A 54,926-nucleotide genomic window follows, 5' to 3' on the forward strand; every position below is an offset into this window, starting at 1 on the left:
GTGCGCTTCGCCCGCAAGCTGGAGGCGGGGAAGTTCGACGCCTTCTTCATGGCCGACCATCTGGCGGTGATGAACATGCCGATGGAGGCGCTGAAGCGCTCGGCCACCGTCACGTCGTTCGATCCGCTGACCCTGCTGCCGGCGCTGGCCATGGTGACGGAGCGCATCGGGCTGATCGCGACGGCCTCGACCACCTACAACGAGCCCTACCACGTCGCCCGCAAGTTCGCCTCGCTCGACCACATCTCGAAGGGCCGCGCGGGTTGGAACCTCGTCACCTCGGGCAACCCGGACGAGGCCCTGAATTTCGGCCGCGACGCGCATCTCGACCACGCCACCCGCTACGCCCGGGCCCGCGAGTTCTTCGAGGTCGTCACCGGCCTGTGGGATTCCTGGGCGGACGACGCCTTCCTGCGGGACGTCGAGAACGGGTTGTTCTTCGATCCGGCCAAGCTGCACACCCTCGACCACAAGGGCGCGTTCCTGAAGGTGAAGGGCCCCCTCAACGTGGCGCGGCCGGTTCAGGGCTGGCCGGTGATCGTGCAGGCGGGCGCCTCGGATGCGGGGCGACAGATCGCGGCCGAGACCGCCGAGGTGGTGTTCGGCTCGGCCTCCTCGCTCGCCGCTGGACAAGCCTTCTACGCCGACGTGAAGGGCCGCATGGAGGTCGCTGGACGCTCCCGGGACGCTCTCAAGATCCTGCCCGGCGCCTTCGTCGTGGTCGGCGGGACCGAAGAGGAAGCCAGGGAGAAGCGGGAGCGGCTCGACGCGCTGGTTCCGGTGGAGAGCGGGCTCGCCAATCTCTCGGTCCGGCTCGGCACCGACGCCTCGCGCTTCGACCTCGACGCGCCCCTGCCCGAAATCCCGGAATCGAACGCCAGCCGGAGCGCGCAGGCCCAGATCGTCGACTATGCCCGCCGCACCGGCGGCAGCGTGCGCGACCTTGCCCGCCGCGTCGGCGGCTATGGCGGCCTCAGCTTCGTCGGCACGCCGGAGCAGATCGCCGACGGGATGCAGGAATGGCTGGAGGGGGAGGCCTGCGACGGCTTCAACGTCATGTTCCCCTTCGTGCCCGAGGGGGTCGACGACTTCGTGGACGGCGTCGTTCCCGAATTGCAGCGCCGCGGCCTGTTCCGCACGGAATACGAGGGCACGACCCTGCGTGACCATCTCGGGCTGGCGCGGCCGGCAAACCGCTTTTTCGAAGGCAATTGACTGAGGAAGGCGCCCGACGCCAGAGCGGCGCCGGGCAGCAAAGTCATGAGCGCCGGTTCGTCAGCCCGAACAGCGCGAAGCCCGCGAGGCCGGCGAGCCCGAGGACGAGCAGGCGGTTGCTGCCCAGCGTGTCGGCGGAGGCCCAGCCCGTGCTCTTGGCACTCTCGAGGAAGGCGCGGCCCCGCAGGATGCGCTCCGCCCGCCGCCGGTTCGCTTCCTGGGTCGGCAGGTGGACGATGAAGGTGTCGCCTTCGCGGTCGATATCGATGCTGTTGCGGGCGAACCCTGCCCGGACCAGACGCTGCTTGGCCGCACGGGCGGCTTCGAGGCTGGTGAAGTCGGCTTCGACGCCGACAGTCTCGTGGGACATGTTTCCTCCTCGACGGACACGGTAAGCGGGAGGAGCAATTCGGCCCCGCCCCTCACGGTTCCGTGAGAGCGGTTCAGGCCTCGCCCGCCTCGCAGGCATCCACCCGCACGGCGCCGTCGGCGGTCAGGGAGCAGATTACCTCGGTGCCGTCGCCCAGCGCGAAGGCATGAAACAGGCGGCGCTCCAGTTCTTCCAGGCCCTCGCCCGGAAGATCCGCGATCTCATCACGCGCACGCTCTTCGAGAGCCGGAACAACACCGCTTCTCTCGGCGATTTCCTGCGCGGACTGCGTGAGAACGACCTCGAAAGACATCGTCGCCTCCTTGCAAAACTCTTGGTGAATGTCGCGATGACACGGTGGTCCGATGGGCGCGAAGACAGGACCGCCATGCGACTTTTTTGGGGCAGCCTGTCCTTGTCAGGAAAAACCTTCGCTTCTGCCGTGGTTTAGGGCTGTGTATCACGGACGGCCGAGCCCATCGCGATGGGCGGAGGCGCTCATCGGCGCACCGGCAGCGCCCGGCTGACCGGCCTTCTGCGACGCATCCGCGCGCGGCGGTTTTATCGTTCCGACCTGTGACCGCCGCGGTCTACGCTTCCTGCGCCGGCCCGCCGCGCGCAGGGGCTCGATGAGGCAGGAACCCCGTCGGGACGTTGCCAAGGTCCTGATCCCGGCGGAGAGGTGCCGATCTCATGAACCCCATTCTCGTCGTTGCCCTGGTCTGCGCATCCACCGTGCAGCAGCCCGACTGCTCGCGGGAAACCGCGCTCGATGTCATCATCGGGCCGGCCCACACCCTTCAGGAATGTTTGATCCAGGGGCCAGTGCTGGCGGCTAGCGCGGGTCATTCCGATGCCAACACCTACGTGAAGACCCGCTGCGAGCAGCGGAAGGAGCGGTAGGCGATGGCGGAGGCAGCGATGGATGAGAACGAGACGGTCGATCCGGCCCGCGCCGCCGAGGTGCGGCTGCGCGCCCGCCTCGCGGTGGTGGAGCGGGCGGCGTGGTTCGGCTTCGTCGAGGCGATGCGCGCCCGTCCCGACGCGACCGCGGCCTTCATCGATTCCGAGCGGGCGCGCTGCCGCGAGGGCTTCGGTTCCGGCGCCTGGGCCAAGGACCTGAATACGGCGGAGCGGGCGCTCCTCGGGGCGGAGGTCGATGCCGGACTCGCGCAACTCGTCGAGGACGCGCGGGCGGAGATCGGCGAGGGCGGCTAGGTCTCCCGCACGAGACGCTCGCCGCGCCGTCGGCGGGGAGCGAGGGCAGCCCGTCATGGACGGTTCGTGAGGCTCTCCGAACCCGGAAAAAGAGTTCCGGGCGGGCGCCGTCCCGCCCTTCCCGACGGGGGCGGACCAGGGCATTTTGCGGCATCCCGGGCGCCATCCTTTCGCCTTGCGGTCATGGCGGGAAGAGTTCAGTGTCCCCCGCCAAACCGGACCCGGCCGAAGAAGCCTCCTGCAGGAGCCTCTCGCGCCGGACCCGCAAGGAGCTGCGACTGGTGCCCATGTCTGGATACGCCGCCCGCCGGAGCGCCGCCGCGCTCGCCCTGCTGCTCTCGTCGACCGGTCTCGGCATTCTGCCGGCGGCGGCCATGCAGCCGCGGGAATCCTCGCCGATCTCCGAATACGAGCCGGCGGAATCGCTCGAAGGCAACTTCCTCTCCGCCTATATCGCGGGCGCCTCGAAGGACACGGCGGCGGCGGCGAGCTTCTACCGCGAGGCGGTGAAGGGCGATCCGCGCAACGCCGAGCTTCTGGAGCGCGCCTTCGTCTCACTGCTGGCCGACGGCGCGATGACCGACGCCTTCCGCGCTGCCGAGCGCCTGGCCACCCGCGAGAGCACGAACGGCCTCGCCCATCTCGCCCTCGGCGTGCGCCAGCTCAAGGCCGGCCAGTACGCCGCCGCCCGCCAGAGCTTCGGCCGCAGCGGACGGGGGGCTGCCGGCGATCTCACCGCCACCCTGCTCACCGCCTGGGCCTATGCCGGCGCCGGCGACGGCAAGCGGGCCAACGAGACGCTGAACCGCCTGCGGGGTGAGCGCTACTTCAACGTCTTCCGCGACTACCATGCCGGGCTGATCGCCTCCGTCGTCGGTGACCGGGCCGAGGCCGAGCGCAAGCTGAAGGCGGCTTACGACGCCGACCGCAACACCCTGCGCATCGTCGACGGCTACGCCCGCTTCGAGGCCGGCATCGGCCGCACCGATCTGGCCATCGACGCCTACAGCGAGTTCGAGAAGGTGATGCCGCGCCACCCGCTGGTGGTGGACGCCCTCGACAAGCTCAAGGCCGGCAAGCCGCTCTCGCCGCTTGTCTCCTCGGCGCAGGAGGGCGCCGCGGAGGTGCTCTACGGGCTCGGCTCGGCGGGCTCCACCCAGGGCGACGAACTGCCGGCGGTGGTCTACATGCGGCTCGCTCTCTACCTCGCACCCGAGCACGCCGTGGGCCGGCTGACACTCGCCGACACCCTCGACCGCATGAAGCAGACCGAGCGGTCGAACGAGGCCTATGCGCAGATCCCGGCCAACTCGCCGCTCAAGCTCAACGCCGACATCCAGATCGGGCTGAACCTGGAGCAGATGGGCCGGGGCGACGAGGCGCTTCAGCACCTCGACACCGTTCTCAAGGCCAATCCCGACAACATCGACGTGATCTCGGCGCTCGGCAACGTGCAGCGCGCCCGCAAGAAGTTCACCGAGGCCGCCGAGACCTATACCCGCGCCATCAACCTGATCGGGCCGGGCCGGGAGGCCAATCACTGGACGCTGTTTTACTTCCGCGGCACCGCCTACGAGCGGGCCAGCGAGTGGCAGAAGGCTGAGGCCGACCTGAAGAAGGCGCTCGCCCTCGTGCCGCCGACCCAGCCGAACGCCAAGGCGCAGGTGCTCAACTACCTCGCCTATTCCTGGGTCGACCGGAACATGAACATCGACGAGAGCTTCACGATGCTGAAGCAGGCCGTCGATCTCTCGCCCCGCGACGGCATGATCATCGACAGCCTCGGCTGGGCCTATTTCCGCCTCGGCCGCTGGGACGACGCGGTGCGCGAGCTGGAGAAGGCGGTCGAGCTGAAGCCCGGCGATCCGACCATCAACGACCATCTCGGCGACGCCTACTGGCGCACCGGCCGGCGGCTCGAGGGTAAGTTCCAGTGGCAGCATGCCAAGGATCTGAACCCCGAGCCCGAGGAGCTGACCAAGATCAACGCCAAGCTCAAGGACGGCCTGCCCGAGCCGGACAAGCCCACGGCCACCGCCGAGAACCCGCCCACCCAGGATCCGGCGCAGGCGGTGCCGGCCCCCGTGGCGGCCCCGCACAACCCGCAGAACCCCGAATTGCCGAAGGGCGCTCCCGCCCCCGGCGACGCGCCGGGTTCCGCGGACAAGAAGCCGGGGAACTGAGATCGACCGCGCCGGTGAGCCGTTTCACCTCCGCTCCTTGAGTTGAGGCACCTCGCCGTCGTCGGCGGGCAGGTCGGAGAGGCGCCTTGCCCGCTCCGATCAGGCCCCCTATGGCAGGGCGCGTCCCCTGCCCCTTTCGGCCGAGAGCCTTCGTGTCCGTCCTCACCACCCGCGCTCCGGCCAAGATCAACCTGACCCTGCACGTGCTCGGCCGACGGCCGGGGGACGGCTACCATGCGCTGGAGAGCCTCGTGGCCTTCGCCGAGGTGGCCGACACGCTCGAACTCGTGCCGGGAGAGGATCTGACCCTGGAGATCTCCGGCCCCACCGCCGGCCCGGCGGGTCCGCTCGACGACAACCTCGTCCTGCGTGCCGCCCGCCACCTCGCCGCGGCCGTGCCCGGACTGAGGCTCGGGGCCTTCCGCCTGCACAAGCAACTGCCCGTCGCGGCGGGGATCGGCGGCGGTTCGTCCGACGCGGCCGCCGCGCTGCGGCTGCTGGCGGAAGGAAACGGGCTCTCCCTCGATCACCCGGCTCTGATCGCGGCGGCGCGAGCGACCGGCGCCGACGTGCCCGTCTGTCTCGATCCGCGGGCGCGGATGATGCGCGGCGCCGGCGAGGAGATCGGGCCGGTGCTGGACCTCGCGCCCCTGCCGGCGGTTCTCGTCAATCCCGGTGTGCCGGTCGCGACGGCACCGGTCTTCAAGGCGCTCGGCCTCGCCGTCGGCCAGCGGCTCGACGGGGCCGAACATCCGCCGATCGGTCATGGCCTCGATGCGGAGGCCGTGCTCGGCACGATCGCCCCCGCCCGCAACGATCTGGAGGCCCCGGCCCTGACCGTCGCCCCCGTGATCGGCGAGGCGCTGGCGCGGCTGCGGGCACAGGGCGGATGCCGGCTGGCGCGGATGTCGGGCTCGGGCGCAACCGTCTTCGCGATTTTTTCCGACGACGTGGCGGCCCAGAGTGCCGCCGAAACGGTCCGCACGGCGCAGCCGGGCTGGTGGGTCGAGCCGACGCGCCTCACCTGAGGAGGGCCGTCGAGGGGCGCGTCAGTGCGCCCGGGCGACGCAGAAATCGACCACCTGCAGCAGGGCGGCCTTCATCGGCCCGCTCGGGAACGGGGCCAGGGCCGCGCGGGCCTGATCGCCGTAATGGCGGGCGCGCTCGATCGTGTCGTCCAGGGCGCGGTGGCGGCGCAGGATCGCCAGCGCCTGCTGAAGGTCGCCCTCCCCCAGATCCTCCCGTTCGAGGGTGCGGCGCCAGAAGGCGCGCTCCTCGTCGGTGCCGCGGCGGAGCGCCAGCACGATCGGCAGAGTGATCTTGCCCTCGCGAAAATCGTCGCCGACATTCTTGCCCAGCGAGGCGCTGGTCCCGCCGTAATCGAGCACGTCGTCGATGAGCTGGAAGGCGATGCCGAGATTCATGCCGTAGGCGCGGCAGGCGGCCTGCTCCGCGTCCGGCCGCCGGCTCAGAACGGGGCCGACCTCGCAGGCCGCCGCGAACAGCTCCGCGGTCTTGCCGCGGATCACGGCGAGATACTCGTCCTCGCTGGTCTCGATGTTCTTGGCGGCGGTGAGCTGCATCACCTCGCCCTCGGCGATCACGGTGGCGGCCGCCGAGAGGATGTCGAGGGCGCGCAGGGAGCCGACCTCGACCATCATGCGGAAGGCTTGGCCCAGCAGAAAGTCGCCGACGAGTACGCTCGCCTCGTTGCCCCACTTGATGCGAGCGGCCACGCGCCCGCGGCGCATGTCGCTCTCGTCCACCACGTCGTCGTGCAGCAGCGTGGCGGTGTGCATGAACTCGACCGCGGCAGCGAGCTTCACGGCGCCGTCCGCCCGCGGATCGTCCGCACCGTAGCCGCACAGGTCGGCGCAGGCCAGCGTCAGGATCGGGCGCAGGCGCTTGCCGCCCGACGCGATCAGGTGATTGGCGACCTCGGGGATCATCGCCACGTCGGAGCCCGTGCGCGACAGGATGGTCGCGTTCACCCCCTCCATTCCGGCCGCAACGAGGCCGACGAGATCGGTGAGGCTGGCCTCCGGATCGGAGCGGCCCTCATCGAGGGAAACGACGACGCCCAAACGCGATGCCTCCGGAAAACCCACTGCCGGCGCCCTGCCGGAACCCCTGCCCCGCGGCTGCCCCTGTCGCACGGGGCCGGGCGCACTGCAACACGTGCCCGTGACGCACGGCTGCACGAAGGCATGCATGGTTCCGGACCAGCCTGCCGCGGAGCGGAGCGGCGACGCACGGGAAAGAGCGCGCCGGGACAGGCACTTGGCATCGTACCCGATTGCATCGCCATCGCGTCTGGCTCTAGGAGCGGAAGGCCGCGCATTCGGCCGGATGGGGACAGGGCGCCGTGACGGAACTGATCCGCAGCAACGACATCGTCCTGATCGGCTTCGCCCGCTCGCTCTTGGAGGAAGCTCAGATTCCGCTCTTCGTGGCCGACGAGCATATGAGCCTGATGGAGGGCTCGATCGGCATGTTCGGGCGCCGCCTGCTGGTGCCCGACGACCACGCGCGGCAGGCCCGGCGCATCCTCACGGATGCGGGGCTGGCCGCCGAACTGCGCGATGAGCGCTGAGCCGGACCTCTTTCTCGGCGGACGCCTGCGCCTGCGCCAGCCCGCCCGCGGCGCGCACCGCGCCGGCACCGACGCGGTGCTGCTCGCGCGATGGCTGGCTCCAAGGCCCAGCGAGACGATCTACGACCTCGGTGCCGCCACGGGGGCGGTCGGGCTCGCGGTGGCGCGGCTCGCGGACGATTGCCGCGTGGTGCTGGTGGAGCGCGAGGCGGCGCTCGCGGCCCTGGCCCGGGAGAACGCCCGCGACAACGGCCTGGACGACCGCGTCCGCGTCGTCGAGGCGGATCTGCTGGCGCCGGGAGCGCAGCGCCGGGCAGCGGGCCTGCTTCCCGCCACCGCCGACGCGGTGCTGACCAACCCGCCCTTCTTCGAGGCGGGCGGCCACCGCCCCTCCCCCGTCCCGGAGAAGGCCTCGGCGCATACCTTCGCGGAGGGCAGCCTCGACGGCTGGCTGAGAACCTGCGCCGACCTGCTGTGCCCGGGCGGGCGGCTCGGCTTGATCCATCGGGCGGATGCCCTGCCCGCCTGCCTCGAAGCCCTGCACGGGCGCTTCGGAGATTGTGCAATCCGCCCCGTCCACGCACGGGCCGACCGCCCGGCAATCCGCGTCCTGATCGCGGCGGTGAAGGGGAGCCGGGCCCTGCTGCGCCTGCTGCCGCCCTTGGTGCTTCAGGACGAGGCGGGGCGCTTCACCCCGGAAGCCGGGGCGCTGCACCGGGGCGAGCCCTGGCCGCCATCATGAAAAAGGGCGCCCGGCCGGGCGCCCTCTCGAAGACGGCTGTTCCGCGCCTCAGTACCAGGGGCGGTAGAAGTGCGGACGGTGATGGTAGCGCACCCCCCAATAGGGACGGCGATAGTAGTGGCGCGGCCGCCAGTAAGCGCGGCGATAATAGGCGCGCGGACGCCAGTAGGCGCGGCGGTAATAGGGCCGTGGCCGCCAGTAAGCGCGACGGTAATAGGGACGGGGCCTCCAGTAGGCGCGACGGTAATAGGGACGGGGCCTCCAGTAGGCCCGGCGATAATAATGGCGCGGGCGCCAGTAGGCCCGGCGGTAGTAGCGCCGGCCGTACCAGCCGACCGGGTTGATCAGCGGGGTCTCGGCGGTGGCCCCCGAGAGGGGCGCGACGGGCAGCGGGGCGGCGTTCGCCGTGGCGTTCAGGCCGGCGAGACCGCCGAGCATCCCGAACGCCAGGATGAGCAGACGTAGGATACGCATCGGGCAGAGACTCCTTCCGTTCCGTCCGGTTCGTTCCGGGCCGCGCGGACGGTCCACGACCTCGCCGGACCGGGACGAAGCCCGGGCATGGCCGAAAAGAACGTCGCGCGGCCAAGTTCGGTTCGCTCCCGGCGCGACTTCGTGAACGTTCCGGCACCCTCGGGCGGCGATGGATCGGCCGGCCCCCTCCTGCTAACGGGGGCGGACCTTCGCGCACGACTCCGCGCCCACGCCCTGCGCATCCCGAGACGCCGCCATGCCGCTTGCCCTCCCGAACTGGATGCGCGCCCTCCTGCCCCGCCGCTTCCGAAAGGAGGTTGCGCGCGTGTCGGTGGTGCGCCTGAGCGGGGCCATCGGCGCGGTCTCGCCGATCCGGCCGGGCCTCTCGATCGGCACGGTGGCGCCGAGCCTGGAGCGGGCGTTCTCCGTGCCCGGCCTCTCGGCGGTGGCCCTCGTCATCAACTCGCCCGGCGGCTCGCCGGTGCAGTCCCACCTGATCTACCGGCGCATCCGGGCGCTCGCGACGGAGAAGGACGTCAAGGTCTTCGCCTTCGTGGAGGATGCCGCGGCCTCGGGCGGCTACATGATCGCCTGCGCTGCCGACGAGATCGTGGCCGATCCCGCCTCGCTCGTCGGCTCCATCGGCGTGGTCTCGGCGGGCTTCGGCTTCGACCGGCTGATCGAGCGCATCGGCGTCGAGCGGCGCGTCCACACCCAGGGCGAGGCCAAGGCGATGCTCGACCCGTTCCGTCCCGAGAATCCGCAGGACATCGTCCGCCTGAAGGAGATCCAGGCGGACGTGCAGGCGCTGTTCACCGGTCTGGTGCGCGAGCGCCGGCCGGCGCTGGACGCCAGCCGCGACCTCTTCACCGGCGCAGTCTGGACCGGGCGGCAGGCGGTGGAACTCGGCCTCGTCGATGCGCTGGGCGACCTGCGCGGCACCCTGCGGGCCCGCTACGGCGACACGGTGGAACTGCGCCTCGTGGCCGAGGCCCGCGGCTCGTGGATCGCCCGCCTCCTGCGCCGGGCCGGTCCGGGCCAGACGGCGACTGAGCTTCCCGATGCGCTGATCGCGGCGGTGGAGGAGCGCGCTGCCTGGGCGCGGCTCGGGTTGTAGGCGGGGCCGCAGAGCTTCGACGACGCCTCTGCCGGGCTCGAAGGCCGCACATAAGCGGTCATCGTCCCGATCCCGTTTGGCATCGTTTGATAGTAACACCGGAGATAAAATGAAAGCGGCGCGTGCAGCTGGGGCCGCAACGCGCCGCAAGTTGGTTCCTGGTCTCAGAACGGAACTGAATAGTGCATACCCTATGCGGGTGTTGTTCGCCGTGTCGTGCTTGCAACAAGGCGCACGACACCGCTGTTATTCGTGTGTCATACTATAGGATCTGTCATCTCAGCTTGACGATCTGGAAAATGCGATCCTCGATCGATTTGATCGGCAGGGTTTTCGCTGGAGCGATCGAGGAGATCCTGCCGCCCGCAGCCGAGCCCTATGCGTTGAATGAGGATTGTTTTGCACCGGCATCGGAACGTCCGCCCGTCATGGCACGAGAAACGGCGGCGACCTCCGTCCGCAATACGCTGGCCGAACCGCAGAATCGCGGCGCCGAGAGGCCGCGCGTCGAGACAACGCCACCCTTGCGCTTCGTCTGACACATCTCGCACCCGATCGATTGGCTGCGCGCCGCGCTGCCGCTTGTCGACGCCTCAAATCTCCTGTACCGATCGGTCCTGATTTTACTGAACGGTACAGAAAGGCTTGCGATGTCTCGTCCTCCCTTCCCGCCCTTCACCGCCGGGACCGCCGCGCAGAAGGCGCGCATGGCCGAGGATGCCTGGAACAGCCGCGACCCGGAGCGCGTCGCGCAGGCCTACACGCCGGACAGCATCTGGCGGAACCGGGCCGAGTTCATCCGCGGCCGCGAAGAGATCGCCGCCTTCCTGCGGCGCAAATGGGCGCGGGAACTGGAGTATCGCCTGATCAAGGAGGTCTGGGCGCATCGGGACGACCGGATCGCCGTCCGCTTCGCCTACGAGTGGCGCGACGACAGCGGACAATGGTTCCGCTCCTACGGCAACGAGAACTGGGAGTTCGACGAGGCGGGCCTGATGCGCCACCGGCTCGCCTCCATCAACGATCTGCCCATCGCTGAGGCGGAACGGAAGTACCATTGGCCGCTCGGCCGGCGTCCCGACGACCATCCGTCCTTGAGCGATCTGGGCCTCTGAGGCGTGGCGCGCCGCGTCGCCGAGCGCTCGGACCTGCTGCCGCTGCTCGCGGAGGTGTTTCGCGAGCACGGCTACGAGGGCGCGAGCCTCGCGCTGATCGCGAAGGCGACGGGGCTCGGCAAGGGCAGCCTCTACCACTTCTTCCCAGGGGGGAAGGCGGAGATGGCGCGGGCCGTGCTCGTCGAGATCGACGGCTGGTTCGAGGCCAACGTCTTCGCCCCTCTCCGCGGCGCGGAGGATCCAGCCGGAGCGGTGGCGGCCATGTTCGGAACCGTGAGCGACTACTTCCGCTCCGGCCGCCGGGTCTGCCTCGTCGGCGCCCTCAGCCTCAGCGATGCCCGCGACCTCTTCGCGGGCGCCCTACGGGACTACTTCGCTCGCTGGGTCGAGGCCTTGGCGCAGGCCCTGGCGCGGGCCGGCCACGCGCGCGATGCGGCCGGTCCCCTCGCCGAGGAGATCGTGGGTGGAATCCAGGGTGCCGTGGTCCTGGCCCGGGCGCTCGACCGCCCGGAGGCGTTCGAGCGGATTCTCGCGAGCCTGCGGGCGCGAAGTCTCGCGCTTCCGCGTTCCGCCTGACGCCTCAGCGGGCGCAGCCGGCCGGAGCGGCGGCGTAGCCGCTATAGACCACGCGGACCTTGCGGGTGCAGCTCTCGGGGGTGGCAAGCGCGGCCACCGGGGCAACGTCGACCGGCGCGACCGCCAGGGTCTTCTCCACCGTCTCGCTTCCGTCCGAGGTGGCCAGAGCGTTGGAGGCGCCCATCACGAGCGGCGTGGCGGCGAGCGAGGCCGCGACGAGGGCGGCGAAAACAGTCAATCCCTTGCGCATGATCTTTCGAACCGTTGTATCCGCCCGCCCTGCCGGCGAAGCGTGGCTGTTCATTTGCCGTATTAACTTGGCAGAAACCTTTGCCGTTCCCCCTGTCGGGCCTCGAGGTGCAAAAAGATGTGTCGGCGCGCACGAAGCGTGGCGGGACGGGCGAATGCGTGCCCCGGCCTCGCAACCGCAGGGCGGCGCCCCATATAGAAGGACACCCTCCGCGCAATCCCGTGCTTTGGGCGACCTTGCGGAGGCCGATATGGCTCACTCTCCCGAAAAAGGGGGCGCACGCCCCGTGTCCTCCTCGGACTTCAACGATCGCGTGAAGCAGTTGCTGGCCGCCAAGCCGGAAACGGCGATCGTGCCGAAGGAGCGCAAGGAGCGCCGCACCTTCAACCGGTCCGCCCCCCGGACCTGACCCGGCCGGGCGGGGTGTTCGCTTGACACTCTGCCGCCCGCTCTTAAACGGTCCGGCATCCCCTTTCCTGCCGTCGGACCTTTCATGCCGAGCGACGCCGACCTCTCGCCCACACGCTCGTTCCAGGGCCTGATCCTGACCCTGCAGCGCTTCTGGGCTGCCAGGGGCTGCGTGATCCTCCAGCCCTACGACATGGAGGTCGGCGCCGGCACCTTCCATCCGGCCACCACCCTGCGGGCGCTCGGCCCCAAGCCGTGGAAAGCTGCCTACGTGCAGCCCTCGCGGCGCCCGAAGGATGGGCGCTACGGCGAGAATCCGAACCGGCTGCAACACTACTACCAGTTCCAGGTCATCCTGAAGCCGAACCCCCCCAATCTCCAGGAGCTCTACCTCGCCTCGCTCGAGGCCATCGGCGTCGATCTCAAGCTCCACGACATCCGTTTCGTCGAGGACGATTGGGAGAGCCCGACGCTCGGCGCCTGGGGTCTCGGCTGGGAATGCTGGTGCGACGGGATGGAGGTCAGCCAGTTCACCTACTTCCAGCAGGTCGCGGGCTTCGAATGCGCGCCGGTCGCCGGGGAACTGACCTACGGGCTGGAGCGGCTGGCCATGTATGTGCAGGGCGTCGAGAACGTCTACGACCTGAACTTCAACGGCGGCGAGGGCGAGGAAAAGGTCACCTACGGCGACGTCTTCCTTCAGGCCGAGCAGGAATATTCGCGCCACAACTTCGAGGCCGCCGACACGGCGATGCTGTTTCGTCACTTCGCCGATGCGGAGAAGGCCTGCCGCCTCTATCTCGAGGCCGGTGCGCCGGAGAGCGAGGGTGCCCGCCACCGAATCGTGCAGCCGGCCTACGACCAGTGCATCAAGGCGAGCCACGTCTTCAACCTGCTCGACGCCCGCGGCGTGATCTCTGTCACCGAGCGTCAGAGCTATATCCTGCGGGTGCGTGAACTGGCCAAGGCCTGCGGTGCGGCCTGGCTCAGGACGGAGGCCGGCGGCCACGCCGCCGCGGCCTGACGCGATGCGCCGCCGCACGCTCTTCGCCGGGGCGCTCGGGCTCGTCGCCGGCCCCGCACTCGGGCAGTCGGCGGCCGACCCGGTCGAGACGGTGCGGGCCTTCTACGCGGCCGACGACATCAACGCCGTGCGCTTCTACGCCCGAAACCTGCGCGGGCTCTACGAGCGCGATCAGCGTGAGGCGAAGGGCGAGGTCGGCCGTCTGGGCTTCGCCTTCCACGTCAACGGGCAGGACACCGAACCGGGCTGGACCAAGTCCCTGCGGCTCACCGCCCTCTCCAGCCGAGGGGACCGGGCCGAGGTGCAGGCACGGTTTCGCAACGGTGGTCCGCAGGAGCTGCGCTACAGCCTTCTGCGCGAGGCCGGCGCCTGGAAGATCGCGAATGTCCGCTCGCTGAATAGCGAGCGCTGGGATCTGATCGAGATCCTCTCCGCCCCGCTGCCATGAGCCGCGATCATGAGTTGCGAGGGCGTCGCCGGGCCAGGCGCCGTCATCGAAGCGACATTCGATAGGGGTAGCGCCCCGCCTTTCGATGGCTGATCCGAGGCGCACGATGTCCGATATGCCCGACGCACCGACCGGAGCGCCCACCCTCGACGAGGTCATCGCCCACCGCTTCTCCCGCCGCGACCTGATGCGCGGCTCCCTCGCCACCGTGCTCGCCGCCGGGATCGGATCGGGCACCGTTCCCGCCGCGGCCGAGGCGGCGCCCGCCTTCGACTTCCCCGAATTGGGCGCGGGGGTCGACGAGCACCTGCACGTGGCTGTCGGCTACGAGGCAAAGCCCCTGCTGCGTTGGGGCGACCCGCTCTTTTCCGACGCGCCCGCCTTCGACCCGAAGGGCCAGTCCGCCGCCGCCCAGGCACGCCAGTTCGGCTACAACAACGACTTCGTCGGCTTCATCCCGCTGGACGAGGCGGGCCAACGTGGCCTGCTCGTGGTCAACCACGAATACACCAACGCCGAGCTGATGTTCCCCGGCCTCGGCGCCGCCGAGCGCAAGGCGGTGATCGCCGCCCTGAGCGCGGATCAGGTCGCGGTCGAAATGGCGGCCCATGGCGGCTCTGTCGTCGAGATCGTACGCGAGGCCGAGGGTTGGCGCCCGGTGATCGGCTCGCCCTACACACGGCGCATCACGGCGCAGACGCCCATCGACCTCACCGGCCCCGCCGCCGGCGATCCGCGCCTCGTGACCGAGGGCGATCCCAGCGGCCGGCGCGTCCACGGCATGATCAACAACTGCTCGGGCGGCGTCACGCCCTGGGGGACTTGGCTCTCGGGCGAGGAAAACATCAACTACTACTTCGCCGGAGCTCTCCCCGCCGGACATCGTGAGGCCGAGAACGCCAAGGCGATGGGCATGGGCAGCCTGCAATACGCCTGGAGCCGCTTCCATCCGCGCTTCGACCTCGCGACGACGCCGAACGAGCCGAACCGCTTCGGCTGGGTGGTCGAGATCGATCCGTTCGATCCCGCCTCGACCCCGAGGAAGCGCACTGCGCTCGGCCGCTTCAAGCACGAGGGGGCGGCGGGCGCGCGCACCCTCGACGGGCGCTACGCGGTCTATCTTGGCGACGACGAGCGCTTCCAGCACGTCTACCGCTTCGTCAGCGAGGGTACGGTGCGGCCGGAGCGCGGGGCCAACGCGGACCTGCTCGATTCCGGCACGCTCAGCGTGGCCCGGTTCGAGCCGGACGGCACCGGCCGCTGGCTGCCGCTGGTCCAAGGCCAGGGCAAGCTCGATGCGGGCAACGGCTTCGCCAGCCAGGCCGACGTGCTGATCGAGACCCGCCGCGCCGCCAAGCTCTCGGGCGCCACCCCGATGGACCGGCCCGAGGATATCGAGGCCAACCCGCGCACCGGCCGCGTCACCGTGATGCTGACGAACAACGCCAAGCGCGCCGCCGATCAGGCGGAGCCGGCCAACCCGCGCGGGCCGAACCTCTTCGGCCACGTCATCGAGATCATTCCCGACGGCACCGACCACGGCGCCGAGACCTTCCGCTGGGAGGTGCTGGTGCGCTGCGGCGACCCGGCCAAGCCGGAGGTGAAGGCGAGTTTTTCCGCACTCACCACAGCGGACGGCTGGTTCGGCATGCCCGACAACTGCACCTTCGACGGGCGCGGGCGCCTCTGGGTCGCCACCGACGGCAACAACCGCCGCGCCACCGGCCGGGCCGACGGGATCTGGGCGGTGGAGACGGAGGGGCCGCGCCGGGGCACCTCCCGCCACTTCCTGCGGGTGCCGGTGGGCGCCGAGATGTGCGGCCCCTGCTTCACGCCCAACGACGAGACCTTCTTCGTCGCCGTGCAGCATCCCGGCGAACCGGACGAGGACGGGGCGCTGGGCTCCTTCGAAAATCCCTCCACCCGCTGGCCGGATTTTTCCCCCGACCTGCCGCCCCGGCCCTCGGTGGTGGCGGTGACGCGCAAGGGAGGCGGGCGGATCGGGTGACGAGCCGCGGCCTCTCGATTGTCACGGCTGACAATCCATGCGACCTGGATTATCACAAATAGGGTGTTTGTGATAATCCAGGTCGTGCCGATTGCACTCCATGAAAAGGGCTGACTTCGAGAAATCGCCCAGCGGTCGCCTCGTTGCAACCGATCGGGGACAATGGGCCTTCGTGCCTCACGATCTGCCGCCCGATCTCGATCTCGGCTTTTTGGCCGTGTCGGTGGCACGCGCATCGCAATTGCTCGGCGAATTGAACGGGATCGGCCGGACGCTCCCCGATCCGTACCTGCTGATCCGTCCGCTTCAGGTGCGGGAGGCTCTCACCTCTTCGAGCATGGAGGGGACCTTCACCACGGTCGATGACCTTCTCCTTCTGGAAGCCGGAGCGCCGGAGCGTGGAGGGAGCCCGAGCGACACGCGCGAAGTGAGCAACTACCGCGCGGCACTGTCGGCGGCGATCGAGAGCCTGCACCGCGTTCCGCTCTCACTGCGTACGTTGCGGGAGGCGCACTCGACGCTGCTATCGGGCGTGGCGCGCCATCGCGGCGCCAGAACCGAGCCGGGCGAGCTCAAGCGCAATCAGAACTTCATCGGCGCCTACGAGATCGAGAAGGCCCGCTTCATCCCACCACCGCCGGCCGAGGCGCGAACCGCCCTCGAAGCCCTCGAACTCTATATCTAGCGTGACGAACGTGGCCCCGTCCCCGACATCGTGGACGCGGCCTTGATCCACTACCAGTTCGAGACCATCCACCCGTTCTCCGATGGAAACGGGCGCGTCGGGCGGATGCTGATCACGCTCCACCTCTACATGCGCGGCGTGATCCGCGAGCCGCTGCTTTATCTCAGTCCCGTCTTCGAGCGGCGCAAGGACGAGTACATCGACCGCATGTACGACGTGTCCCGCCACGGCGCTTGGGGGGCGTGGATCGCATTCTTCCTTGATGTCGTCTGCGAAGCCTGCGAAGCGACCATCGAGACGGCGGATGCGCTGCTCGCGCTCCAGGCGGACTACCGCGCCCGGCTGCGCGAGGCGGGGCGCTCGGCCAATCTCGTCGCCCTCCTCGACCAGCTGTTCCGGCGGCAGGTCGTCACGATCCCTCAGGTCGCGGAGCATCTGGACGTGCAGTACCGCTCCGCGCAGCTCAATGTAGATGCGCTCGTGCGCGTCGGCATCCTCGAAGAGATCGCCGGCACCGCGAACCCGAAGTACTTCATCGCCCGCGGCATCCGCGACATTATCAACCAAACACCCGGCCGCAATGCCTGACCTCCTGCTCGAACTCCTCTCCGAAGAAATCCCCGCGCGCATGCAGCGGCGTGCGGCCGAGGACCTGAAGCGGCTCGTCACCGATGCGCTGGTGGAGCGCGGCTTCCTTTACGAGGGCGCCAAGGCCTTCGCGACGCCGCGGCGGCTGGCGCTGCACGTGGCCGGGCTGCCTGCCCGCGGCGAGGCCGTGCGCGAGGAGCGGCGCGGCCCCCGGGTCGGTGCCCCCGAGGCCGCCGTGCAGGGCTTCCTCAAGAGTGCCGGGCTTGCAAGCCTCGATCAGGCCACCACCGTCACCGACCCGAAGAAGGGCGAATTCTACCTCGCGGTGATCGAGCGGCCCGGCCGCGAGACCCTCGACGTGCTGGCCGAGATCCTGCCGGGGATCATCAAGAACTTCCCCTGGCCGAAGTCGATGCGCTGGGGCGCGGCCTCGGCCCAGCCGGGTTCCCTGCGCTGGGTGCGCCCGCTGCAATCCATCGTGGCCACCTTCGGCCCCGAGACCGAGACGCCGGACGTGGTGCCCTTCTCGGTCGACGGCATCGCCGCCGGCACCACGACCCGCGGCCACCGCTTCCTGGCGCCCGAGCCGTTCGAGGTCCGCCGCTTCGACGATTACGTGCAGGCGCTCGGGCGCGCCCACGTGATCCTCGATGCCGACCGGCGCAAGGACATCATCCTGCACGACGCCCGCGACCTCGCCTTCGCCCGCGGCCTCGACCTCGTGGAGGACGAGGGCCTGCTGGAGGAGGTCGCCGGGCTGGTGGAGCGGCCCGTTGTGCTGATGGGCTCCTTCGAGGAGCGCTTCCTGGAGATCCCGGCCGAGGCGATCCGCGCGACGATCCGCGCCAACCAGAAGTGTTTCGTGCTGCGCAAATCCGGCTCGGAGGACTTGGCCCCGGCCTTCGTGCTGGTCTCGAATCTCGTCGCCTCGGACGGTGGTGCTGCGATCACCGCGGGCAACGAGCGCGTGGTGCGCGCCCGGCTCTCGGACGCGAAGTTCTTCTGGGAGACCGACAAGGCGACGAAGTTGGAGGACCGCCTCCCGAAGCTCGATTCGATCGTCTTCCACGAGAAGCTCGGCACGCAGGGCGAGCGCGTCGCCCGCATCGCCGCGCTGGCAAAAGACATCGCGCCGCTGGTGGGCGCCGACCCGGCTCTGGCCGAGCGCGCGGCGCGGCTCGCCAAGGCCGATCTCGTCACCGAGATGGTCGGCGAATTCCCCGAGCTTCAGGGCCTGATGGGCCGGAAATACGCGGCGCTCCAGGGCGAGCACGCCAGCGTCGCCGCGGCGATCGAGGAGCATTACAAGCCGCTCGGCCCGAGCGACCGCGTGCCGAGCGATCCGGTCTCGATCACCGTGGCACTCGCCGACAAGCTCGACACGTTGGTGGGCTTCTGGGCCATCGACGAGAAGCCGACGGGCAGCAAGGACCCGTATGCGCTGCGGCGGGCGGCGTTGGGGGTGATCCGCGCCGTGATCGAGCGGTCGCTCCGGCTGTCACTGGCCGCGCTGCTCGAGCGCGGCTTCGCGCAGGGCCATGGAGAACGCACCGCGGACCTCCTCGCCTTCTTCGCCGACCGCCTCAAGGTCTACCTCCGCGACCAGGGCGCCCGCCACGACCTGATCGATGCCGTCTTCGCCCTGCCCGGCCAGGACGATCTGCTGATGGTGGTCCGCCGGGTCGAGGCGCTGGGTGCGTTTCTCGCCACCGATGACGGCAGGAACCTGCTCGCGGGCTACAAGCGCGCGGCCAACATTTTGCGTATCGAGGAGAAGAAGGACGGGCGCGCCTACGACGCCGTCCCCGACGCCGCGCTCGCGGCCTCGGGGCAGCCGGAGGAGCGGGCTTTGGCCGAGGCGCTGGCCTCCGCGCGTCAGGAGGCTTCCGCTTCCGTGGCGGCGGAGGATTTTGCCGGGGCCATGCGGGCGCTGTCGCGGCTGCGGATGCCGGTGGACGCGTTCTTCGAAGGCGTCACCGTCAATGCCGACGACCCGGCCCTTCGCGAGAACCGGCTCCTCCTCCTCAACGCCCTGCGCGCCGCCACCCGCGAAGTGGCCGACTTCTCGCGCATCGAGGGCTGACGCGCGCGGGATCGCGGGGCGCCGCCCGCGCTTGCCCCGCGACGAGCGCCTGATCGCGAGAGCGGCTTCGGCGGCTCGTGCCGCAGCGTGCTTGGGTCGGCAGGCTTCGCAATGATTGCATTTAACTGTGTGAAATAACTTCAGGTTGTTACGCTCGCGGGTTCTGTGACAGTCGAACAGATACGCGAGCACTCCAGCCTCAGGTGGTGAGAGCGGCTGCAACATCACGCTCAAGCTGCCGTCTTGTTGCGAAACCGGTACAGTTTTTGCGATGGAAGTATGCTTTAAATTAGAGCGACTTCCCTCCCGTGCGGGTCGATGTCAGGTTTCGATCCCCTTGCCCTGATCGACGCCTGCTACGCGGCAGCGCTCGATCCCGATCAGTGGCCCGACGCGCTCGACGGGATCGCCGATGCCGTCGAGGCGCGCGGCACGGTGATCGTCTCGCACGACCCAACGCGCACGGCGCAGACGCTGGCTTCCACCCGGCTCGCCGAGGTGAACCACGATTACAGCGTTGGCGGTTGGTGGCAGCACGACACGCGCATTCGCCTCGGGCGGGAGCGCGGACTCCTGAGACCGGGCACCATCACCGTCGACGAGATGTATGTCGCGCCCGAGCTGAAGCGCACCGACCCGTTCTTCCAGCACTTCCTGACACGGCACGGCCTCGGCAATCTCTGCGGCTACATCGATGCCGACGCCGTCGACGGCCACACCCTCTCCTTCTCGACGCCGCGCGATGCCCGCAAGGGGGCGTTCGAGGGAAGCGAGGTCGACCGGCTGGCGCTCATCGGCCCGCACGTCATCCGCGCCTTCCGCCTGACCACGCTCGTCGGCGCGCTGCGCAGCGAGGCGAGCGGCTTCGCGTCCGCCCTGGAGCGGATGCGGGCGGGCCTCATCGCCCTCGACCGCCGGGGACGCGTCCGCTTCGTCAATCCCGCCGGGGAAGGGCTCAGCCTGGGCGTGCTCGCCCTGCGCACCGGCGAGGCGCCGAAATCCGCCGCGCCGGCTGATCGGGACCGTTTCGATCGATTTCTGGCCGCCGCTCTGCCGGAGCGGGGATGGCCGCAGCCGGCCTCGATCCTTCTGCGCCGCCGCGGCGGTCCCGTCTTCATCGAAGCGCTGCCCCTGCGCGGACCCGATCCGTTCGCGATCGGCGTCGCCGATCTCGAGGGCGGGGTGCTCCTGCTGCTCCGCGACCTGCTGGCGCCGGCCCATCGCCCGGTCGAGCCGCTGCTGGAGCAACTGGGCCTGACCCGGGCGGAGGCGCGGGTGGCGGCCCTGGTCGGGCGAGGCGCCGCGCCGCGGGCGGTGGTGGCGCAACTCGCGGTCGGCGAGAGCACCGTGCGCAGCCAGATCAGGGCGGTCTATGCCAAGCTCGCCCTGCGTCGCCAAAGCGAGCTGGCGGTGCTGATCACGCGCCTCGACGGCCTCTAAGGCCGCCTCCGCTCGTAAGGAACGGCGTGAGGCGGAATCCGACGCGCTCAACCGCAGGCCGTCTGAGGCCCGGGCGTCACGCCTTCGGTTCGTCCCGGCGCTGGCGCAGTTCGGGCACCGACTGGCCCGCCGGGGGCGCGGCCACGATCTGGTTCTCGGAGCGGCTCGAATCCACGAACAGCCGCACCTCGCCCTCGCGCACGCCGAGGCTGCGCAGGGCGTAGGTCATCATGCCCAGCGCCAGTTCGCGCTCGGCCATGAGCACGAGGCCGACGCCGTCCTCCTCCAGCCGGCGCCGCTCGGCCTCGCTGTGGGTGCGCACGACGCTGTCGATGCCGGGATTGGCCGCGCGGGCCTTGGCGAGCAGCCTCCGCCCCTGGTGCGAATCGGGCGTGGCCAGCACGACGAGGCGGGCCGAGCCGATATCGGCGGCTTCCAGGATGCCGGGGGCGGAGGCGTCGCCGAACACCGCCGGCACGCCCTGCGCCCGCAGATCCTCGACCCGGCGCCGGTCGCGCTCCACCACCACGAAGGGCAGGTTCCAGTCGTGCAGCGCCTTGCCGATGGCGCTGCCGACCCGGCCGTAGCCGACGATGACCGCGTGATCGCGCATGCCCTCGCCGCTGGTGCTCATGGACAGCGGCGCCGCTGCCCGCCGCTCCAGGCGGCGGCGCCATTCCGGCCGTTCGCCGAGGTAGAGCGAGACCCGGTCGGCCAGGGCGAAGAACAGCGGATTGAGGGTGATCGACAGGAGCGCACCGCCCAGGATCAGGTCGCGGCCGGATTCCGGCAGAAGCTTCAGGGAGATGCCGAGGGAGGCCAGGATGAACGAGAACTCGCCGATCTGCGCCAGGCTCGCGGCGATGGTGAGCGCGGTGCCCACCGGATGGCCGAAGGCGAGCACGATGGCGATGGCCCCGAGCGATTTGCCGAGGACGATGACGCCGACCACGCCGAGGATCGCCAGCGGCTCGCGCAGGACGATACCCGGATCGAACAGCATGCCGACCGAGACGAAGAACAGCACCGCGAAGGCGTCCTGCAGGGGCAAGGAGTCCGCCGCCGCCTGATGGCTGAGGTCGGATTCGGACAGCACCATGCCGGCGAAGAAGGCACCGAGCGCGAAGGACACGCCGAACAGTTCGGAGGAGGCGTAGGCGATGCCGACGGCACTGGCCAGCACCGCCAGGGTGAACAGCTCCCGCGAGCCGGTGCGGGCGGCGAGCCCCATCAGGTAGGGTACGACGCGCCGTCCCCCGACCAGCATGATCGCCACGAACACGCTGACCTTGGCCAGCGTCAGACCCAGGCTCAGCCACAGACTTTGCGCCGCCGCGCCGTGATGGGCGTCGCCCCCGGCCGCCTCCCCGCCGAGCGAGGGCGCGAGTGCCGGCAGCAGCACGAGGGCCAGCACCATGGCCAGATCCTCGACGATCAGCCAGCCGACCGCGATGCGGCCCTTGTCCGAATCGAGCAGGCCCCGCCCTTCGAGCGCCCGCAGCAGCACGACGGTGCTCGCCACCGAGAGCGCCAGGCCGAAGACCAAGCCTGCGCCCGCGCTCCAGCCGAAGGCCCAGGCCAGCCCCGCCCCCATGATCGTCGCGACGGCAATCTGCACGATGGCCCCCGGCAGGGCGATGGTGCGCACCGCCATCAGGTCCGCGATCGAGAAGTGCAGGCCGACGCCGAACATCAGCAGGATGACGCCGAGCTCGGCGAGCTGGCTCGCCAGCTCCGGATCACCCACGAAGCCGGGTGTGAAGGGACCGATGGCGATGCCGGCCACGAGGTAGCCGACGAGCGGCGGCAACCGCAGTTTCTGGGCCAGCATGCCGCCGACGAAGGCGCTGACCATGCCCAGCGCGATGATCGAAATGAGTCCCGTGGCGTGCGGCAACGCGGTCCAACCCTCACGGGGCGCGAACCGGCCCCGGGGGTCAGTTAAGGCAAATCACGGTCCCGTGTCCGCAGCCGAGACGCTGCCGATCCACGCTTGTCTCGAAAACCTCAGGCTTTCATGCGGACATAGGAGCCCGGTGCCGGTTCGAGCGCGGGCAGCCCCCCCGCGCCGGGGATGCGGGCGGGCACGCGCTCGGGCGCCTGCTCTTCGAGCCACTTGGCCCAGTAGGGCCACCACGAGCCCTCGTGCTCGGTCGCCCGCTCCACCCATTCCTCGAACCGTCCCTTGGCCGGTCCGCCGGTGCGGAAGCCGTACTTCGCCTTCTTGCCCGGCGGGTTCACGACGCCCGCGATGTGGCCCGAACCCGCCAGCACGTAATCGACCGGGCCGCCGAACTTCTTCGAGCCCTCGAACACCGACAGCGCCGGGGCGATGTGGTCCTCGCGGGTGGCGAGGTTGAAGACGGGGATCTTCACCTTCTTCATGTCGAGGCGCACGTTGCCGATCACCATCTGCCCCTTCGAGAGGGTGTTGTTGAGGTAGCAATTGCGCAGGTAGAACGAGTGGTTGGCCGCCGGCATGCGCGTGGCGTCGGCGTTCCAGTAGAGCAGGTCGAAGGCCTGCGGAGCCTTGCCGCGCACGTAGTTGTTGACGACGTAGGACCAGATCAGGTCGTTCGGGCGCAGCATGTTGAAGGCGTTGGACATGCGCGAGCCGTCCAGATAGCCGCGCTCGGCCATCCGTGACTCGATCCCCTTGATCTGATTCTCGTCGGCGAAGACCTTGAGATCGCCCGCATGGGTGAAGTCGACCTGCGTCGTCAGGAAGGTCGCGCTCTGGATGCGCCGGTTGCCGGTGGCGGCCTGATAGGCCAGCGTGACGGCGAGCAGCGTGCCGCCGACGCAGTAGCCCGCCGCCGCGACCTCGGTCTCCCCGGTGGCGACGCCGATCATGTCGATGGCGGTCTCGATGCCCTCGCGCATGTAGGATTCGAAATCCTTGTCGCGGTGGCGCTCATCCGGATTCACCCAGGAGATCACGAACACCGTGATGCCCTGCGAGACCATCCAGCCGATGAAGCTCTTCTGCGGGTTGAGATCGAGGATGTAATACTTGTTGATCCAGGGCGGCACGATCAGCAGCGGGCGCTTGAGCACCGTTTCGGTCGTGGGCGTGTACTGGATCAACTCCATCAGGTCGTTGCGGAAGATGACCTCGCCGGGGGTCACCGCCACGTCCTTGCCGAAGGTGAAGGCGGTGATGTCGGTCTGGCGCACCCGGAGCTGGCCGGCACCGGCCTCCAGATCCTCCTGCAGCATCTTCATGCCGCGCATCAGGTTGGCGCCGCCCTCCTCCAGCGTCTGGCGCAGGAGTTCGGGGTTCGTCATCACGAAGTTCGAGGGCGAGTAGGCCGAGAGCAGCTGGCGCAGGTAGAACTCGGCCTTGTGCCGGGTGTGCTCGTCGATGCCGTCCGCCGTCTCGACCATCTCCTCCGCCCAACGGCCGAGGATCAGGTAGCTCTGCTTGATGACGTCGAAGATCGGGTTCGCGGACCAGTCGGCATGAGCGAAGCGCTTGTCCTTGGCCTCGGGCTGCACGACCGGAACCGGAGCGGCGCCCTGCATGCGGGTCAGGGTCGAGGCCCAGAGTGCGGCGAAGGACTGGCTGAGCTTGGTCTGGGCCTGGAGCGCCTTCTCGGGATCCTTCAGCCACGTCTCCGCCACCCGGGTCAGGGTGCGGGTCATCTCGTCGATCTCGTCGGAGCCCTGCAGCTTCGGCCCCGGGAGTTGGACACCCGCCTGCTCGAACGGCTTCAAGGAGGCAGCCGCCGATTGCCGGAACACCTCCGCGAGCTGATTCGCGTTTCGCGCAATCGTCTCGAAATCCGGCACTGCCGGGTTCGTCTGCTCCGTCGCCACGCGACCTGTCCTCCCGGCATCGGCCCGCTTCCCGCCCCACGCGGCGGCCCGAGCCTCGTTTCCGACAAATTAACGCTCCACCTCGCAGATGTCGCCCGCCCAAGGCTCCATTTCCAGACCGTTGTCATGTTCTTGAGCCGCACCCTCCGCGCCGCAGCCCTGGCCCTGCCGGTCTTCGCTGCCGCCGCGTCGGCCGGCGGCTGCTCCAGCGACGTGAATCCCCTCAAGGCCGCCTTCACCGGCGCCGATTCCCGGCCGGTGACGGCACCGGATTTCGTCGCCGGCTCGCGTCGGAGCGACGCGGACTACATGCCGGTCGGAGAATCGGCGCCCCGGCGCACGATCCGCGCCCGCAACGCGGCCGGCCAGAGCGCGCTCGAAGCGGAGCTGGAGGGGGCGCGCAACCGCAACCAGGCCAAGGGCCGGGCGGCGGAAGGCGCGGCCAAGGACGCCGCCAAGGGGCTCGCACCCAACCCGGTGCAGTAGGTCCCGGCAGTTCTCGCGCCGGGCATGCAGAATCGGGGTCGGCGCGCGGGCGCGTCGATGGTAAACAGACCGACTCCTCACCGCCGTCGACGCTTGCGGGAGGATCAGTTCCGCGACACCGGACAGAACGACGCCATGACCGATTTCCACCGCATCAAGCGCTTGCCCCCCTACGTCTTCGAGCAGGTGAACCGGATCAAGGCCGCAGCCCGAGCCCGGGGCGCCGACATCATCGACCTCGGCATGGGCAATCCCGACCTCGACGCGCCGCGCCACGTCATCGAGAAGCTCGTCGAGACCGCCGGCAAGCCGCGCACCGACCGTTACTCCGCCTCGAAGGGCATCGCCGGCCTGCGCCGCGCCCAGGCCGGCTACTATCAGCGCCGCTTCGGCGTCAGCCTCAATCCCGAGACCCAGGTGGTGGCCACGCTCGGCTCGAAGGAGGGTTTCGCCAACATGGCCCAGGCGATCACGGCGCCGGGCGACGTGGTGCTGGTGCCCAACCCGAGCTACCCGATCCACGCCTTCGGCTTCCTCATGGCGGGCGGCGTGATCCGCTCCGTGCCGGCCGAGCCGACCCCGGCCATGTTCCCGGCGCTCGAGAAGGCGGTCGTCCACTCGATCCCCAAGCCCGTGGCGCTCGTCGTCTGCTATCCCTCGAATCCGACCGCCTACGTCGCCAGCCTCGACTTTTACCGGGATCTCGTCGCCTTCGCGAAGAAGCACGAGCTGATCCTGCTCTCCGATCTGGCCTATGCCGAGGTCTATTTCGACGACAAGAACCCGCCGCCCTCCGTGCTGCAGGTGCCCGGCGCCATCGACTGCACGGTCGAGTTCACCTCGCTCTCGAAGACGTTCTCGATGGCGGGCTGGCGCATGGGCTTCGCGGTGGGCAACGAGCGGCTGCTCGCGGCGCTGACCCGGGTGAAGTCCTACCTCGATTACGGCGCCTTCACGCCGATCCAGGTCGCGGCCACCGCCGCCCTCAACGGGCCGGACGACTGCATCAAGGAGATGCGCGCGACCTACAAGAAGCGCCGCGACGCGTTGATCGAGTCCTTCGGCAAGGCCGGCTGGAAGCTGCCCGCCCCCGAGGCCTCGATGTTCGCCTGGGTGCCGATCCCGGAGAAGTTCCGGGAACTCGGCAGCCTCGAATTCTCCAAGCTGCTCCTCGAGAAGTCGGACGTGGCGGTCGCGCCGGGCATCGGCTTCGGCGAGCACGGCGACGAGTTCGTGCGCATCGCCCTCGTGGAGAACGAGCAGCGTATCCGGCAGGCCGCGCGCAACGTGCGCCGCTTCTTCGACAACGCCGACCGCACGCTCCACAACGTGGTGCCGATGCAGAAGGCGGTCTGAGAGAGCCCGGAACAAAGTCCGGCCGTTGTTGCGGCCGGGCGACAGGCGCGGGGCAATCGGCTCCGCGCCGGGCCGCGTGCGACCGGAGAAGCTTGTCAGCGGGGCGATCCGTCCGCAGGGTCGTCTTCCGTTCCGCCGCCGGGCCGTCCCGGTGGACGGACGTGTTTCGAGGAACCGCATGCGCCGCCTGAAGCTCTTCGCCGCCCTGGCGCTCGCCGGCGCCGCCGCCGGAGCCTGCGCGCCCCACCCGATCGTGGCCCGCGACCCCGTGCCCGCCCCCTCCCCCGAGGAGGCCTATTCCTGCAACTCGACCCCGCTCGTGCTGAACGCCTACAAGACGGACTGCACGCCGGTGGTGCGCGAGCCGCGCGCCGTCCTGCGCTCCAAGGGCTGAGGCCGGCGGATCGGGGGCGGGACGCCCGGCGTCTCCGCCCGTCAACGTTTCCTTGTCACGTCCCGGGGCTTGATCGCGCCTTCGAGACGCCCGCCAATGACGGAGTACGCGCTTGGCCGATGCCCGCCTTCTCTTCCTCGCCGCCTCGCTCGTCCTCGTGACGGGCGCCGCCGCCGCCCAGGGCCTGCGGGACCGCCCCTACGGCGAGGCCCGCGGCCCGATGGTCTACGAGGTCGATCCCGAGACCGGCCGCTTCGCCGGTCCGCCGATCAGCAAGGACGGTCAGGATCTGCGCGCCATCGGCGCCGTGCCCGTGCCGACGGTGATGAACGGCGGCGCCTTCGGCCCCACCGGCAACGACTATTTCGGCGAATTGCTGCTCGCCACGCCTCAGGGGCCGCGCCGGCCCTCCGACGGCTACGTGCTGGCACCCGCCTACCGGTCTCCGCCCTTGCGCTGAGGAGCGGCGCCTATCGACGGACTTGTCCGAAGGGCGCGGGGCAACCTGCGCCCTTCGGCGTTTCGGGCCCGGCCGCATTTTCGGCCGCGGGGCCAATTCAGCTTTGAAATATCGTATTGCATCGCAATTATTGCATTGCAGCAAACGAAAACTTGTCAGTATCGTGCATCTTGGCTGTTTCTAAGGTTGTAAACGGTCCGAAGCGTTTGCGCTGGTGGCGGAATTTTGGCAATCAAGTTCCGCTTCTCCAGGGAGGGCGCCTGATAACCCGAGCGGATCGTCCCGTGGCCATCCCGGCCAGGCTCGGCAACCACAATCAAAATCCAAGGACGCACGAATGACCGCACTCTTGCTGATCATCGTGGGCGGGCTGTGCGCCGTCGCCTACGGTGTTGTGACCATCCGTGACGTGATGCGCCGCGATGCGGGCACACAGCGCATGCAGGAGATCGCAGGCGCCATCGCCGAGGGGGCCCAGGCCTATCTCCGGCGCCAATACGCCACCATCGGCCTCGTCGGCCTCGTGCTCTTCGTCCTTCTGGCTTGGTTCCTCGGCATCAAGGTCGCCATCGGCTTCCTGATCGGTGCGGTGCTCTCGGGCGCGGCCGGCTTCATCGGCATGAACGTGTCGGTCCGCGCCAACGTCCGCACGGCGCAGGCCGCCACCCAGTCGCTCGGCGGCGGCCTGGAGGTCGCGTTCAAGTCCGGCGCCGTCACCGGCATGCTGGTGGCGGGCCTCGCGCTGCTGGGCGTCGCCCTCTACTACCTGTTCCTCACCCGCGGCGCCGGGCTGGCGCCGGGCAGCCGCGAAGTGATCGACGCGCTCGTGGCTTTGGGCTTCGGCGCCTCTCTGATCTCGATCTTCGCGCGGCTCGGCGGCGGCATCTTCACCAAGGGCGCCGATGTCGGCGGCGATCTCGTCGGCAAGGTCGAGGCCGGCATTCCCGAGGACGATCCGCGCAACCCCGCGACCATCGCCGACAACGTGGGCGACAACGTCGGCGACTGCGCCGGCATGGCCGCGGACCTGTTCGAAACCTACGCGGTGACGGTCGTCGCCACGATGGTGCTCGCCGCGATCTTCTTCGCGGGCAACGCGGCCGTGCTCGAAGCGATGATGATCTACCCGCTCGCCATCGGAGCGGCTTGCATCGTCACCTCGATCATTGGCACCTACGCGGTCAAGCTCGGTGCCAACCAGTCGATCATGGGCGCGCTCTACAAGGGCCTGATCGCGGCCGGCCTGCTCTCGATCGTGGCCATCGCGGGCGTCAACCTCGCCCTGTTCGGCGGGTTCTCGACCACCTTCACCACGAATACGGGCCTGACCTTCTCCTCGGGCGCGCTGTTCGGCTGCGCGGTGCTCGGCCTGCTCATCACGGCGCTGATCGTGGTCATCACCGAATACTACACCGGCACGAACTTCCGGCCGGTGAAGTCGATCGCCACCGCCTCCGTCACGGGCCACGGCACCAACGTGATCCAGGGGCTGGCGATCTCGCTCGAATCGACCGCGCTGCCCGCCCTTGTCATCGTGGCCGGTATCATCGCCACCTACGCGCTGGGTGGCCTGTTCGGCATCGCCATCGCCGTCACCGCGATGCTGGCGCTGGCCGGCTTCATCGTCGCCCTCGACGCCTTCGGCCCCGTCACCGACAACGCGGGCGGCATCGCCGAGATGGCCGGCCTGCCCGCCGACGTGCGCAAGGCGACCGACGCGCTCGACGCGGTGGGCAATACGACCAAGGCCGTCACGAAGGGCTACGCCATCGGCTCGGCGGGCCTCGGCGCGCTGGTGCTGTTCGCCGCCTACACCTCGGACCTGAACTACTTCATCGCCAATGCCAGCCCGACGCAGTACCGCTTCTTCCAGGGCGTCTCCGTCGATTTCTCACTCTCCAACCCCTACGTCGTGGTCGGCCTGCTGCTGGGCGGACTGATCCCGTTCCTGTTCGCGGGCATCGCCATGACGGCGGTGGGCCGCGCGGCCGGCGCGGTGGTCGAGGAGGTGCGCCGCCAGTTCCGGGCCAAGCCCGGTATCATGCAGGGCACCGACCGGCCGGATTACGGCCGCGCCGTCGACATGCTGACCCGGGCGGCGATCAAGGAGATGATCATCCCCTCGCTGCTGCCGGTGCTCTCGCCGATCGTGATCTTCTTCGTGATCCAGGCGATCGCCGGCAAGTCCCAGGCCTTTGCCACGGTGGGCGCCTCGCTGCTCGGCGTGATCCTCACCGGCCTCTACGTCGCGATCTCGATGACCTCGGGCGGCGGCGCCTGGGACAACGCCAAGAAGTACATCGAGGACGGGCATCACGGCGGCAAGGGCTCGGACGCCCACAAGGCGGCCGTGACCGGTGACACCGTCGGCGACCCCTACAAGGACACGGCGGGCCCCGCCGTGAACCCGGCGATCAAGATCACCAACATCATCGCCCTGCTGCTGCTCGCGGTTCTGGCCCACGCCTGATCCGAAAGCCCCATCGAAAAGAAGAGCCCGCCGCGGGGGACCGCGGCGGGCTCTTCTCGTTCGGGCTGCCCGGACAGGGCTCAGTCGCAGGTCTCCTTGGTGACCGTCTTGCGGTCGCCCATGTCGTTCTCCTTGGTCACCGACTTGGTGGAGCAGCCGCTCGTGGTGCTCTCGCGCCGCTCGACGGTGGTCGAGGAGGTGCTGGCAGGGCGATCCACCACGACCCGATCCGGCGCATCGCGCTCGATCACGGTGGTCTGGGCGCTGGCGCCGGACACACCGGCGAGCGTCAGGATCGCGGCGGCGGCGAGAAGGGACTTGCGCATGTCGTCCTCCGAAATGGTCAAAACTGCGCGAGTAACGGTGAACCAACCTGAACCGTTCCAGCGAATGTGAGAGCGCGATTTCGCTCCTCGCCCCTCTGCCAAAAGCGTATTCCGGCGAAAAGAACGAGGCATGGATCGCGGCGCGACGCCGATGCGGCGCGGGAAAACGCTCGCGCGGGGCCCCGGTTCGCCGTCTCGGAGACGCTTCCCCAATTCGGATGCCAAGGGCTTTCTCGGCAGCATGAAGCAGCTCGAGGCCGGCACGCGGGTGCCGGAGGGGGTGAAGGCCGCGGTCTCGCAGGCCGCCCGCGCCCTCGACAGGTCGGTGAAGGGCGAAAGTTCACCGCTTCTCGACTTCTTCGGGCACGTGTCGCACCATCCGCCGGCCGAGCCCTACTCTTCCCAGGCCGCACTCCGCGACGGCGATCACGTCGCCAAGCTCGGCGCCTTCCCGGCCAGCACGGCGCAGGCGGCTTTGGCCGACCAGCGGCTCGACACCTCGGACGAGGACGGCACCGTCTTCCGGCAGGCCGTGCTGCGCTATCTGGACGGCCGGGAGGCGAGGTTCGAGGTCCGCGTCCCGCTCTGCCTGAACCTCGACGACGACAGCCTCGCGGCGCATCGCCCGTCCTGTTCGCTGATGCGGGCGCGGCTCGAGACCGATCAGGCGCTCTCCCGCTTGCCCTAACAAGTGCAACCGCGTGCCGGAGGCGGGGCCGACCTCGATCGACCAAGTCCCGGCCTGAGTGGGGCACCGACGCGCTCGTGCAAACGGTTTCGTGAAGGACCTCGGCCGGATCGGCCGGGGTTCAGCGGACGAACGCCCCGCATCCGACCGAGATCGCCCGACCATGCCGAGACTGTCCCACACCCTCGCCGCGGCCCTGCTGGCCGGCACGCTGGCCGGTCCCCTCCCCGCTGCGGCGCAAGGGGCCGGCTCTGCGCTCTCCAAGGTGGCGAGCTTCGAGCATCAGGTCACCGGCGTGACGGTGGCCCGCGACGGGCGCATCTTCGTCAACTTTCCCCGCTGGAGCGAGGATGCCCCGGTCTCGGTGGCCGAGCTGAAGGACGGCAAGCCGGTCCCCTACCCGGACGCGGAGTGGAATTCCTGGCGCAACGCCAAGAAGGACGCGATCGACCCCAAGAACCACTTCGTCTGCGTCCAGAGCGTGGTGGCCGACGGGCAGGACCGGCTCTGGGTGGTGGACGCCGCCGCCCCGGCCATGGCGCACGTGGTCAAGGACGGGCCCAAGCTCGTCGGCATCGACCTGAAGACCAATCAGGTCGTCAAGACGATCCCCTTCGACACCAGCACCGTGATGCAGGCCTCCTACCTCAACGACGTGCGGATCTCGCCCGACGGCAAGACCGCCTACCTCACCGATTCCGGCGCCGAGGGCGCGCTGATCGTGGTCGATCTCGACAGCGGCTCGGCCAAGCGCATCCTCTCGGGCGATCCCTCGACCATGCCCGACAAATCCGTGACCGTGACCTATGACGGCAAGCCGCTGCGCCGGCCCGACGGGCGCGGCGTGGAATTCTCCGCCGACGGCATCGCGCTCTCGAACGACGGCAAGACGCTCTACTGGCAAGCGATCAAGGGCAAGACGCTCTACAGCCTGCCGACCGACGCGCTCACCGGCTGGGCCGCCGCCTCGGTCGTGCCCGACACGCTCACCGACAAGAGCCTGTCCGGCAAGGTGACCAAGGTGGGCGAGAACGGCGTCGCCGACGGCCTGCTGATCGCGAAGCGAGACGGGCGGATGTACGTGACCTCGCCGCAGGACAATGCGGTGAAGGTGCGCGACCTCGCAGCCGGCAAGGACGGGCTCACCACCCTCGTGCAGGATCCGAACCTGCGCTGGCCGGACACCTTCAGCGAGGGGCCGGACGGGACGATCTACGTCACCACCTCGCACATCCAGGATTCGGCCGACTACAAGCCCGGCGCGCCGGTCAGCCTGCCGACGGAATTGTGGGCGATCAAGCCGTCGGCCTCCGCGGCCACCGGCTCGACCGGCACTGCACCCGCCCGCTGAGGGCACCGCGCACCGTCACCGCTTCGCCTCGCCATGACGGCAGGCGTCCCAAGCGTAAGGGTTTTCCGCGCCCCGTCGTCGGGCGCGGAGACGGTCAGCCGTCCTGCAGCGCGGCCGTCGCGCGGGCCTCGATCAACCGGACCCGCAGCGGCTGCGCCCGCCCGGTGAGCGTCACCTCGTGCAGGTCCCCGGCGGACAGGCCGGCGGCGGCGTAGACGGCCTCCGAGATCACGGCGACCTTGCCCATCGCCTTCGTCAGTCCCTCCAGCCGCGCGGCCACGTTGACCGTGTCGCCGAGCACCGTGAAGCGGGACTCGGCCTCGTCGCCCATCTCGCCGACGATGGCCGTGCCGGCATGCAGGCCGATACCGTAGCGCAGCCGCTCGCCGAGATCGGCGGCAAGCGTTCGGTTGAGCTGCTCCACCTGCTCCGCGATCCCATCCACCGCCGCCAGCGCCGCGCGGGCCGCCGTCTTCGGATCGCCGTCGAGGCCGAAGATCGCCATCAGTCCGTCGCCGAGATGCTGGTTCACCGATCCGCCCGCCTCGCGCACGCCCCGGCCGACCGCGCCGAGGAAGCGGCCGATCACGAAGACCGTGTCGTAGGGCAGCCGCTCCTCCGCCAGCCGGGTCGAGCCGCGCAGGTCCGCGAACAACACGACGACGAAGCGCTCCTCCCCGGTCGCGGCCCGCTCCGTGTCGTGGCTCGGGGCGTTGCGGGCCTGCGGGGTGAAGAGCGGCGCGACGGTCAGGTCGCGGTCTGGCCGGAGCTGGCAGGCCAGCCGGATGCCGGGGCTCGCGCCGATGCGGTCGAGGACGAGGCGCTCCGCCCGCTCCGGTTCTGGCAGGAAGCGGCCCCGCTCGGCATCGACGACCCGGATGCGGCAGGTCGAGCAGCGCCCGCGTCCGCCGCAGACGCTGGCATGGGGCACCCGCCCCCGGCGACTCGCCTCCAGCACGTTGCTGCCGCGGGGCACCCGGACGATCCGCCCGTCGGGATAGGTGATGCGCACGAAACCGCCGCGGGTCTCGGCCAGGGTGCGCAGGCCGCGGGCCAGCACCACGAGGGCGAGCGCCGCCGCGTAGGCTTCCATCAGCCCGCGCCGCACGGCCGCCAAGCGCTCGCCCTGCGCGGGCAGACCGATATGGCCGGGCGCCAGGAACTCGGCCCGCCAGGCCGGATCGGCGGCAAGACGTGCGACGCTGCGCCCGCCCTGGACGCCGCCGAGCAGGGCGAGCACCGGAACGAGCACCGCGCCCGCGAGCAGCCAGGGCGCGGCGCGGGCGAAGCCGCGCTTCAGCCGGAGCCAGAAATAGAGCCCGAAGCAGCCGTGCAGCCAAGCGGCGACGAGCCCGGCCGCCAGCATCGCGCCCGAGCCGGGATTCGCGACCCAGGTGGCGTAGAGCACCTGCGGATAGCCGCGCTCGATCTCCTCCAGGCTCCAGGCCAAGCGCGTGCCGACGACGTGGCTGAGAAGCAGCACGGGTACGGCGAGCCCGAGCAAGAATTGCGCCGTCTCGACCGGGCGCAGGCGGAAGAAGCGCCGCTCGTAGAGGGCGTGCAGGCCCAGGACGAGATGCAGGAGAAGCGCTCCGTAGAGAAGCACCAGAGCGGGCTGCGTGCGCCAGAGCGCGACCTTGACGGCGAGCCCCGCCTCCATAGCCCCGAGCGAGACATTGCCGAGCGCGTGGGTGAGAAGGTGCGTGAGCACGTAGGCGAACAGCACGAGGCCGCTGAAGAGGCGAAGCTGCCGCGTGCTCGGGCGGGCGGAACGCAGCGCGCGCAAGAGGCCGGCCCCGCCCGGACGCGCTGCCTGCTCCAACACTCGCCCGGCTCCCGGTTCGAACTTCGCTCGCTACCCTCATAGCGCGGCGCGGGCCGGCGACGAAGCCGTCCGCCGTCCGCCAAAAAATCGCGCGCGGCATGTCACGTCCGGCGGAGGCGTCTCGTCATAGGGGGCGAGGCACCGGATGAGCCGGCTTCGGCCCGTCCCGCCGGATCGATGGAGACACCACCATGATCGGATCACGCCTGCGCGCCGCCGCACTCGCGACGCTGCTCACGGGCAGCGCTTCCGCCCACGAAGCGGGGGGCGAGCGCGCTTCCGCGCAACCCGAGGGCGAGGCCGCGACGATCGTGTTCGACCGCGCCCTGCCCAACGTGCCGGGCAAGAGCCTGCGGGCGGTGCTCGTCCGCTACGGGCCGGGGGGCGCCTCACCCGCGCATACGCACGCGCCGAGCGCCTTCATCTACGCAACCGTGCTGGAGGGGGCGATCCGCAGCCGCGTGAACGACGGGCCGGAGCGCGTCTACCGCGCGGGCGAGAGCTTCGCCGAGATGCCCGGCGACCGCCACGGGCTCAGCGCCAATGCGAGCGCCACCGAGCCGGCGCGCCTGCTCGCGGTCTTCGTCCTCGACACGAACGAGACCGTGCTCACCACGCCGATCCGCTGAAACGACGTCCGAAGCAACGTTCCGGAGAGACCCATGACACCGCGCGTCGAAAACCCCTACGACCATGCACCCGCCGCCATCAAAGCGATGATGGCGGTCGAGGCGAGCCTACGGCAGGGTGGGCTGGAACGCGGCCTGCTCGATCTGGTGAAGCTGCGCGCCTCGCAGATCAACGGCTGCGCCTATTGCATCGGCCTGCACGCCACCGAGGCCCGCCGCCACGGCGAGAGCGAAATGCGGATATACCTGCTCGATGCTTGGCGCGAGTCGAGCCTCTACACCCCGCGGGAGCAGGCCGCGCTCGCCTGGACCGAGGCACTGACGCGCCTGTCCGAGACGGGCGCGCCGGATGCCGACTACGCCAGGCTGCGTGAGGCTTACATGGAGGGCGAACAGGTGCAGCTCACGCTTCAGATCGGCGCCATCAACCTCTGGAACCGCTTGCAGGTCGGCCTGCGGGGCGTCCACGAACCGGACCCGTCGCGCGGTGCGGCCTGAGGACTCCGATCCGTTCGAGGCGGAGCGGGCCCGGCTCACCCGCCTCGCCTACCGCATGCTCGGATCGGTCGCCGAGGCGGAGGACGTGGTCCAGAGCGCGTGGCTGCGCTGGCAGGCGGCCGACCGCGCCTCGGTCAGCGTGCCGGGCGCGTTCCTGTCGCGGATCGTCACGCGGCTCTGCCTCGATGCGATGAAATCGGCCCGAGCCCGGCGGGAGCTCTATGTCGGGGCGTGGTTGCCCGAGCCCTATCTCGAGATGGCCGAGGAGGTGTCGGACGATGACGACCTCACCCTGACGCTGATGATGGCCCTGGAGCGGCTCTCGCCCTTGGAGCGGGCCGCCTTCCTCTTGCACGACGTGTTCGGCGTGCCCCTCGACGAGGTAGCGGCGACCCTGGGGCGGGAGGCGCCGGCGATCCGCCAACTCGCGGTGCGGGCGCGCCGGCATGTCCGGGCCGAGCGCCCGCGCTATCGCCTCGGCCCCGAGGAGGGTGAGCGCATCGCGCGGGCCTTCTTCGCTGCCGCGCAGAGCGGCGACGTCGCCGCCCTGCGCGGGCGCCTCTCCGACGACGTCACGATCCGGGCGGATGGCGGCGGCAAGGTGCTCGCCGTCCTCAATCCCATCGCGGGGATCGAGCGGGTCCTGCGCCTCTTCGCCGGGCTCGCCCGCAAATATGCCGACGCCCCCGCTGCCTTTCTCAGGCCGGTGCGGGTGGACGGCCTGCCGGGCTATGTCAGCCTGGAGCGCGGCGGCGTGCTTCAGGTCACCGCCCTCGACATCCGCGATGGGCGGGTCGCGGGCATCTACATCACCCGCAATCCCGACAAGCTCCGCCACGTCGCCGGTCCCCCCGACGCGCCGACGGCCGCCTGAGGACGGCTCCGCCGCTTCAGCTCGGGGACGCCAGGACCTCTTCCAGGGTGACGAGACGGCCGGCTTCTCCGAACCGCCGCAGCAGGGACGATTGGCGGAAGCGCGGATCGCCGGTCACCTCCATGCCGAGCCAGAGCGGGCGCTCGAAGGCCTCGGCCTCGTGTTCCAGCTCGACCTCCGCCAGGATCAGCCCGGCGAGGCTGCCGCCGTAGACGTCGATCTCCCAGACATGTCCGGCATGGGGCACGCAGTGGCGCGTCTTCTCGATCAGGCAGGTGTCGCACACCAGACTCAGCATCGACTGCGCGTCGAGGCGCGGGATTTCGTACTCGAATTCCGGCCGGGACAGGCCGACGCGCGCGCCCTTGACGGTGATCCAGGCGCGCTCCTCATCGAGGCGCACTCGGACCTTGCCGGTCTCGAACTGCCCGATCAGGCCGTCGGTCAGGCAGTGCCGCCTCACCACGCCCGCCCGCCAGCCGTCGTCGGCCACTAGGAACTTCCGCTCGACCTCGAAACGCATCACGGAGCTACGACCTGAGCGGCGGGATGTTTCCCCGCCGCCCTTCAACCGCATCGGCTTAGGCAAGAAAAGGTTTACGCACTATCGAGTTCAGCGCAACACGGGGGTGCCGTGCGCGGACGGGTTCAGCGCCAGAACGGCTTGGTCTCGACGAGATCCTCGTGCGCCTCCGCGGCCGCCTCCAGGAGCTTGCGGCTGCGCGACTCGATGTCGGCGGCGGTCATCCCGGCCGCGAACAGGGTCGAGGCGCCGGCGGGTACGTCGGCCAATTCCCGCACCAATTCGTGCCCCGTGGCGATGTCGTTGAGCGCGCCGAGTTCGTCCTGCAGTTCCGACAGGGCCTTTCCGAAGGCGACGTGACGCTTGCGCGACTTCTTCTCCGGGTAGAGCGCAGCGAAGAACTCGGCACCGTAGCGCAGCTTCTTGGCGGCGATGCGGACCCGGTGGCGCTCCTCCGGCTCGAGCTCGTCGAGATGGCGCCCGCGCTTCTTCACCTGCCGCCGGCGCCGGTCGAGTTCACGCGCCGCGAAGACGCGGGCCGGCTCGTCGCGCAGCGAGGCGCGGCCCTTGCCCTCGTCCCGCAGCCAGGGGCCGGCATTGATCCAACTGACGAGGTCGAGCAGCAGCATCCGCCACTCGTCCGAACCCAGGAGGACATCGACGTCGCGGTAGGCCGCCAGGCGCTCTTCCTCCAACTGCCGCTCCAGACCGAGCAGGCCGACCTCGTCCGGGTGCCGTTCGCGCTCGGCGGGCAGGATCGTGGCCAGGAAGACGTCGAGGTTGCGCGCGCGACCCAGCGGCTCGGTGACCTCCTTCAACTCCGTACGGATCCGGGTGCCGAGAGGATCGTCCACGACGTCGCCGAACAGCGAGAAGGCGGAGCGCAGCCGGCGGATCGCGACGCGCATCTGGTGCAGGGCGTCGGCGTCGCGGCCCTTCAGCAGGATGGCTTCGTTCAGGCGCATGTGGCGCAGGCAGGCATGGGCGACCGCCCGGAAGGCCTCTGCCGCGCTCATGTCCTCGTGCAGGGGAACCGACTCGGCCTTGCGCACCCGGTCGATCTCGCCGGCGGCCAGGGCGTAGCCCCGCTCCGCCTTGCTGCGCACGCCGAGCCGTACGGGCACGAGGGTGGCGACGGCGTGGGCCAGCGCGAACAGGTCGCTCGCCGTGCCCTCCTTCAGTTCGAGTTCGACCTCGCAGATCGGCAGGATGCGGTCGCCGGCGGCGGGCGCCTCGATCCGGCCGGTATCGAGCGCGACCTCGATGCGCGAGGGACCCTGCTCGACGAGGTAGGTCCGGCGTTTGATCGCCGTCGTGAACAGCGGTTCGAGCTCCGCATCCTCGTCGATCAGGCGCGCGAAGGGCGTGTCGGCGAGCGCCGCGCGGTCGGGCTCGGGACCCTCCACAGGCTGCTCCCATTCCGGCCGGTCGAACAGGCCGTCGCCCTCGGCCTTCAGGGTCTGGACGAAGCGGCCGCCGACGCGGCGCACCCGCAGGCCGAGCTTGCCCGCCTGCAACTGCCGGTCGGGCGTGTCGAAATAGACCGAGCGGAGATCCGCCTCCTCCTGCGCGGACGCGTCGTGCAGGAGCGGATGGCCCTGAAGGGTGGCAAGGTCGGAGACCTCGCATTCCAGCTTCAGTTCGATCTCGCGCGGTTCGCTCATCCGTCCTCGTCCTGCTTCTTCGGCCTGTCCGCCTCGCGGCGCGGCCGGTCACCGGCCACGGTCAACGCCTGACACAACGCGGCGATGACGAGGATGGATCACGCATCGACGCGACGATCCGACGACAAGACGTGAAGGATGTCCAGCATCGAGGGCCGGTCGCGCGGATCGGCCCCGAGGCAGGCCCGCTCCAGCGCGCGCAGCGAGGCCAGCTCGGAGGGGTCGGCGCCGCAGCGTTCGAGCAATTCGCCGAGCAGGATACCCCAGCTGCGGGTCTCGACGCGTTGCCAGGCCGCGCCGTCCTCGCCGGACGGCAGACGGCAGGCCGCACCGAAATCGCTCAGGACCGCCTCACCTATGCGTCCGTCCCAAAGAGTGTTGTGGGCGTAGAGGTCGCCGTGGAGCAGGCCGCACCCGTGGAGATGGGCCGCCGCCCGCGCCACCGCGCGGGCGATGCGGCGGACCGCGTCGAGCGGCAGGGAAAGATCGCCCGCGTAGACGTCGCGGCTGCAGCTCTCCAGGCTCGGCGGACCCGCGAGCACACGCCAGCCGTCCGGGATCAGCGGCATGATCAGCCCGTCGGTCCCCTCGGGGTGCCCTTCCACCTGCCCCAAGGCCCCGGTGAGGTTGGGGTGCCGCCCGGCGGCGAGGCAGGCGGCCATCTCCCGCTCGGGCAGGCCGTCGCTGGTCATGCGGCCCTTGAACAGCTTCACGGCGACGGGCTGCTGCTCTCCGGCTCCGGCGCGCCAGAGCGCCCGGTGAATCCGGCCCGAGGCCCCCTCGCCCAACTGGGCCCCGAGTTCGAGTGCGTCCCAGGACACGCGCGGCACCCGGGTGGGCGCCGGCTCGCCTTCGAAGGGATTGCCCGCCCAGGCGATCCAGGCGAGCCGCGGCAGTCGCACGAGCCAGGGCGGCAGTGTTTCGAAGCGATTGGCGGACAGGCGCAGGAGTTCGAGCCGGTCCGCGCCCGCGAAGGTCGGCGGCAGGGCACGCAGCCGGTTTCCCGCCAGCATGAGCTTCTGCAGGTCGGGCCGCTCGCCGAGGGCGTCGGGCAGGTGCTCGATGCGGTTGTCGGTGAGCGTCAGCCAGCGCAGCTTCGGCGGCAGCGCCTCCGCGGGGACCTCGCGCAGGCCGGTCGCACGGAAGCCGACCTGGCTCAGGGAGGCGCAGTCCCCGAGGGCCGGCGGAAGCCGCTCGAAGCGGTTGCCCGAGCAGAACAGGACGCGCAACCGGTGCAGCCGGCCGAGATCGTCGGGCAATTCGGAGAGGCCGCAGCCGCTCAGATCGAGCCGTTCGAGTGTGTCGGCGAGGCCGAAGATCTCGGAGGGGAGTTCCCGCAGCGGGCCGTCGAAGCGCAGCTCCCGCGCTCCGGCGAGATCGCCCCGGCGGAGAGCGTCCAGAATGGGCGGCGAAGGGGCGTTCATGGTCGTCTCGTGCGGCCGTCAGTTCGGGATGGTTCGATCGCCGCCCGCCGGCAAGCGCCGTCGCCCCTCGGCCCGTCCCGACGAACTTGGAACATCAAGCGAACATCTCTAGGCTTCGCGTCCCATCGAGCGGTCTCATCGAGGCGGAGGATTCGACGTTGGAAGCGGTGCGGCGGGTCGGCGCCTACCTGCAGGTACAGGACGGGGACGGCTGTCGCCACCTGCTGCGCGTCTCCAGCGTGCAGGCGGTGAGCGACACCGACCTGATGCGCAACGAGACCTTCATCACCGCGGCGGGCCGCACGATCCGCGTGCCGCAGCCCCTCGACCAGATCGTGCCGCTGATCTCGCCGGGCGAGCGGCTGCCGGTCGAGGACGAGCCGGAGCCCTGGCCGTTCTGAACCGGGTCCGGGCCGTGGATCAGACCGCGTGCTCCCGCGGCCGGAACCGGGCGAAGCGGAGCGCCAGCAGCGGCAGCACGGCGAGGTTGAGGACGGTCGAGGTCGCGAGCCCACCGAGGATGACGAGCGCCATCGGCCCCTCGATCTCCCGGCCGGGCTCCCCGGCGCCCAGCGCGAGCGGCAGCAGGCCGAGGCCGGTGACGAGGGAGGTCATCAGGATCGGCACCAGACGATCCGCCGCGCCCTCGATGGCCGCGGCGGCGTTCCACGGCCGTCCCTCGACGAGGACGAGATGCTCGTAATGCGCGATCATCATGATGGTGTTGCGCAGCGAGATCCCGAACAGGGTCACGAAGCCCACGATCGAGCCCAGCGAGATCACCGCTCCGCTGAGCGCGACCGCCAGCACGCCGCCGATGAAGGCGAAGGGTGTGTTGACGAGCACCAGGGCGAGGTTGGTGAGCGAACCCGTCACGATCAGCAGCAGCAGCACGATCCCGAGCCCGGCCAGCGCCGAAGCGAGGGCGAGGTCGCGGGTCGCCCGCGCCTGGGCCTCGGCCGCGCCGCCGAAGCCGACGAAGGTGCCGGCGGGCAGCGTCACCTCGCGGGCGATCTTGCGCTTGGCCGCCTCGCTGAAGGAGGCGACGTCGCGCCCCTCCACGTTCGCCGTCACCACCCGCACGCGCTGGGCGCCGATATGCCCGACGGCGTAACGGCCCGAGGTCGCGTAGACGTCGGCCACCTGGGAGAGCCGGATGTAGCTGCCGCTCGGTGTACGCAGCGGCAGATCGCCCAGCGTCGGCAGGCGCGTGCGCGCGGCCCGCTCCAGCACCACCACGACGTTGAAGACGGCGTTGCCCTCGTAGGCCTGACCCACCGTGTCGCCCTGATAGGCGGTGCGCACGATCTCCAGCACCTCGATGGCGTCGAGGCCCCAGTGGCGCAGGTCGGCCGGGCGCAGGCTCACGTTGATCTGCGGCAGACCCGGCGGGGACCGGAGCTGGACATCGGCCGCGCCCCGAACCTCGGCCAGTTCCCGGGCCACATCCCGGGCGGCGGCCTCGATCCGGTCGAGATCCGAGCCGTAGACGCTGACCACGACCGGGGCGGTGAAGCCCGAGACCACCTCTTCGATGCGCTCGGTCAGGAAGGTCTTCAGCGAAAAGCTCGCCCCGGGGGTAGCCGCCATCAGCGCCCGGATGCCGGCCTCGGCCCGCTCCTGCGCGGCGCCGTCGAGGCCCGGCTCGAGGCTGACATGGACCTCGCTGTCGTGGGTGCCGCCGAGATCGTAGCCGGCCTCGGCCCGCCCGACCTGCTGGGCGACGGCGCGCACGCCCGGCACCGCCTTGAGCCCGGCCGTGAGCCGTTCGCCGAGCCGCAGCGTCTCCTGCAGCGAGGTGCCCGGCGCGCTGGCCATGTGCAGGATGAGATGGCCCTCCTTGAGGTCCGGCAGGAACATGCCGCCGAAGGAGGGAACCAGCGCCGCCCCTCCGAGCGTGGCCGCGAGGCTGGCCGCGAAGACGAGCCGCGGGCGCCGGTTGAGCCGTGCGAGCCCGCGGATATAGGCGCTGCGCACGGCGCGGGAGACCGGCGGGTCCCGGCTCGGCAGGTTCGTGCGGCCGGCGAGCAGCAGCCGGGACAGGGCCGGCGTCACCGTCAGGGCGACGGCGAGCGAGGTCAGCACGGCCAGGATGTAGGCGAGCGCCAGCGGCCCGAAGAGGCGGCCGGGCACGCCCGTGAGCGCCAGCACCGGCAGGAACACGAGCAGCACCGCGAAGGTGGCGTAGGCGACCGAGACCCGCACCTCCAGGATGGCGTCGAACACCACCCGCGCCTCCGGCGCCGGAGCCTCGGAGCGGCGGTTCTCCCGCAGGCGGCGCATCACGTTCTCGACGCCGATCACCGCGTCGTCGACGACCTCGCCGATGGCGATGGCCAGACCGCCCAGGGTCATCGTGTTGAGGCTCTCGCCCAGCGCGCCGAGCACCAGCACGGCGCCGATCAGCGAGAGCGGGATCGCCGTGGCGCTGATGAGCGCGGTGCGCCAGTCGGCGAGGAAGACGAACAGCACCACCACGACGAGGATGCCGCCGAGCGCCAGCGCCTGGACCACGTTGCTGGTGGCTTGCGTCACGAAGTTCGCCGGGCGGAACAGGTCGGCGCGCAGGGCGATCCCGTCCCGCTCCAGCCCGGGCCGCAGCTCGGCGAGAGCCGCCTCGACCTGTGCCGTCACGTCGAGGGTGTTGGCGCCGTACTGCGCCCCGACCATCAGCAGGACGCCCGGCTGCCCGTCGACCAGCGCGGCGCTGATCGACGGCTCCGGGGCGTCGGCCACGTCGGCCACGTCGCCGAGCACCACGCTCGCCCCGCCCTCGTTGACGAGGACGGTGCGGGCCACCGCCTCCGGCGTCAGGGATTGGCCCTCGGTCTGCAGGGTGATGCGCTGGTTGACCGTGTCGACGAAGCCCGCCCCGCGCACGCCCGTCGCCTTGCGTCCGGCGGCGAGCACGTCGTTGAGGCCGATGCGGAAGCGGATGAGATCCTGCGGACGGACCTGGATGCGGATCGAGCGGACGTCGCCGCCGTAGACCAGCACCTCGCCGACGCCCGGCGCCGCCAGCAGGCGCAGGCGCAGGCGCCAATCGGCGACCGTGCGCAGATCCATCGCGGAGCGCGTCGGCGAGGTCAGGCCGATCAGGAGCACCGAACTGGTGGACGAGGTCAGCGCCGTCATTGCCGGCGGCAGCGCGCCCTGCGGCAGCCGGCTCGCCACCGCGGCGAGGCGCTCGTTCACGAGCTGGCGCGCCCGGTAGATGTCGCTGCCCGAGGTGAAGGTGACGGTGATGACCGACAGGCCCTGGATCGAGTTCGAGCGCATGGTCGCCAGACCCGGCAGGCCGCCGATCGCGACCTCGACGGCCTGCGTCACCAGCACCTCGACCTGTTCCGGGTTGAGGCCGGGCGCCTCGGTCTGGACCGTCACCGTGGGCGGCGCGAATTCCGGGAAGACGTCGTACTTGGCCGAACCGAGGGCGACGATGCCGTAAGCGGCCAGGGCCAGCACCACGGCCAGCACGATCCCGGGCCGGCGCACGGCGAAGGCCACGAGCGCCGCCTGGGGGCCGGACGGTGTGCGGGCCGCAGGGCGGGCGGAAGCGTCAGCGTCCCGGGCCGGATGCTGCGCGAGCCGTTCGTCGGACATGTTCAGTCGTCGTCCGTCTCGCCGGAGGCCTGGATCTGGCCCTTCATCTCCTCGGACAGCACCGCCTGCGGCCCGGTGACGACGATCTCCGCCGCGTCACCGAGGTCGTCGAGGACGAAGGAATCGGCCGAGATCGGCGCGTCGATCGGCAGGAGGTGGCGCGCGAAGGCGTCGTCGCCGACGCTGCGGTAGATCCAGGCGCGCCCCTGCCAGTGCACCACCGCGCTCTCCGGCACGGCGATCCCCGGGGTTTCCCGCTCCGAGGTCAGGAAGGCCAGCGTGCTCATGCCCGGCAAGAGCCCGCTCTCGCCCGCGACCGTGTAGAAGTAGCTCACGCCCTGGATGCGCTGGTCGGTGCGCGTCGCGGGCGAGACGTAGCGCATGGGGACGCGCTCGCTCTGCGGGGGCACCTCGGCATAGGCGGTGCCGGGCGGTGCCTTCAGCGTCTCGCCGGGCGGCAACGTCACCTGCACGAGAAATTCGGCCCGCTCGATCAGGCGGGTGATGACGCCGGAACGCTCGACGATGGCCCGGCCGATGACCGTGCCCCATTCCTGCTGTGCCGTCGCGGCCAGCGTGCGGACCTGGGACTGGGCCGCGGTGAGCGCGGCCTCGTCGGTGCGGAAGGTGCCCTCGGTCGTCTCCAGCTGGACCTGCGTGGCGTACTGGCCGAGGTTGCGCGCCCGGTTGAAGGCGTTGCGCGAGACCGCCGCCTTGGCTTCCGCGGTCTGCAACTGAGCCTTGGCGCTGGCGTAGTTGTTGGTGAGTTCGGTCACCCGGGCAAGATCGAGGACGGAGCCGTAGGCCTGCACCTCGATCCGATGCGGCGCCCGGTTGAAGCGAACCGTCGCGACGCCGATGCGCGCCTGCTCGTCGTCGCTCAAGCGCACCACCGTGCGCCCGTCCTCCACGGAGACCCGCGAGGCGGGCCGGGACGGCGCCGGAGGAGGGGCGGCGGGCGAGGTCGGGCCGGCGAAGCGGTGCTGCAGGTCGGCGAGGACCGGACCGGCCTTCACCCGCAGGCCGGCCCCGGTTTCCGACAGCAGGAAGAGCGCGAGGGCGGCACAGGCGCCGAGCGTCAGCCCCATCGACAGGCCGACCCTGCCACGCATCACCCGACCTCCCGTACCGCGCTTTCAGAGCGTGTATTGCCACTTTTGCCCGGTTTTGATGGCGAGGTCTACCCGGATTGGCGACCGTCAACCGCTGTCGCGCTTCGCCTGCTCTACGGCTGGCGTTCTCTCCGGATCACCGCTGCGACGGAGCTCGACGCTTGAGCGGATGGCATGAAAAAACCCGCCGCGGCGGAGCCGGGCGGGGGAAAGAGAGGGACCTCGTCCCCGACAGGGAACGGGTATGATGTCAACGCACGAGCGCGGCGCTTCACTCCGATGATTGACGCTGCGTCCCAATCGTTCCGACACGCAGCATCAGGAGAGCCGGCAACCGTCCGCGGACCGTCGTCCGGTCGGACGATCACGTCCACTCATTCGCGGCTGTGGCGGGAGGTGGCTTAACCCGTGGCCCTGTCGGCGCCCTGGCTGCCCGACCCGCTGTGCTGGGCGAACTGGCCCGTGCGGCCGCCCTGCACCCGGCCCGCATTGGCCTGGGTCGGTGCGGCGCCGAAGCTCAGCGCCTCGACCCTCAATCCCCGCCCGCGCACGCTCTCGGGCAGGTCGGAATGATCATAGTAGCCGGCCTCGTGCGCCATGGCGTCCATGGCCTGGATCTCGTTGGCGGCAGCGCCGGTCCAGAGGATCGCGCCCGTCCCGCTCTGCCGAATCTGGAAAACCGACATCCTCGCCTCCTCGCTGCCTATCCCGTTAAGAGACGCGCCATCGCGTCCGGCGTTCCGGGAAGCCTCGACGGATTTTTCGTCGCGCTTCGGTCCGCGCAGCCGCTCTCCGCCCTCTCATTGCCTTGCGCCGTCACGCCGCGAGACGCGCCCGCAGGCCACCCGGGACGCGCTCGGACACCGCGACGCTCTTCGCTTGCAGGTCGAAATGGAAGGTCAGGCCGTTGCGCTGGATCGTGTCGCTGCAATCGGCGTTCACCCTGCCCTGCCTGTCGCGGCGTGCGAGGCCGTAGGGTGGCGTCCGATCCGACGGCCGTGCTTCCGAACCGGCTCTCCATCGCAAGGGCGCCGAGACCGAGGAGGGCGGCCGAGGCGGGAAGAGCCGCACGACACGTCGAGCGCATCCGGCTCAAATTCCGGAACTGCCGGACTGAAGTGCGGCAGCCTCCGCCGCGAGGTTGGCGCGGGCGTTGGCCTCCAGGCGGTCGTGGAAGAGGTCGGTCTGGTAGAGGCGCGATCGGGCGAGGAAGCGTTCGAGCACGCACCCACGGCCGAAACGCCAAGCGATGTCCGGGACGGCGGCGTATTCCTGCCGGATCGCCGCTGCGTAGGCCGTGTAGGCGGGTGGGGGAGCCCCGAGCACCGCGAGGTCGAGGTCGAGCATCAGGTGGGTGGCCGGGTCGGCGCTCGGCCCGTGCGCGGCGGTCTCCCGGATCATTGCCTCCGCCGCTCGAACCCGGTCCGTTTCGGCGGCCTCTCCGGCTTGCGCCGCGAGCAATTCGGCGCTTCGCGCCTCGTTGTCGTTGCGGCCGGTGTCGTAGACGGCGTCGTGGAAGAAGATCGCCAGATCGACCGCGTCATGGTCGAGCCCGGTAAAATCGGCCATGCCGCGCACCGCGTCGTGCCCCGCCAGCAGATCCGCGACGTGGGACCAGCCGTGATAGTGGCGTCCGACCGCGCCGTAGCCGCTCTGAAGCGCCCGCCACGCGGCTTGCGCGTCGGCGCCGTCTGCCGTGCGGGTCCAGAGTTCGGCGAAGCGCGTCCGCAGGGAGGCGTCCACGAGCATCTCAAGGACCGGCGAGGGCGAGGTCGGCCGCCGGAAGCCAGCCCGCGACCGGGGCCTTGCCGCCCTGGTAGAGCGCCCGTACCCAGCTCTCGCGGCGCTCCAGCACCGCGACCGGGTCGTTCTCGACGAGGTAGGGGCTGCGCTTCGGGGCGGGACCGGGCTCCGGCCTCAGGCCGGCGCGGCGGGCGGTCACCAGGCCCACCGCCTGCCAGCGCTCCGATGTCTCGCCCGCTTCCGACGCCGTCTTCAGGAGCATGTAGGGCTTGCCCACCATGCTCCCGCTGGCCATCAGGCAGCCGCCATGGTCCTCGGCGAGCGTCAGGGCGGCGCCCTCGGAGGTGAAGGCGAGGGTGCCGGAGATGCGCTCGGCCTCGCCCGGATACCACGTCTCGACCGCGGCCCGGGAGCCCGAGAGCGTCCCGCGCAGAAGGAAGACGCAGCTGAACGACGGCGCGCCGCCGGGACCGGCCTCGCCGCGGCTCTCGTCGAAGACGCCCGCGACGGTTCCGCCGTTCACCGCCAGGGTCAGAGCACCGTAGCGGCCCGAGCCCGGCACCGGCTCCGCCGCCGCGCCGCCGCAGAGGGCGAGCGCGAGGGCGAGGCCGGATGCGGCCGCCCGGCGCCGCGGCCGACCCGGCATCCTCACAGGTTCTTTTCCAGGATCTGGACCACGGCCGCGACCCGATCCTTGAAGTCGGCCACGTTGGAGAAGGGGCGCCAGTTCACGTCGAGGACGTTGCCGGCGAAGGTCAGGCCGTTGGGGTAGTTCGAGGCCGGGGCCGTCTTCTCGTCGAAGCGGATGCGGATCGACTTGAGTTTCGCGCGCAGCGCCTCGCGACCCATCTGGTCCTTGGTCACGTCCTTCAAGCCGGCGGCCAGCGGCTCGAAGATCGTCTTCTCGAAGTAGCCCTCGTCGGAATAGTACTTCGCGTCGCCTGGAATCGTGAGCTGGTCCCAGGCCACCTCGACCGGCACGGGGAAGCCCGCCGCCTCCTGGATCGCCTTCTCCTGCGCCGGGTAGCGGCTTTCGCGGTAGGCCGCGATTGCCCGCCGCTCCGCGAGGCCGACGGTCGGCTCGGCCCGGAGGGCGGGGGCGGAGAGGAAGGTCGCAGCGGCAGCGAGAGCGGTTCGGCGTGAGATCATGCGCTGGAGTCTCCTGAGACAGAGTGGGATCGAAGGGTCGGTAGGGACGCGGGCCGCGTCCCGAAATGGAATCGCTGTTAAGAAGCCGTCACAACGCGGCAGGCCCGGCGCGGAGCGTGACGAAATGTTTGGACGGACAGCCTCGGCCGCGTGTCTCGCCGCGCTTCTCCTCGCGCCGCCGCTGGCCGCCGAGACGGCCAAGCTCCCCGCCGAGGTCGCGGCCTTCGTGGCGCGGCTGAAGGGGTGCCAGCACTGGGCCGGCGAAGAGCCCTACGACGCGGCCCGCGGCCGGGAGATCGCCGCCGCTGTCCGGAAACTGCGCTGCGACGCGATCGAAGCGGACGAGGCGCGGCTGCGGCGGCGGCACCGCGACGATCCTGCGGTTCTGAAAGCCCTTTCCGCGGCAGGCTGAGGCGGCGGACGGAGACGGTCGGCGGGTGCTCTCGGTCACCCGGCCGCCGCGCGACGGTTGCGGATCAGCGAGAGCAGCGCCCCGTAGATGCAGGCCAGGATCGCGCCCGCGAGCACGAGGAGCGTGATCGTCCGGTTCCAGAGCCGGTCGAGGCCGAGATCGGTGGTGACGAGGTCGGGGCGCGCCGGATCGGCCATGACGCCGGCGCTGTAATCGCCGAGATGCAGGCCGGAGAACACGTAGTTCACCCGGCGCTTCACCTCGCCCTGGGGCGTGCGCAGGCTCAGCGTCACGTCGCAGATATGGATGACGAGCTTGGTGCTGCACTTGCCCTCGCTGACCCGGGCGGCCGGGGCCGGCTGCGCCGTCCCGCGGACCTGCCAGTCCGAGATCACCACCGGCGCCGTGTAGACCGCGCTGGCGGCGAGGATGGCGCCGAGTGCTAGGACGCCGAACAGGACGAAGAAGCTGCCGGTCCAGCCGATGCGCTCGGGCGGCAGGCGCAAGGGCTCTGCGGGCTCGTTGGAGGCGGTCTTCGAAGCGGGGTTCATGGGCATCCTCAGGCCGGCTGCGGTTCGGGAGACGAGGCGCGGGCGGTGCCGGCCTCGGCCAGGATCTGGCGGGCGCGGTGGGCCGCTTGGTAGCGGGCGAGCAGGTCGGCGAAGTCCTGCGGCTTCATTCCGCGCGGCAGGCCGACCGTGACGGTGACGATGCGGCGCTTGGCGTCGAGCTTCACAGCGTGCCGGCCCGGCGCGCGCTGCGGCCAGTCGGCGTCGGGCGGCAGGAGCAGGCGGGTGACGACGCCCCCGTTGGTCAGCGTCATGTCGAGATCGGCGATGGCGTCCCAGGGGATGGTCCGGTCGAGGCCCGGCGCCTTCAGCCCCTCCGGGCGCAGGATCAGGGTGACGGGCTCGCCCCGCGACAGGATGAAGGCGCCGGCCGCCCCGAAGAGCGCCGCGAAGGCGGATGCCGCGAACAGGATGACGTTGACCTCGTGAAGCCTGATCCCCGGTATGCCGAAGATGGCGATGGCCCCGGCGATGAGGGCGAACAGCCCGCCGCCGACCGCCAGCGCGACCCCGCGCGAGCGGTAGTTCGCGCGCAGCACCTGCTCCTCGGTGCCGACATCCGCGGCCGTCGCCTCCAGATGGGCGCGGAAGGCGGCCTCCTGCGCCTGGACCGCGCCGAGGAAGTCGGCGGTCGCCGCCCGGCAGAGGCCGGCCGGATCGGCGAAGAAGGCGGCGAGCTGTCCCAGCGCGTGGGACGGCGGCGCGGTGCCGGCCTGCGCCAGCAGATCCGCGTCGATCGTCCGGCCCAGGGCGGCGACGCGCTCACGGGTCGGCGGATGCGTATCGGTCGGATGAGCCTGCTCTTCCTCCCAGTGCGCCGAGGGATCGTCGAGGCCGCGGGCGACCGCGTGCTCCAGCACCGCCGCCACGAGGTCGGGCGGCGCGGCATCCGGCGCCTCGGCCGCGGCGTCGAGGGTTTCGCCGATGCGCGGGCCGACCGCGCCGTAGCGCAACAGCGCGCGGGCCGAGGCGTCGGCCGAGGTCGCCGCGGCCCCCGCCGCGTCGGCCGCGAACTCGCGGGCCCGGCTCCAGTGGCGCACGGCGAGGTGGAAGCGCTCCATCACGAAGAGGCCGAGACGCAGGGAGGGCCTGAACAGGCCGAGCGAGCCCCGCTCGCCCTCGGCCACCGCGTCGAGGGAGCGCCCGACGCCCGCATAGATCGGCAGGAAGCGCTGACTGTAGGCCGTGTCGCCGCCGGCATAATGGGCGAGTTCGTGGGCGATGATCGCCGCCGTCTCGTCGCCCCGCATCAGGGCGAGGTGAGGGAGCGGCACGTAGAGGATGCGGCCGCTCAGCCGCGCGCCGCCGGGCTCCAGCACGGCCGGGCCGGCGGTGACGAAGAAGCCCTCGGTCAGGCCGACGACCAGGGCCTCGGGCTTGAGCGCACCCATCTTCCCCGCGAGCCCCTCGGTCAGCCGCCACAGGCCCGGGGCTTCCGCCGGGGTGATCTGGCGGCCGAGGATCGTCAGCGGATCGGGCTCGAAGGCGTCGAGCGCCCGGCGCAGGCCGAGCAGGGTTCCGCCCGCCGCGAACAGAGTGGCGCCCACCGCGACGACGGCGATGCCCAGAAGCTTCATCCCGTCGCCGCTGAAGCCGCCCTGCACGAGGGCGCCGGCCTCGAATCCGACGACGGCGACGAAGCCGGCGGTGGCCGCCAGGATCTGGAGCGCGAGCGTTGCGGGAAGCAACCGGCGCATCAGCGAGAAGCCGCGTACCAGCGCGTCGCGCGAGCCCCGCCCCCGCCACCCGAGCCCGGCGCCGGCCAGCAGAACCAGCAGCGAGAGCCCCGCCGCGATCCCGCCGCCCGCGATCGCCACCGGCGGCAGCAGGCGGCGCCACTCCATCACCGCAGCGAGCGTCCCGGCCGTGTCGCGGGCCTCGCGCGCCTTCACCAGCGCATAGGGGCCTCCGTAGTTCTGGCCGTTGTGGCGGAACTGCAGGCGGAAGTCGGGACGCCCGTCCCGCGGCGTCCGCGCCTCCAGATCCGCGACGACCTGGGCGAGGCGCTCCTGTTCCGCCGCGAAGGCGGCCGCGTCCTCGGCGCCGCGCTGCCACTCCCAGAAACCGAGCAGCAGGATCAGCAGCGGCAGCAGCACGGTGGCCGCGACGAGGCTCGCCAGGGCGCGCGGACGCGAGGGCGCGCGCGGGATCGTTGCCTCCGGAATGGGTCTCTCCTGAAGCGCGGGAAGATCACCGTCATCGCGGCGAAAGAACGATCAGACGATCAAAGAAATATGCGGCACCGGCACACGGATTGCGCCGATGATGTGCTGTTTTGATTCGAACTAAACTGAACGCCGCCGAGGTCGTTTTTCGATCGGCGGTGGGATTTCTAACCCAAGGAGCGCGTGCGTCAACCGATTGCTGTCCTCCGCCGTTCGGCGGGCGGGCGTCGGCGCCAGGTTTGGGATGTCGCGCGCATCATCGAGAGGCGAGACTTGTCCTCGCGGATCGACTCGGAAGGCGGGCTGGCCGAACTGGCCGGCCTGGGGCTCAGGCGCCGCGGGCGAGCTCCTCGGTCAGGTGCTTCACGGAGGGCGTGACGATGGCCACGAACTGCGCCTCCCGCAGGCGGCGGAACGGCTCGGCGCCCTCCAGATAGCCGCGGGCGCCGAATTGCAGCATGGCGGATTGCGCCGCCTCCAGCGCCAGCCACGAGACGTCGAGGCGCAGCCGCAGGGTCTCCAGGAAGGTGGCGCGGTCGGTCGCCTCGTGGGTTTGCGCGGCGATCGTCACCCGCTCCTGCAGAGCTCGGGCTCGAGCCTCGATGGTCTCGGGACCCAGCGGCAGATGGGCCGCCTGCGTCCGGCCGCGGACATCCTCGCGCATCAGCGCGGCGACGCCCCGGGCGAGCCCCAGGCCCATGCCGGTCTGGAGCAGAACGAAGCCGTTGCGGATGCCGGGCACGAAGGCGGCGGCGTCGTGCGCAATCACGTCCGTGTCTGGCAGATAGGCGTCGCGGATCATCACCGTGACGGTGCCGGTCCCTTCCAGCGCCACGAAGCGGGCATTGGCGGCGATGGCGACCGCCTCGCTCCCGGCTTCGAACAGGCCCATGACCCGGCGGCCGTCGGGCAGCGAGAAGATGCCGGCGAAGCGGTGACCGGGGGCAAGGTTCGAGACCCAGGGCAGGCGCCCGCGCACCCGGTAGCCCGCGCCCTCGCGCTCTCCGCGAAGCGCCAGCGGCTCGATGCCGGAGAACGCCTTCATCGGGTTCGACAGCCCGGTGCCGCCGAGCGCCGTACCGGCCGCGAGCGCCTCGAGATGGCGCTGCGCGCCCGCCTCGCCCGAGCGGGCGAGATACCAGACCAAGGCGTCCTGGCACCACATGCAGAAGGCCGTCGAGAGGCAGGTCTCGCCCACCTCCGCCATCGCCCCGATGGCGGCGAGCAGTCCTCGGCCCGAGCCGTCGGCATGGGGAGCGTAGGCTCCCGCCGCCCCGAAGGCATGCAGGATGTCCGCCGGGTAGGCGCCTGCATCGATCGCGGCGACGCGGGGACGAAGCCGATCGCGCACGATCCCGGCGATGCCGGGCGAGGGAGCGGTCTCGACGCGGGCGGAGGCGGCCATGGTGCGGCTCAGGCCCGCGCCAGGGTGACGGAGACGGGGTTCTTGACGGTGTTGAGCACCGGCGACCACTGTCCGGCATGGGCCACGAGGTCTTCGAGTTCGGCCTCGCTCGCGCCCTCGATGTCGAGACGCGCCTTGAGCCGGACGGCGGTGAGCCCCACCGGCTTCTCCGAGAGATCGCCGGTGCCCCAGACGGAGGTGATGTTGATGTCGCCCTCCGATTCGATCTCGATGCCCCGCACGGTCCAGCCGCGGGCGACCGCGTTGGCCTGGAGGCCGACCGCGACGCAGGTGCCGAGCGCCGCGAGCAGGGCCTCGGTCGGGTTCGGGGCGGTGTCGTCGCCGAGCAGGGCCGGCGGCTCGTCGACGATATGGGCGTCGAGGTTGCGCACGTAGTTGAGGTGGCGGAAGCGGCGCCCCTCGGCGATAGTGCGGGCCCGTACGGTCCTCACCGCGCCCGGATCGGCCCGGCCCTTCTCGGACAGGGCCCGGAGCTTGTCGCGGTCGATCGTCTCGAAGGTCTGGACGATCTCTTTCACGGCTGCGGTCATCGGATGTTTCCTCAGGTGGCGGGAATCCAGCGGGCGCAGGCGGCCAGCCGCCCGAGCGCGGCGTCGAAGGCGTAGCCGATCAGCCCGATCAGCAGGACGAGGGCGGCGAGCCGGTCGTAGGAGAGCGTGTCGCGGGCGTCGTTGACGGCGTAGCCGAGCCCGCTCGTGACCCCGAGATACTCGGCCGGAACCAGCACGATCCAGGCGACGCCGAGCGCCAGCCGCAGGCCCGTCAGGATGTCCTGCAGCACGGCCGGGACCACGACGGTGCGCAGGGCGGCGAGCCGGCCCGCGCCGAGATTGCGCGCCATCGCGAGCCAGACCGGATCGACCCGCTTCACCCCGGCGGCGGTGGCAAACAGGATCGGCCAGAGCGCGGCCGCCGCGATCAGGAAGACGATGGCCCCGTCCCATGTCGGGAAGGCCAGCACCGCCACCGGCATCCAGGCCAGCGGCGAGATCATGCGCAGAAGCTGGAAGGGCGGCTGAAGGATGCGCTCGGCCAGCGGCGACGAGCCGACCAGCAGCCCGAGCGGCACGCCGAGCCCGAAGGCGACGGCGAGGCCCTGGCCGACACGAGCCAGACTCGGGGCGGCGGCCCGCCACGCCTCGCCGGAGGCGATCAGCTCGGCGAAGGAGGCGAGCGCCGGTCCCGGCGCGAAGCCGGTGAAGGCGGAATAGGCCGGCACGGCCTCCAGGATCAGCCCGCCGAGGAGCCAGAGGGCGAGGAGCCCGGCAAGGCCGGCGAGCGGCGCCAGCCGGTCGAGGGCGCGGGCGAAGCCGACCCCGCCGCGGACCGGCCCCGGCGCCTCCACCGCCCGCTCGACCGCGAGCGCCGCCTCGATGCCCCCGCTCATAGGCTCAAGGTCTCCTCGCGGGTGAGCGCGGCCCCGTCCGCCGCCCCCGGCCATTCGGGGTCGCGCTCGAGCGCCGCGCGCACGAAGCGGTCGTCCACGAGGTCTCTCGCGACGAAGTCCGGGTCGAGACCCTTGAGGAAGCCGGCATCGCCCTCGACCACGGTCTTGCCCATCGCCTCCACGATGAGCCGCGTCGCGGAGGGGTAGGGCCAGGGCTGGAAGTCGATGCGCTGCGCGGCCCATTCCGGATGGCGGATCGCGCCGCTCGCCGCGTAGGCCGGGCCGTAATCGGTGGTGGCCTTGATCACGATGTCGGCGGGCATCGGCAGGTAGCCGCGTCCCTCCTTCGAGATCAGGCGGGCGACCTCCTCGCGGTTCCTCACGCAATAGGCCTGGGCGCGCACGATGGCGTCGACCGCCTTGCCCGCCCAGGCGGGATTGGCCGCGACCTGCCCCTCGTGGGCGACGACGACGCAGCAGGGATGGTTCTTCCAGATGTCGCCGGTGAAGCGCAGCATCCGCGCCCCGGCCTTGACCTCGCCCAGCGCGTTGAAGGGCTCGGCGACGATGTAGCCGTCGATCTTGCCCGCCGCGAGCGCCGCCGGCATCTCGGGCGGCGGCAGGATCTGCAGGGCGCACTCGTTCGGACCCGCATCGCCCCGGATCACCGGCACGATGCCGGATTCGCGCAGGGCGTATTGCAGCACGACGTTGTGCATCGAGTACCAGTAGGGCACCGCGACGCGCTTGCCGGCGAGCCCCCGGAAATCCTCGATCCCGCTCTTGCCCCCGACGACGATACCGGACCCGTTGGTGTGGGCCCAGGCCAGGATCTTGACCGGGAACTTGTTATTGTAGCGCATCCAGACGGGGATGGGCTTGAGGAGATGGGCGAGGTTGAACTTGCCGGCCGCGAACCCCTCGACCAGCGCGGACCACGAGCGCACCGGAACCGGCTCGGCGACCTTGAGGCCGGCTTCCTCGAAGTAGCCCTTGGCGTGAGCCACCAGCAGCGCGGTCGCGTCGGTGATCGGCAGGTAGCCGATGCGCACGGTCTCGTCCTCGGCCGCATGCGCTCGCCCCGGCAGGGCGAGCCCGCCCCCGCCGAGCAGGGCCGCGAGCCCGCCGCGGGCGAGCGCATCGAGCGTGTCGCGGCGCGTCCAGTCGGCGCGCGTCCACTCGTGCGTCCATAGGGCGGAGAGGTCGTCGGGGGCGCTCATCATCGATCTCGAAATTTGGGGGTCAGGCGGCGCGGGCCGGCGGATCCAATCGACGGCGCAAGGCGGCCTCCGCATCGACGCCGAGGGCGAAGTCGGCGGCGACCCGGGCCGGGCGTCCGTCCAGCACCACGGCGCGCTCGGCCAGCGCGGCGACGTCGGCCAGATCGTGGGTGACGACGATCAGGGTCAGGCCGCGGGCGCGGGCGAGCCGCAGCACGTCGGCCCGCAGGGCGGCCCGCATCTCGGGATCGAGCGCCGAGAACGGTTCGTCGAGCAGCAGCAGCGAGGGCTCGCTCGCCAGCGCCCGGGCGAGCGCCGCCCGCTGCTGCTGGCCGCCGGAGAGCTGGTGCGGCTTGGCCTCCGCCCGCTCGCCGAGCCCGAGATCGTCGAGGAGGCGGCGCGCCTGCCCTTCGCACCCGGCCCGGTCGCGGCCCAGGCGCCCCGAGAGGCGGGCGGGCAGCAGCACGTTGTCGAGCACGCTGGCCCAGGGCAGCAGCGCGGGCCGCTGGAACATCACCGTGCAGCCTGGGACCGGCCCGCGCACCGGAACGCCAGCGAGCCGCACGACACCGGAGGCGGGCGCGACGAGGCCGGCGAGAAGTTGCAGCAGCGTCGATTTGCCGACGCCCGAGCGCCCGAGAATTCCGACCCGCTCCCCCGCTGCGACGGCGAGATCGATCCGGTCGAGCACCGGGTGCGGGCCGTAGCGGTAGGCCACGGCCTCGAGCGAGAGATGGGGGGCTGGACGCGACATCGATCCTGGAAAACTGGGCGCAGCCCCGCCGCCGCCGGCCCCAAGCCGACGATCAGCCGATG

Annotated in this window: 57 protein-coding genes (1 of these 57 only partly in view); 31 read left to right on the forward strand and 26 right to left on the reverse strand. The window is 70.7% G+C overall.

Annotated features, from left to right (window positions below; genetic code table 11):
* Positions 1-1,215, forward strand: the 3' portion of a protein-coding gene (locus BY998_RS00800; RefSeq protein ID WP_110349717.1) for an LLM class flavin-dependent oxidoreductase. The gene continues 120 nt to the left of window position 1, outside the view; the window shows 1,215 of its 1,335 coding nt (coding positions 121-1,335); its start codon lies off the left edge, out of view; it ends in the stop codon at positions 1,213-1,215.
* A 43-nt stretch (positions 1,216-1,258) separates the two neighbouring features.
* On the opposite strand, the gene BY998_RS00805 is transcribed toward BY998_RS00800, so the two are convergent.
* Both BY998_RS00805 and BY998_RS00810 read right to left on the reverse strand, forming a co-directional pair.
* On the reverse strand, positions 1,259-1,585 hold the full coding sequence (locus tag BY998_RS00805; protein WP_110349718.1) for a hypothetical protein: 327 nt from the start codon (positions 1,583-1,585) through the stop codon (positions 1,259-1,261).
* A 73-nt stretch (positions 1,586-1,658) separates the two neighbouring features.
* Positions 1,659-1,898 carry a hypothetical protein gene (locus BY998_RS00810; RefSeq protein WP_110349719.1) on the reverse strand — a complete coding sequence of 80 codons (240 nt, stop codon included), beginning with the start codon at positions 1,896-1,898 and terminating at the stop codon, positions 1,659-1,661.
* A 380-nt stretch (positions 1,899-2,278) separates the two neighbouring features.
* On the opposite strand from BY998_RS00810, the gene BY998_RS00815 reads away from it, so the two are divergent.
* The 4 genes from BY998_RS00815 (at position 2,279) to BY998_RS00830 (ending at position 6,014) form a co-directional block, all read left to right on the forward strand.
* Positions 2,279-2,488, forward strand: a complete 210-nt coding sequence (locus BY998_RS00815) for a hypothetical protein (RefSeq protein WP_110349720.1) — start codon at positions 2,279-2,281, stop codon at positions 2,486-2,488.
* Between the two features lie 18 nt (positions 2,489-2,506).
* A complete protein-coding gene (locus BY998_RS00820) occupies positions 2,507-2,803 on the forward strand; it encodes a hypothetical protein (protein WP_110350230.1) in 297 nt (98 codons plus the stop codon).
* A gap of 287 nt (positions 2,804-3,090) precedes the next feature.
* Positions 3,091-4,986 carry a tetratricopeptide repeat protein gene (locus BY998_RS00825; protein ID WP_110350231.1) on the forward strand — a complete coding sequence of 632 codons (1,896 nt, stop codon included), beginning with the start codon at positions 3,091-3,093 and terminating at the stop codon, positions 4,984-4,986.
* Between the two features lie 152 nt (positions 4,987-5,138).
* Positions 5,139-6,014: a 4-(cytidine 5'-diphospho)-2-C-methyl-D-erythritol kinase gene (locus BY998_RS00830; RefSeq protein ID WP_110349721.1), complete on the forward strand. Its 876-nt coding sequence runs from the start codon at positions 5,139-5,141 to the stop codon at positions 6,012-6,014.
* A gap of 21 nt (positions 6,015-6,035) precedes the next feature.
* On the opposite strand, the gene BY998_RS00835 is transcribed toward BY998_RS00830, so the two are convergent.
* Positions 6,036-7,070 carry a polyprenyl synthetase family protein gene (locus tag BY998_RS00835; RefSeq protein WP_110349722.1) on the reverse strand — a complete coding sequence of 345 codons (1,035 nt, stop codon included), beginning with the start codon at positions 7,068-7,070 and terminating at the stop codon, positions 6,036-6,038.
* Positions 7,071-7,351: 281 nt separating this feature from the next.
* On the opposite strand from BY998_RS00835, the gene BY998_RS00840 reads away from it, so the two are divergent.
* Positions 7,352-7,579, forward strand: coding sequence for a DUF2007 domain-containing protein (locus tag BY998_RS00840; protein ID WP_110349723.1), 228 nt, complete (start codon positions 7,352-7,354; stop codon positions 7,577-7,579).
* Positions 7,569-8,321: a methyltransferase gene (locus tag BY998_RS00845; protein ID WP_110349724.1), complete on the forward strand. Its 753-nt coding sequence runs from the start codon at positions 7,569-7,571 to the stop codon at positions 8,319-8,321. The genes BY998_RS00840 and BY998_RS00845 overlap by 11 nt, the downstream gene beginning before the upstream one ends.
* Before the next feature lie 48 nt (positions 8,322-8,369).
* Here BY998_RS00845 and BY998_RS00850 read toward each other — a convergent pair whose 3' ends face one another.
* Entirely contained in the window at positions 8,370-8,795 is a 426-nt protein-coding gene (locus BY998_RS00850) for a hypothetical protein (RefSeq protein ID WP_110349725.1), read from the reverse strand.
* Between the two features lie 256 nt (positions 8,796-9,051).
* Here BY998_RS00850 and BY998_RS00855 point away from each other — a divergent pair, with 256 nt between their 5' ends.
* From BY998_RS00855 to BY998_RS00865, 4 genes are all read left to right on the forward strand, one after another.
* Positions 9,052-9,912 carry a S49 family peptidase gene (locus BY998_RS00855; protein ID WP_110349726.1) on the forward strand — a complete coding sequence of 287 codons (861 nt, stop codon included), beginning with the start codon at positions 9,052-9,054 and terminating at the stop codon, positions 9,910-9,912.
* A gap of 284 nt (positions 9,913-10,196) precedes the next feature.
* Positions 10,197-10,451, forward strand: coding sequence for a hypothetical protein (locus tag BY998_RS23865; RefSeq protein WP_146221738.1), 255 nt, complete (start codon positions 10,197-10,199; stop codon positions 10,449-10,451).
* 111 nt (positions 10,452-10,562) lie between these two features.
* Complete coding sequence (locus tag BY998_RS00860; protein ID WP_110349727.1) at positions 10,563-11,027, forward strand: nuclear transport factor 2 family protein; 465 nt, start codon at positions 10,563-10,565, stop codon at positions 11,025-11,027.
* A gap of 3 nt (positions 11,028-11,030) precedes the next feature.
* A complete protein-coding gene (locus BY998_RS00865; RefSeq protein ID WP_110349728.1) occupies positions 11,031-11,603 on the forward strand; it encodes a TetR/AcrR family transcriptional regulator in 573 nt (190 codons plus the stop codon).
* A 4-nt stretch (positions 11,604-11,607) separates the two neighbouring features.
* Here BY998_RS00865 and BY998_RS00870 read toward each other — a convergent pair whose 3' ends face one another.
* Positions 11,608-11,853, reverse strand: a complete 246-nt coding sequence (locus BY998_RS00870) for a hypothetical protein (RefSeq protein WP_110349729.1) — start codon at positions 11,851-11,853, stop codon at positions 11,608-11,610.
* 286 nt (positions 11,854-12,139) lie between these two features.
* Here BY998_RS00870 and BY998_RS24965 point away from each other — a divergent pair, with 286 nt between their 5' ends.
* The 8 genes from BY998_RS24965 (at position 12,140) to BY998_RS00905 (ending at position 20,537) form a co-directional block, all read left to right on the forward strand.
* Positions 12,140-12,262 carry a hypothetical protein gene (locus tag BY998_RS24965; RefSeq protein WP_280952869.1) on the forward strand — a complete coding sequence of 41 codons (123 nt, stop codon included), beginning with the start codon at positions 12,140-12,142 and terminating at the stop codon, positions 12,260-12,262.
* A gap of 84 nt (positions 12,263-12,346) precedes the next feature.
* Positions 12,347-13,285: a glycine--tRNA ligase subunit alpha gene (locus tag BY998_RS00875; protein ID WP_110349730.1), complete on the forward strand. Its 939-nt coding sequence runs from the start codon at positions 12,347-12,349 to the stop codon at positions 13,283-13,285.
* A gap of 4 nt (positions 13,286-13,289) precedes the next feature.
* Positions 13,290-13,733 (forward strand): DUF3828 domain-containing protein, encoded by a 444-nt coding sequence (locus BY998_RS00880; protein ID WP_110349731.1) that lies wholly within the window; start codon positions 13,290-13,292, stop codon positions 13,731-13,733.
* A gap of 106 nt (positions 13,734-13,839) precedes the next feature.
* Entirely contained in the window at positions 13,840-15,741 is a 1,902-nt protein-coding gene (locus tag BY998_RS00885; RefSeq protein ID WP_110349732.1) for a PhoX family phosphatase, read from the forward strand.
* Between the two features lie 172 nt (positions 15,742-15,913).
* Entirely contained in the window at positions 15,914-16,426 is a 513-nt protein-coding gene (locus BY998_RS00890; RefSeq protein ID WP_181425400.1) for a Fic/DOC family N-terminal domain-containing protein, read from the forward strand.
* Positions 16,427-16,456: 30 nt separating this feature from the next.
* Positions 16,457-17,014: a Fic family protein gene (locus BY998_RS00895; protein ID WP_146221739.1), complete on the forward strand. Its 558-nt coding sequence runs from the start codon at positions 16,457-16,459 to the stop codon at positions 17,012-17,014.
* On the forward strand, positions 17,007-19,097 hold the full coding sequence (gene glyS / locus BY998_RS00900) for a glycine--tRNA ligase subunit beta (RefSeq protein ID WP_110349735.1): 2,091 nt from the start codon (positions 17,007-17,009) through the stop codon (positions 19,095-19,097). Before BY998_RS00895 ends, glyS begins: the two co-directional genes overlap by 8 nt.
* Positions 19,098-19,415: 318 nt before the next feature.
* Entirely contained in the window at positions 19,416-20,537 is a 1,122-nt protein-coding gene (locus BY998_RS00905) for a LuxR family transcriptional regulator (protein WP_110349736.1), read from the forward strand.
* A 76-nt stretch (positions 20,538-20,613) separates the two neighbouring features.
* On the opposite strand, the gene ybaL is transcribed toward BY998_RS00905, so the two are convergent.
* Together ybaL and phaC are read right to left on the reverse strand one after the other, a co-directional pair.
* Positions 20,614-22,434, reverse strand: a complete 1,821-nt coding sequence (gene ybaL / locus BY998_RS00910; protein ID WP_110349737.1) for a YbaL family putative K(+) efflux transporter — start codon at positions 22,432-22,434, stop codon at positions 20,614-20,616.
* A 110-nt stretch (positions 22,435-22,544) separates the two neighbouring features.
* Positions 22,545-24,356 (reverse strand): class I poly(R)-hydroxyalkanoic acid synthase, encoded by a 1,812-nt coding sequence (phaC, locus tag BY998_RS00915; protein ID WP_110349738.1) that lies wholly within the window; start codon positions 24,354-24,356, stop codon positions 22,545-22,547.
* A gap of 126 nt (positions 24,357-24,482) precedes the next feature.
* Between phaC and BY998_RS00920 the strand changes: the two genes are divergently transcribed.
* The 5 genes from BY998_RS00920 (at position 24,483) to BY998_RS00940 (ending at position 29,522) form a co-directional block, all read left to right on the forward strand.
* Positions 24,483-24,842: a hypothetical protein gene (locus BY998_RS00920; RefSeq protein WP_110349739.1), complete on the forward strand. Its 360-nt coding sequence runs from the start codon at positions 24,483-24,485 to the stop codon at positions 24,840-24,842.
* Between the two features lie 135 nt (positions 24,843-24,977).
* On the forward strand, positions 24,978-26,198 hold the full coding sequence (locus BY998_RS00925; RefSeq protein WP_110350232.1) for an LL-diaminopimelate aminotransferase: 1,221 nt from the start codon (positions 24,978-24,980) through the stop codon (positions 26,196-26,198).
* 178 nt (positions 26,199-26,376) lie between these two features.
* Positions 26,377-26,592 (forward strand): hypothetical protein, encoded by a 216-nt coding sequence (locus BY998_RS00930; protein ID WP_110349740.1) that lies wholly within the window; start codon positions 26,377-26,379, stop codon positions 26,590-26,592.
* 112 nt (positions 26,593-26,704) lie between these two features.
* On the forward strand, positions 26,705-27,052 hold the full coding sequence (locus BY998_RS00935; RefSeq protein ID WP_110349741.1) for a hypothetical protein: 348 nt from the start codon (positions 26,705-26,707) through the stop codon (positions 27,050-27,052).
* Between the two features lie 337 nt (positions 27,053-27,389).
* Entirely contained in the window at positions 27,390-29,522 is a 2,133-nt protein-coding gene (locus BY998_RS00940) for a sodium-translocating pyrophosphatase (RefSeq protein ID WP_110349742.1), read from the forward strand.
* An 80-nt stretch (positions 29,523-29,602) separates the two neighbouring features.
* Here BY998_RS00940 and BY998_RS00945 read toward each other — a convergent pair whose 3' ends face one another.
* Complete coding sequence (locus BY998_RS00945; protein ID WP_110350233.1) at positions 29,603-29,848, reverse strand: hypothetical protein; 246 nt, start codon at positions 29,846-29,848, stop codon at positions 29,603-29,605.
* Positions 29,849-30,089: 241 nt separating this feature from the next.
* Here BY998_RS00945 and BY998_RS00950 point away from each other — a divergent pair, with 241 nt between their 5' ends.
* Both BY998_RS00950 and BY998_RS00955 read left to right on the forward strand, forming a co-directional pair.
* Positions 30,090-30,536, forward strand: coding sequence for a hypothetical protein (locus BY998_RS00950; protein ID WP_245421433.1), 447 nt, complete (start codon positions 30,090-30,092; stop codon positions 30,534-30,536).
* Positions 30,537-30,699: 163 nt separating this feature from the next.
* Positions 30,700-31,887, forward strand: coding sequence for an L-dopachrome tautomerase-related protein (locus tag BY998_RS00955; protein WP_110349743.1), 1,188 nt, complete (start codon positions 30,700-30,702; stop codon positions 31,885-31,887).
* 94 nt (positions 31,888-31,981) lie between these two features.
* On the opposite strand, the gene BY998_RS00960 is transcribed toward BY998_RS00955, so the two are convergent.
* Positions 31,982-33,709 (reverse strand): adenylate/guanylate cyclase domain-containing protein, encoded by a 1,728-nt coding sequence (locus BY998_RS00960; RefSeq protein ID WP_110349744.1) that lies wholly within the window; start codon positions 33,707-33,709, stop codon positions 31,982-31,984.
* A gap of 194 nt (positions 33,710-33,903) precedes the next feature.
* Here BY998_RS00960 and BY998_RS00965 point away from each other — a divergent pair, with 194 nt between their 5' ends.
* Genes BY998_RS00965 through BY998_RS00975 form a run of 3 tightly spaced genes read left to right on the forward strand, consistent with a single transcriptional unit; the run spans position 33,904 to position 35,713 of the window.
* Positions 33,904-34,341: a cupin domain-containing protein gene (locus BY998_RS00965; protein WP_110349745.1), complete on the forward strand. Its 438-nt coding sequence runs from the start codon at positions 33,904-33,906 to the stop codon at positions 34,339-34,341.
* A gap of 33 nt (positions 34,342-34,374) precedes the next feature.
* The gene (locus BY998_RS00970; protein WP_110349746.1) at positions 34,375-34,839 is read left to right on the forward strand and encodes a carboxymuconolactone decarboxylase family protein; all 465 of its coding nucleotides are present in this window, start codon (positions 34,375-34,377) and stop codon (positions 34,837-34,839) included.
* Complete coding sequence (locus BY998_RS00975; RefSeq protein WP_110349747.1) at positions 34,829-35,713, forward strand: sigma-70 family RNA polymerase sigma factor; 885 nt, start codon at positions 34,829-34,831, stop codon at positions 35,711-35,713. The genes BY998_RS00970 and BY998_RS00975 overlap by 11 nt, the downstream gene beginning before the upstream one ends.
* Positions 35,714-35,729: 16 nt before the next feature.
* Here BY998_RS00975 and BY998_RS00980 read toward each other — a convergent pair whose 3' ends face one another.
* The 3 genes from BY998_RS00980 to BY998_RS00990 all read right to left on the reverse strand — a co-directional run bounded on the left by BY998_RS00980 (position 35,730) and on the right by BY998_RS00990 (position 39,324).
* The gene (locus BY998_RS00980; RefSeq protein WP_110349748.1) at positions 35,730-36,236 is read right to left on the reverse strand and encodes a CYTH domain-containing protein; all 507 of its coding nucleotides are present in this window, start codon (positions 36,234-36,236) and stop codon (positions 35,730-35,732) included.
* 125 nt (positions 36,237-36,361) lie between these two features.
* A complete protein-coding gene (locus BY998_RS00985) occupies positions 36,362-37,900 on the reverse strand; it encodes a CYTH and CHAD domain-containing protein (RefSeq protein ID WP_110349749.1) in 1,539 nt (512 codons plus the stop codon).
* Positions 37,901-37,998: 98 nt separating this feature from the next.
* Positions 37,999-39,324 (reverse strand): leucine-rich repeat-containing protein kinase family protein, encoded by a 1,326-nt coding sequence (locus BY998_RS00990; RefSeq protein WP_110349750.1) that lies wholly within the window; start codon positions 39,322-39,324, stop codon positions 37,999-38,001.
* Between the two features lie 158 nt (positions 39,325-39,482).
* Here BY998_RS00990 and BY998_RS00995 point away from each other — a divergent pair, with 158 nt between their 5' ends.
* Positions 39,483-39,725: a hypothetical protein gene (locus BY998_RS00995; RefSeq protein ID WP_110349751.1), complete on the forward strand. Its 243-nt coding sequence runs from the start codon at positions 39,483-39,485 to the stop codon at positions 39,723-39,725.
* Positions 39,726-39,744: 19 nt separating this feature from the next.
* On the opposite strand, the gene BY998_RS01000 is transcribed toward BY998_RS00995, so the two are convergent.
* The 7 genes from BY998_RS01000 to BY998_RS01025 all read right to left on the reverse strand — a co-directional run bounded on the left by BY998_RS01000 (position 39,745) and on the right by BY998_RS01025 (position 46,931).
* Positions 39,745-42,927, reverse strand: coding sequence for an efflux RND transporter permease subunit (locus BY998_RS01000; RefSeq protein WP_110349752.1), 3,183 nt, complete (start codon positions 42,925-42,927; stop codon positions 39,745-39,747).
* Positions 42,928-42,929: 2 nt separating this feature from the next.
* Positions 42,930-44,039: an efflux RND transporter periplasmic adaptor subunit gene (locus BY998_RS01005; RefSeq protein ID WP_110349753.1), complete on the reverse strand. Its 1,110-nt coding sequence runs from the start codon at positions 44,037-44,039 to the stop codon at positions 42,930-42,932.
* A 401-nt stretch (positions 44,040-44,440) separates the two neighbouring features.
* Positions 44,441-44,725 carry a hypothetical protein gene (locus BY998_RS01010; RefSeq protein WP_110349754.1) on the reverse strand — a complete coding sequence of 95 codons (285 nt, stop codon included), beginning with the start codon at positions 44,723-44,725 and terminating at the stop codon, positions 44,441-44,443.
* Positions 44,726-44,855: 130 nt separating this feature from the next.
* Entirely contained in the window at positions 44,856-44,981 is a 126-nt protein-coding gene (locus tag BY998_RS24970) for a hypothetical protein (protein WP_280952870.1), read from the reverse strand.
* A gap of 150 nt (positions 44,982-45,131) precedes the next feature.
* On the reverse strand, positions 45,132-45,788 hold the full coding sequence (locus BY998_RS01015) for a hypothetical protein (RefSeq protein ID WP_110349755.1): 657 nt from the start codon (positions 45,786-45,788) through the stop codon (positions 45,132-45,134).
* 1 nt (position 45,789) lies between these two features.
* Positions 45,790-46,428, reverse strand: coding sequence for a hypothetical protein (locus BY998_RS01020; RefSeq protein WP_110349756.1), 639 nt, complete (start codon positions 46,426-46,428; stop codon positions 45,790-45,792).
* A 2-nt stretch (positions 46,429-46,430) separates the two neighbouring features.
* Positions 46,431-46,931, reverse strand: coding sequence for a hypothetical protein (locus tag BY998_RS01025; protein WP_110349757.1), 501 nt, complete (start codon positions 46,929-46,931; stop codon positions 46,431-46,433).
* 124 nt (positions 46,932-47,055) lie between these two features.
* On the opposite strand from BY998_RS01025, the gene BY998_RS01030 reads away from it, so the two are divergent.
* Positions 47,056-47,343 (forward strand): hypothetical protein, encoded by a 288-nt coding sequence (locus BY998_RS01030; RefSeq protein WP_110349758.1) that lies wholly within the window; start codon positions 47,056-47,058, stop codon positions 47,341-47,343.
* A 35-nt stretch (positions 47,344-47,378) separates the two neighbouring features.
* On the opposite strand, the gene BY998_RS01035 is transcribed toward BY998_RS01030, so the two are convergent.
* From BY998_RS01035 to BY998_RS01065, 7 genes are all read right to left on the reverse strand, one after another.
* Entirely contained in the window at positions 47,379-47,894 is a 516-nt protein-coding gene (locus BY998_RS01035) for a hypothetical protein (RefSeq protein WP_110350234.1), read from the reverse strand.
* A gap of 8 nt (positions 47,895-47,902) precedes the next feature.
* Positions 47,903-50,008, reverse strand: coding sequence for a M48 family metallopeptidase (locus BY998_RS01040; protein ID WP_110349759.1), 2,106 nt, complete (start codon positions 50,006-50,008; stop codon positions 47,903-47,905).
* Between the two features lie 397 nt (positions 50,009-50,405).
* Complete coding sequence (locus BY998_RS01045) at positions 50,406-51,482, reverse strand: acyl-CoA dehydrogenase family protein (protein ID WP_110349760.1); 1,077 nt, start codon at positions 51,480-51,482, stop codon at positions 50,406-50,408.
* An 8-nt stretch (positions 51,483-51,490) separates the two neighbouring features.
* Positions 51,491-52,033: an OsmC family protein gene (locus BY998_RS01050; protein ID WP_110349761.1), complete on the reverse strand. Its 543-nt coding sequence runs from the start codon at positions 52,031-52,033 to the stop codon at positions 51,491-51,493.
* Between the two features lie 11 nt (positions 52,034-52,044).
* Positions 52,045-52,890, reverse strand: a complete 846-nt coding sequence (locus BY998_RS01055) for an ABC transporter permease (protein ID WP_110349762.1) — start codon at positions 52,888-52,890, stop codon at positions 52,045-52,047.
* Positions 52,887-54,110, reverse strand: coding sequence for an ABC transporter substrate-binding protein (locus tag BY998_RS01060; protein WP_110350235.1), 1,224 nt, complete (start codon positions 54,108-54,110; stop codon positions 52,887-52,889). The genes BY998_RS01055 and BY998_RS01060 overlap by 4 nt, the downstream gene beginning before the upstream one ends.
* Before the next feature lie 22 nt (positions 54,111-54,132).
* On the reverse strand, positions 54,133-54,864 hold the full coding sequence (locus BY998_RS01065; protein WP_110349763.1) for an ABC transporter ATP-binding protein: 732 nt from the start codon (positions 54,862-54,864) through the stop codon (positions 54,133-54,135).
* Positions 54,865-54,926: the final 62 nt, after the last annotated feature.

This window comes from Methylobacterium sp. B4 (genome assembly GCF_003201865.1).
In the GTDB taxonomy this organism is placed as follows: domain Bacteria; phylum Pseudomonadota; class Alphaproteobacteria; order Rhizobiales; family Beijerinckiaceae; genus Methylobacterium.

Bases quoted from the DNA above. Each gene is read 5' to 3' on its own strand.
- BY998_RS01055 (WP_110349762.1), bottom strand. From the start codon at position 52,890: ATGAGCGGGGGCATCGAGGCGGCGCTCGCGGTCGAGCGGGCGGTGGAG.
- BY998_RS01020 (WP_110349756.1), bottom strand. From the start codon at position 46,428: ATGCCGGGTCGGCCGCGGCGCCGGGCGGCCGCATCCGGCCTCGCCCTC.
- BY998_RS00925 (WP_110350232.1), top strand. From the start codon at position 24,978: ATGACCGATTTCCACCGCATCAAGCGCTTGCCCCCCTACGTCTTCGAG.
- BY998_RS01065 (WP_110349763.1), bottom strand. From the start codon at position 54,864: ATGTCGCGTCCAGCCCCCCATCTCTCGCTCGAGGCCGTGGCCTACCGC.
- BY998_RS00980 (WP_110349748.1), bottom strand. From the start codon at position 36,236: ATGCGTTTCGAGGTCGAGCGGAAGTTCCTAGTGGCCGACGACGGCTGG.
- BY998_RS00955 (WP_110349743.1), top strand. From the start codon at position 30,700: ATGCCGAGACTGTCCCACACCCTCGCCGCGGCCCTGCTGGCCGGCACG.
- BY998_RS00985 (WP_110349749.1), bottom strand. From the start codon at position 37,900: ATGAGCGAACCGCGCGAGATCGAACTGAAGCTGGAATGCGAGGTCTCC.
- BY998_RS00875 (WP_110349730.1), top strand. From the start codon at position 12,347: ATGCCGAGCGACGCCGACCTCTCGCCCACACGCTCGTTCCAGGGCCTG.
- BY998_RS01000 (WP_110349752.1), bottom strand. From the start codon at position 42,927: ATGTCCGACGAACGGCTCGCGCAGCATCCGGCCCGGGACGCTGACGCT.
- BY998_RS01060 (WP_110350235.1), bottom strand. From the start codon at position 54,110: ATGAGCGCCCCCGACGACCTCTCCGCCCTATGGACGCACGAGTGGACG.
- BY998_RS00885 (WP_110349732.1), top strand. From the start codon at position 13,840: ATGTCCGATATGCCCGACGCACCGACCGGAGCGCCCACCCTCGACGAG.
- BY998_RS01015 (WP_110349755.1), bottom strand. From the start codon at position 45,788: ATGCTCGTGGACGCCTCCCTGCGGACGCGCTTCGCCGAACTCTGGACC.
- BY998_RS00970 (WP_110349746.1), top strand. From the start codon at position 34,375: ATGACACCGCGCGTCGAAAACCCCTACGACCATGCACCCGCCGCCATC.
- BY998_RS01005 (WP_110349753.1), bottom strand. From the start codon at position 44,039: ATGCGTGGCAGGGTCGGCCTGTCGATGGGGCTGACGCTCGGCGCCTGT.
- BY998_RS00805 (WP_110349718.1), bottom strand. From the start codon at position 1,585: ATGTCCCACGAGACTGTCGGCGTCGAAGCCGACTTCACCAGCCTCGAA.
- BY998_RS00930 (WP_110349740.1), top strand. From the start codon at position 26,377: ATGCGCCGCCTGAAGCTCTTCGCCGCCCTGGCGCTCGCCGGCGCCGCC.
- BY998_RS00880 (WP_110349731.1), top strand. From the start codon at position 13,290: ATGCGCCGCCGCACGCTCTTCGCCGGGGCGCTCGGGCTCGTCGCCGGC.
- BY998_RS00990 (WP_110349750.1), bottom strand. From the start codon at position 39,324: ATGAACGCCCCTTCGCCGCCCATTCTGGACGCTCTCCGCCGGGGCGAT.
- BY998_RS00945 (WP_110350233.1), bottom strand. From the start codon at position 29,848: ATGCGCAAGTCCCTTCTCGCCGCCGCCGCGATCCTGACGCTCGCCGGT.
- BY998_RS01035 (WP_110350234.1), bottom strand. From the start codon at position 47,894: ATGAACCCCGCTTCGAAGACCGCCTCCAACGAGCCCGCAGAGCCCTTG.
- BY998_RS00810 (WP_110349719.1), bottom strand. From the start codon at position 1,898: ATGTCTTTCGAGGTCGTTCTCACGCAGTCCGCGCAGGAAATCGCCGAG.
- BY998_RS00965 (WP_110349745.1), top strand. From the start codon at position 33,904: ATGATCGGATCACGCCTGCGCGCCGCCGCACTCGCGACGCTGCTCACG.
- BY998_RS00860 (WP_110349727.1), top strand. From the start codon at position 10,563: ATGTCTCGTCCTCCCTTCCCGCCCTTCACCGCCGGGACCGCCGCGCAG.
- BY998_RS01045 (WP_110349760.1), bottom strand. From the start codon at position 51,482: ATGGCCGCCTCCGCCCGCGTCGAGACCGCTCCCTCGCCCGGCATCGCC.
- BY998_RS00855 (WP_110349726.1), top strand. From the start codon at position 9,052: ATGCCGCTTGCCCTCCCGAACTGGATGCGCGCCCTCCTGCCCCGCCGC.
- BY998_RS00850 (WP_110349725.1), bottom strand. From the start codon at position 8,795: ATGCGTATCCTACGTCTGCTCATCCTGGCGTTCGGGATGCTCGGCGGT.
- BY998_RS00920 (WP_110349739.1), top strand. From the start codon at position 24,483: ATGTTCTTGAGCCGCACCCTCCGCGCCGCAGCCCTGGCCCTGCCGGTC.
- BY998_RS00905 (WP_110349736.1), top strand. From the start codon at position 19,416: ATGTCAGGTTTCGATCCCCTTGCCCTGATCGACGCCTGCTACGCGGCA.
- BY998_RS01030 (WP_110349758.1), top strand. From the start codon at position 47,056: ATGTTTGGACGGACAGCCTCGGCCGCGTGTCTCGCCGCGCTTCTCCTC.
- BY998_RS00950 (WP_245421433.1), top strand. From the start codon at position 30,090: ATGAAGCAGCTCGAGGCCGGCACGCGGGTGCCGGAGGGGGTGAAGGCC.
- BY998_RS01050 (WP_110349761.1), bottom strand. From the start codon at position 52,033: ATGACCGCAGCCGTGAAAGAGATCGTCCAGACCTTCGAGACGATCGAC.
- BY998_RS00845 (WP_110349724.1), top strand. From the start codon at position 7,569: ATGAGCGCTGAGCCGGACCTCTTTCTCGGCGGACGCCTGCGCCTGCGC.
- BY998_RS01025 (WP_110349757.1), bottom strand. From the start codon at position 46,931: ATGATCTCACGCCGAACCGCTCTCGCTGCCGCTGCGACCTTCCTCTCC.
- BY998_RS00870 (WP_110349729.1), bottom strand. From the start codon at position 11,853: ATGCGCAAGGGATTGACTGTTTTCGCCGCCCTCGTCGCGGCCTCGCTC.
- BY998_RS00820 (WP_110350230.1), top strand. From the start codon at position 2,507: ATGGATGAGAACGAGACGGTCGATCCGGCCCGCGCCGCCGAGGTGCGG.
- BY998_RS00815 (WP_110349720.1), top strand. From the start codon at position 2,279: ATGAACCCCATTCTCGTCGTTGCCCTGGTCTGCGCATCCACCGTGCAG.
- BY998_RS01010 (WP_110349754.1), bottom strand. From the start codon at position 44,725: ATGTCGGTTTTCCAGATTCGGCAGAGCGGGACGGGCGCGATCCTCTGG.
- glyS (WP_110349735.1), top strand. From the start codon at position 17,007: ATGCCTGACCTCCTGCTCGAACTCCTCTCCGAAGAAATCCCCGCGCGC.
- BY998_RS00940 (WP_110349742.1), top strand. From the start codon at position 27,390: ATGACCGCACTCTTGCTGATCATCGTGGGCGGGCTGTGCGCCGTCGCC.
- BY998_RS00825 (WP_110350231.1), top strand. From the start codon at position 3,091: ATGTCTGGATACGCCGCCCGCCGGAGCGCCGCCGCGCTCGCCCTGCTG.